At 68.6% G+C, this 56,408-nt stretch carries 51 protein-coding genes and 2 pseudogenes (2 of these 53 cut by a window edge); 39 read left to right on the forward strand and 14 right to left on the reverse strand.

Features of this window, described 5'->3' with window-relative positions; translation table 11 throughout:
* Positions 1 to 282, reverse strand: partial view of a hypothetical protein gene (locus DMH03_RS30875; RefSeq protein ID WP_125795532.1) — the 5' end (the start) only. The gene continues 729 nt to the left of window position 1, outside the view; only the first 282 of its 1,011 coding nucleotides appear in the window; it begins with the start codon at positions 280 to 282; its stop codon lies off the left edge, out of view.
* Positions 283 to 473: 191 nt separating this feature from the next.
* Between DMH03_RS30875 and DMH03_RS30880 the strand changes: the two genes are divergently transcribed.
* The 5 genes from DMH03_RS30880 (at position 474) to DMH03_RS30900 (ending at position 4,693) form a co-directional block, all read left to right on the forward strand.
* Entirely contained in the window at positions 474 to 1,874 is a 1,401-nt protein-coding gene (locus tag DMH03_RS30880) for a fatty acid desaturase (protein ID WP_125795533.1), read from the forward strand.
* The gene (locus DMH03_RS30885) at positions 1,871 to 2,065 is read left to right on the forward strand and encodes a ferredoxin (protein ID WP_125782839.1); all 195 of its coding nucleotides are present in this window, start codon (positions 1,871 to 1,873) and stop codon (positions 2,063 to 2,065) included. The genes DMH03_RS30880 and DMH03_RS30885 overlap by 4 nt, the downstream gene beginning before the upstream one ends.
* 2 nt (positions 2,066 to 2,067) lie before the next feature.
* Entirely contained in the window at positions 2,068 to 3,276 is a 1,209-nt protein-coding gene (locus DMH03_RS30890) for an NAD(P)/FAD-dependent oxidoreductase (protein ID WP_125795534.1), read from the forward strand.
* Between the two features lie 179 nt (positions 3,277 to 3,455).
* Positions 3,456 to 4,082: a TetR family transcriptional regulator gene (locus DMH03_RS30895; protein WP_125795535.1), complete on the forward strand. Its 627-nt coding sequence runs from the start codon at positions 3,456 to 3,458 to the stop codon at positions 4,080 to 4,082.
* A 308-nt stretch (positions 4,083 to 4,390) separates the two neighbouring features.
* Entirely contained in the window at positions 4,391 to 4,693 is a 303-nt protein-coding gene (locus DMH03_RS30900) for a DUF1905 domain-containing protein (protein WP_125795536.1), read from the forward strand.
* Between the two features lie 3 nt (positions 4,694 to 4,696).
* Here the strand turns inward: DMH03_RS30900 and DMH03_RS30905 are convergent, their stop codons facing one another.
* Complete coding sequence (locus tag DMH03_RS30905; RefSeq protein WP_233611732.1) at positions 4,697 to 5,677, reverse strand: DUF5937 family protein; 981 nt, start codon at positions 5,675 to 5,677, stop codon at positions 4,697 to 4,699.
* On the opposite strand from DMH03_RS30905, the gene DMH03_RS42935 reads away from it, so the two are divergent.
* Positions 5,664 to 6,353 (forward strand): MFS transporter, encoded by a 690-nt coding sequence (locus DMH03_RS42935; RefSeq protein ID WP_255431261.1) that lies wholly within the window; start codon positions 5,664 to 5,666, stop codon positions 6,351 to 6,353. The two genes, DMH03_RS30905 and DMH03_RS42935, sit on opposite strands and share 14 nt — an antisense overlap.
* Before the next feature lie 29 nt (positions 6,354 to 6,382).
* Positions 6,383 to 6,925: an MFS transporter gene (locus DMH03_RS42940; RefSeq protein ID WP_255431262.1), complete on the forward strand. Its 543-nt coding sequence runs from the start codon at positions 6,383 to 6,385 to the stop codon at positions 6,923 to 6,925.
* Here DMH03_RS42940 and DMH03_RS30915 read toward each other — a convergent pair.
* On the reverse strand, positions 6,912 to 7,133 hold the full coding sequence (locus DMH03_RS30915) for a hypothetical protein (protein ID WP_125795537.1): 222 nt from the start codon (positions 7,131 to 7,133) through the stop codon (positions 6,912 to 6,914). The genes DMH03_RS42940 and DMH03_RS30915 overlap by 14 nt on opposite strands.
* A gap of 110 nt (positions 7,134 to 7,243) precedes the next feature.
* Entirely contained in the window at positions 7,244 to 9,274 is a 2,031-nt protein-coding gene (locus DMH03_RS30920) for an MMPL family transporter (RefSeq protein ID WP_125795538.1), read from the reverse strand.
* Between the two features lie 106 nt (positions 9,275 to 9,380).
* On the opposite strand from DMH03_RS30920, the gene DMH03_RS30925 reads away from it, so the two are divergent.
* Positions 9,381 to 9,863 carry a MarR family winged helix-turn-helix transcriptional regulator gene (locus tag DMH03_RS30925; RefSeq protein WP_125795539.1) on the forward strand — a complete coding sequence of 161 codons (483 nt, stop codon included), beginning with the start codon at positions 9,381 to 9,383 and terminating at the stop codon, positions 9,861 to 9,863.
* Positions 9,864 to 9,874: 11 nt separating this feature from the next.
* A complete protein-coding gene (locus DMH03_RS30930) occupies positions 9,875 to 11,341 on the forward strand; it encodes an SDR family oxidoreductase (protein WP_125795540.1) in 1,467 nt (488 codons plus the stop codon).
* 70 nt (positions 11,342 to 11,411) lie between these two features.
* Here DMH03_RS30930 and DMH03_RS30935 read toward each other — a convergent pair whose 3' ends face one another.
* Positions 11,412 to 12,422 (reverse strand): LacI family DNA-binding transcriptional regulator, encoded by a 1,011-nt coding sequence (locus DMH03_RS30935; protein WP_125795960.1) that lies wholly within the window; start codon positions 12,420 to 12,422, stop codon positions 11,412 to 11,414.
* An 89-nt stretch (positions 12,423 to 12,511) separates the two neighbouring features.
* On the opposite strand from DMH03_RS30935, the gene DMH03_RS30940 reads away from it, so the two are divergent.
* Genes DMH03_RS30940 through DMH03_RS30965 form a run of 6 tightly spaced genes read left to right on the forward strand, consistent with a single transcriptional unit; the run spans position 12,512 to position 20,993 of the window.
* A complete protein-coding gene (locus DMH03_RS30940) occupies positions 12,512 to 13,441 on the forward strand; it encodes a carbohydrate ABC transporter permease (protein WP_199749092.1) in 930 nt (309 codons plus the stop codon).
* Positions 13,441 to 14,304 carry a carbohydrate ABC transporter permease gene (locus tag DMH03_RS30945; RefSeq protein WP_125782855.1) on the forward strand — a complete coding sequence of 288 codons (864 nt, stop codon included), beginning with the start codon at positions 13,441 to 13,443 and terminating at the stop codon, positions 14,302 to 14,304. Before DMH03_RS30940 ends, DMH03_RS30945 begins: the two co-directional genes overlap by 1 nt.
* 23 nt (positions 14,305 to 14,327) lie before the next feature.
* Positions 14,328 to 15,656 (forward strand): sugar ABC transporter substrate-binding protein, encoded by a 1,329-nt coding sequence (locus tag DMH03_RS30950; RefSeq protein ID WP_125795541.1) that lies wholly within the window; start codon positions 14,328 to 14,330, stop codon positions 15,654 to 15,656.
* A 3-nt stretch (positions 15,657 to 15,659) separates the two neighbouring features.
* Positions 15,660 to 17,204 carry an alpha-N-arabinofuranosidase gene (locus DMH03_RS30955; RefSeq protein ID WP_125795542.1) on the forward strand — a complete coding sequence of 515 codons (1,545 nt, stop codon included), beginning with the start codon at positions 15,660 to 15,662 and terminating at the stop codon, positions 17,202 to 17,204.
* Positions 17,197 to 18,960, forward strand: coding sequence for a beta-galactosidase family protein (locus tag DMH03_RS30960; protein WP_125795543.1), 1,764 nt, complete (start codon positions 17,197 to 17,199; stop codon positions 18,958 to 18,960). Before DMH03_RS30955 ends, DMH03_RS30960 begins: the two co-directional genes overlap by 8 nt.
* Positions 18,961 to 18,995: 35 nt before the next feature.
* Positions 18,996 to 20,993, forward strand: coding sequence for an RICIN domain-containing protein (locus tag DMH03_RS30965; protein WP_125795544.1), 1,998 nt, complete (start codon positions 18,996 to 18,998; stop codon positions 20,991 to 20,993).
* Between the two features lie 537 nt (positions 20,994 to 21,530).
* On the opposite strand, the gene DMH03_RS30970 is transcribed toward DMH03_RS30965, so the two are convergent.
* Entirely contained in the window at positions 21,531 to 23,261 is a 1,731-nt protein-coding gene (locus tag DMH03_RS30970) for a glycoside hydrolase family 6 protein (RefSeq protein WP_125795545.1), read from the reverse strand.
* A 235-nt stretch (positions 23,262 to 23,496) separates the two neighbouring features.
* Between DMH03_RS30970 and DMH03_RS30975 the strand changes: the two genes are divergently transcribed.
* Genes DMH03_RS30975 through DMH03_RS30985 form a run of 3 tightly spaced genes read left to right on the forward strand, consistent with a single transcriptional unit; the run spans position 23,497 to position 26,746 of the window.
* A complete protein-coding gene (locus DMH03_RS30975) occupies positions 23,497 to 24,174 on the forward strand; it encodes a response regulator transcription factor (protein WP_125795546.1) in 678 nt (225 codons plus the stop codon).
* Positions 24,167 to 25,561, forward strand: a complete 1,395-nt coding sequence (locus DMH03_RS30980) for a cell wall metabolism sensor histidine kinase WalK (RefSeq protein ID WP_125795547.1) — start codon at positions 24,167 to 24,169, stop codon at positions 25,559 to 25,561. Before DMH03_RS30975 ends, DMH03_RS30980 begins: the two co-directional genes overlap by 8 nt.
* A 57-nt stretch (positions 25,562 to 25,618) precedes the next feature.
* Positions 25,619 to 26,746 (forward strand): acyltransferase, encoded by a 1,128-nt coding sequence (locus DMH03_RS30985; RefSeq protein ID WP_125795548.1) that lies wholly within the window; start codon positions 25,619 to 25,621, stop codon positions 26,744 to 26,746.
* A gap of 12 nt (positions 26,747 to 26,758) precedes the next feature.
* Here DMH03_RS30985 and DMH03_RS30990 read toward each other — a convergent pair whose 3' ends face one another.
* Positions 26,759 to 28,207 carry a DHA2 family efflux MFS transporter permease subunit gene (locus DMH03_RS30990; RefSeq protein WP_125795549.1) on the reverse strand — a complete coding sequence of 483 codons (1,449 nt, stop codon included), beginning with the start codon at positions 28,205 to 28,207 and terminating at the stop codon, positions 26,759 to 26,761.
* 209 nt (positions 28,208 to 28,416) lie between these two features.
* Here DMH03_RS30990 and DMH03_RS30995 point away from each other — a divergent pair, with 209 nt between their 5' ends.
* Positions 28,417 to 29,268, forward strand: coding sequence for a maleylpyruvate isomerase N-terminal domain-containing protein (locus tag DMH03_RS30995; RefSeq protein WP_370310994.1), 852 nt, complete (start codon positions 28,417 to 28,419; stop codon positions 29,266 to 29,268).
* 90 nt (positions 29,269 to 29,358) lie between these two features.
* Here the strand turns inward: DMH03_RS30995 and DMH03_RS31000 are convergent, their stop codons facing one another.
* From DMH03_RS31000 to DMH03_RS31010, 3 genes are all read right to left on the reverse strand, one after another.
* Positions 29,359 to 31,176 (reverse strand): proprotein convertase P-domain-containing protein, encoded by a 1,818-nt coding sequence (locus DMH03_RS31000; protein WP_233611733.1) that lies wholly within the window; start codon positions 31,174 to 31,176, stop codon positions 29,359 to 29,361.
* A gap of 83 nt (positions 31,177 to 31,259) precedes the next feature.
* A complete protein-coding gene (locus DMH03_RS31005; protein ID WP_125795550.1) occupies positions 31,260 to 32,195 on the reverse strand; it encodes a helix-turn-helix transcriptional regulator in 936 nt (311 codons plus the stop codon).
* 59 nt (positions 32,196 to 32,254) lie between these two features.
* Positions 32,255 to 32,647 (reverse strand): helix-turn-helix domain-containing protein, encoded by a 393-nt coding sequence (locus DMH03_RS31010; RefSeq protein WP_125795551.1) that lies wholly within the window; start codon positions 32,645 to 32,647, stop codon positions 32,255 to 32,257.
* Positions 32,648 to 32,741: 94 nt separating this feature from the next.
* Between DMH03_RS31010 and DMH03_RS31015 the strand changes: the two genes are divergently transcribed.
* Positions 32,742 to 33,149: a RidA family protein gene (locus DMH03_RS31015; RefSeq protein ID WP_125795552.1), complete on the forward strand. Its 408-nt coding sequence runs from the start codon at positions 32,742 to 32,744 to the stop codon at positions 33,147 to 33,149.
* Between the two features lie 3 nt (positions 33,150 to 33,152).
* Here the strand turns inward: DMH03_RS31015 and DMH03_RS31020 are convergent, their stop codons facing one another.
* Complete coding sequence (locus DMH03_RS31020; protein WP_125795553.1) at positions 33,153 to 33,632, reverse strand: cupin domain-containing protein; 480 nt, start codon at positions 33,630 to 33,632, stop codon at positions 33,153 to 33,155.
* 795 nt (positions 33,633 to 34,427) lie between these two features.
* Here DMH03_RS31020 and DMH03_RS31025 point away from each other — a divergent pair.
* Positions 34,428 to 34,658, forward strand: a pseudogene (locus DMH03_RS31025) (transposase); the annotation flags it as partial.
* Between the two features lie 33 nt (positions 34,659 to 34,691).
* Here the strand turns inward: DMH03_RS31025 and DMH03_RS42680 are convergent.
* From DMH03_RS42680 to DMH03_RS31035, 3 genes and pseudogenes are all read right to left on the reverse strand, one after another.
* A complete protein-coding gene (locus DMH03_RS42680) occupies positions 34,692 to 35,411 on the reverse strand; it encodes a cold-shock protein (RefSeq protein ID WP_370311009.1) in 720 nt (239 codons plus the stop codon).
* A gap of 30 nt (positions 35,412 to 35,441) precedes the next feature.
* Positions 35,442 to 35,639, reverse strand: a pseudogene (locus DMH03_RS42690) (cold-shock protein); the annotation flags it as partial.
* A gap of 193 nt (positions 35,640 to 35,832) precedes the next feature.
* Entirely contained in the window at positions 35,833 to 36,264 is a 432-nt protein-coding gene (locus DMH03_RS31035) for a VOC family protein (RefSeq protein ID WP_125795556.1), read from the reverse strand.
* Between the two features lie 104 nt (positions 36,265 to 36,368).
* Between DMH03_RS31035 and DMH03_RS31040 the strand changes: the two genes are divergently transcribed.
* From DMH03_RS31040 to DMH03_RS31125, 18 genes are all read left to right on the forward strand, one after another.
* The gene (locus tag DMH03_RS31040; protein WP_125795557.1) at positions 36,369 to 37,025 is read left to right on the forward strand and encodes a GntR family transcriptional regulator; all 657 of its coding nucleotides are present in this window, start codon (positions 36,369 to 36,371) and stop codon (positions 37,023 to 37,025) included.
* A gap of 2 nt (positions 37,026 to 37,027) precedes the next feature.
* Positions 37,028 to 37,549, forward strand: coding sequence for a hypothetical protein (locus DMH03_RS31045; RefSeq protein ID WP_233611734.1), 522 nt, complete (start codon positions 37,028 to 37,030; stop codon positions 37,547 to 37,549).
* A 133-nt stretch (positions 37,550 to 37,682) separates the two neighbouring features.
* A complete protein-coding gene (locus DMH03_RS31050; protein WP_125795558.1) occupies positions 37,683 to 38,996 on the forward strand; it encodes a sugar ABC transporter substrate-binding protein in 1,314 nt (437 codons plus the stop codon).
* On the forward strand, positions 38,996 to 39,952 hold the full coding sequence (locus DMH03_RS31055) for a carbohydrate ABC transporter permease (RefSeq protein ID WP_125795559.1): 957 nt from the start codon (positions 38,996 to 38,998) through the stop codon (positions 39,950 to 39,952). Before DMH03_RS31050 ends, DMH03_RS31055 begins: the two co-directional genes overlap by 1 nt.
* On the forward strand, positions 39,945 to 40,784 hold the full coding sequence (locus DMH03_RS31060; RefSeq protein WP_125795560.1) for a carbohydrate ABC transporter permease: 840 nt from the start codon (positions 39,945 to 39,947) through the stop codon (positions 40,782 to 40,784). The genes DMH03_RS31055 and DMH03_RS31060 overlap by 8 nt, the downstream gene beginning before the upstream one ends.
* Before the next feature lie 32 nt (positions 40,785 to 40,816).
* Positions 40,817 to 42,154 carry a GH1 family beta-glucosidase gene (locus tag DMH03_RS31065; RefSeq protein ID WP_125795561.1) on the forward strand — a complete coding sequence of 446 codons (1,338 nt, stop codon included), beginning with the start codon at positions 40,817 to 40,819 and terminating at the stop codon, positions 42,152 to 42,154.
* Between the two features lie 197 nt (positions 42,155 to 42,351).
* The gene (locus tag DMH03_RS31070; protein WP_125795562.1) at positions 42,352 to 43,827 is read left to right on the forward strand and encodes an amidohydrolase family protein; all 1,476 of its coding nucleotides are present in this window, start codon (positions 42,352 to 42,354) and stop codon (positions 43,825 to 43,827) included.
* Positions 43,824 to 44,966 (forward strand): M20 family metallopeptidase, encoded by a 1,143-nt coding sequence (locus tag DMH03_RS31075; RefSeq protein ID WP_199749093.1) that lies wholly within the window; start codon positions 43,824 to 43,826, stop codon positions 44,964 to 44,966. Before DMH03_RS31070 ends, DMH03_RS31075 begins: the two co-directional genes overlap by 4 nt.
* A gap of 31 nt (positions 44,967 to 44,997) precedes the next feature.
* The gene (locus DMH03_RS31080) at positions 44,998 to 45,882 is read left to right on the forward strand and encodes a GNAT family N-acetyltransferase (RefSeq protein ID WP_125795563.1); all 885 of its coding nucleotides are present in this window, start codon (positions 44,998 to 45,000) and stop codon (positions 45,880 to 45,882) included.
* Entirely contained in the window at positions 45,879 to 46,985 is a 1,107-nt protein-coding gene (gene menC / locus DMH03_RS31085) for an o-succinylbenzoate synthase (protein ID WP_125795564.1), read from the forward strand. Before DMH03_RS31080 ends, menC begins: the two co-directional genes overlap by 4 nt.
* A gap of 76 nt (positions 46,986 to 47,061) precedes the next feature.
* Positions 47,062 to 48,732 carry a CdaR family transcriptional regulator gene (locus tag DMH03_RS31090; RefSeq protein ID WP_125795565.1) on the forward strand — a complete coding sequence of 557 codons (1,671 nt, stop codon included), beginning with the start codon at positions 47,062 to 47,064 and terminating at the stop codon, positions 48,730 to 48,732.
* Positions 48,733 to 48,872: 140 nt separating this feature from the next.
* Positions 48,873 to 50,141: an MFS transporter gene (locus DMH03_RS31095; protein WP_125795566.1), complete on the forward strand. Its 1,269-nt coding sequence runs from the start codon at positions 48,873 to 48,875 to the stop codon at positions 50,139 to 50,141.
* A gap of 87 nt (positions 50,142 to 50,228) precedes the next feature.
* Complete coding sequence (locus tag DMH03_RS31100) at positions 50,229 to 51,140, forward strand: serine hydrolase (RefSeq protein WP_125795567.1); 912 nt, start codon at positions 50,229 to 50,231, stop codon at positions 51,138 to 51,140.
* A gap of 121 nt (positions 51,141 to 51,261) precedes the next feature.
* Positions 51,262 to 52,650 carry a serine hydrolase gene (locus DMH03_RS31105; RefSeq protein ID WP_125795568.1) on the forward strand — a complete coding sequence of 463 codons (1,389 nt, stop codon included), beginning with the start codon at positions 51,262 to 51,264 and terminating at the stop codon, positions 52,648 to 52,650.
* Positions 52,647 to 53,534 (forward strand): serine hydrolase, encoded by an 888-nt coding sequence (locus DMH03_RS31110; protein ID WP_125795569.1) that lies wholly within the window; start codon positions 52,647 to 52,649, stop codon positions 53,532 to 53,534. Before DMH03_RS31105 ends, DMH03_RS31110 begins: the two co-directional genes overlap by 4 nt.
* Before the next feature lie 24 nt (positions 53,535 to 53,558).
* Entirely contained in the window at positions 53,559 to 55,157 is a 1,599-nt protein-coding gene (locus tag DMH03_RS31115) for an ABC transporter substrate-binding protein (RefSeq protein ID WP_125795570.1), read from the forward strand.
* On the forward strand, positions 55,157 to 56,137 hold the full coding sequence (locus tag DMH03_RS31120) for an ABC transporter permease (RefSeq protein ID WP_125795571.1): 981 nt from the start codon (positions 55,157 to 55,159) through the stop codon (positions 56,135 to 56,137). Before DMH03_RS31115 ends, DMH03_RS31120 begins: the two co-directional genes overlap by 1 nt.
* 169 nt (positions 56,138 to 56,306) lie before the next feature.
* A protein-coding gene (locus DMH03_RS31125) for a dipeptide/oligopeptide/nickel ABC transporter permease/ATP-binding protein (RefSeq protein WP_125795965.1) crosses the window boundary here: on the forward strand, positions 56,307 to 56,408 show its 5' end (the start). The gene runs 1,797 nt beyond the window's last position; the window shows 102 of its 1,899 coding nt (coding positions 1-102); its start codon is at positions 56,307 to 56,309; the stop codon falls past the right edge of the window.

Genomic DNA, 56,408 nt, shown 5'->3' on the forward strand with positions numbered 1-56,408 from the left:
GTTGGCGGTGTCCGGCTGCCACTTCGTGCCGTTGCGCACGAGGCGGTACAGCGTGCCGGGCCCGTTCTTGACCGCCCAGAGTACGTCGGGTCCGCCGAAGGACAGGCCGCTCATGTTGCCGCCGAGGACGTTCGAGCCGTCGGCGTTCGCGACGGCGGAAGCGCCCGGCCACGCGCTGCTCGCCGCGGTGCTCGCGGTGGCGGTCGTGGCGGGCAGCACCAGCAGGGCCACGGCGACGGCGGTCACGGCGGCGGGTCGGATCCGACGAGATGATCGGGGCATTCGCGCTCCTTCGGGGCGGACGAAGTGGGTCGCGGCGTGTCGTCACAAGTTAAGTAAGTTTCCTTACGAATACAAGATATCGCCAAGTTCTCACCAAATGAAGCAACGGTGGATTTACAAAAGATGGCTACTTGTCAAACCGGGTGTACATCACCTACAGTTTTGTAAACCAGCCAATGGAGGAGGGTGCGATGAGCGAGATGACGGGCACGATCCCGGCGGGCTCGACCGAACGGTGGACCGACCGCAAGCGATACCTGTGGCTGATCGGCCTGGTCGTCCCCTCGCTCGCGTTCCTCGCCATCGGGCTGCACGCGGCCACCGGCTGGGGTGTGTGGTTCTGGATCGGGCCGATCGTGATCCTGGTGATCGTGCCGCTGATCGACCTGCTGGCCGGGCTGGACCGCGGCAATCCGCCCGACGACGTCATCGATCGGCTGGAGCGGGACCGCTACTACCGGTGGATCACCTTCGCGTTCCTGCCGATCCAGTACGCGGGTTTCGTGGTCGCGTTCTGGCTGATCGCCCGCGGTGACCTGTCCGTCGTGGACAAGATCGGCCTGGCGATCTCGATCGGTTGCATCGGTGGCATCGGCATCAACACCGCGCACGAACTGGGGCACAAGAAGGAAAGCCACGAACGCTGGCTGTCGAAGATCGCGCTGGCACAGAGCTTCTACGGCCACTTCTACATAGAGCACAACCGCGGCCACCACGTCCGCGTGGCGACCCCGGAGGATCCGGCCAGCAGCCGGGTGGGGGAGAGCTTCTACCGGTTCTGGCCGCGCACGGTGTTCGGCTCGCTGAAATCGGCCTGGGGTCTGGAGCGCAAGCGGTACGCCCGGCGCGATCGGCATCCGTTCCGGATCGGCAACGACGTGCTCAACGCCTGGCTGATGTCGGCCGTGCTGTGGGCGGCGATGACCGTGTGGCTGGGCCCGGGAATCCTGCCGTACCTGGTGATCCAGGCCGTGATCGGCTTCTCGCTCCTGGAGGTCGTGAACTACATGGAGCACTACGGCATGCGCCGGCAGAAGGTCGGCCCGCCGAACCGGCGACGCTACGAACGGGTGGATCCCAGTCACAGCTGGAATTCCAACAACATCGCCACGAACGTCCTGCTCTACCACCTGCAACGGCACAGCGACCACCACGCCAACCCGACCCGCCGCTACCAGACGCTGCGCGATTTCGCGGAATCGCCGGTCTTGCCGACGGGTTACGCCGGGATGATCGTGCTGGCACTGGTCCCGCCGGTGTGGCGGCGCGTGATGGATCCGCGCGTGCTCGCGCATTTCGACGGAGACATCTCTCGCGCCAACATCCAGCCGTCGAAACGGGCCAAGATCCTGGCGCGCCACGGAACGCGCGTCACCGCGCCGTCCCGCGTCGTCACCGACACGCACGGCGACGCGACAGACGGCGGGATGTGCCCCGGTTGCGGCTACGTCTACGACGAGAAACTCGGCGACCCGCGGGAAGGCTTCCCCGCCGGAACGCCGTGGTCGGCGATCCCCGATTCGTGGTGCTGCCCGGACTGCGGGGTGCGGGAGAAGGTCGATTTCGTGGCACCGGGAAGGGTCGGAGCATGATGAAGATCGAGGCGGACCGCGCGAAATGCGACGGGCTGGGCATGTGCGAGGCGATGGCGCCCGACTTCTTCGAGGTCGGCGACGACGGCACGGTCGTCGTGCTCGACGAACGGCCGGGTGAAGAATACCGGCAGGACCTGTCGGCCGCCGTCGACGCCTGCCCTGTCCTCGCCCTGAAACTGCGGGACTGATCATGGCGCTGGTCGTCGTGGGAGCCTCACTGGCCGGACTGCGCGCGGTCGAGGCCGCGCGCCGGGACGGGTACCGCGGACGGATCGTGCTGATCGGAGCGGAAGACTACCCACCGTACGACCGGCTCCCGCTGTCGAAAGCGTTCCTCGACGAGGAAGGCCCCGGGCGGATCGAGCCGTTCCACGGTGAGGCCGCGCTGCGCGACGAATTCGGCGTCGAACTGATGCTCGGCGCCCCCGCGGACGGGCTCGACACCACCGCTCGCGAGGTGTCGGTGGCGGGGACGACGGTGCCTTACGACGCGCTGGTGATCGCGACCGGCGCCACCGCGCGGCGGCTGCCCGGAGGCGAGGGAATCGCCGGCGTCCACACGCTGAGGACCGCCGAGGACGCCATGGCGGTCCGGTCCGCGCTCGACCGCGGGGCGCGCACGGTCGTGATCGGGGCCGGTTTCATCGGCTCGGAAGTCGCCGCCGCGGCCAGGAAACGCGGGCTGCCCGCGACGATCGTCGAGGCGCTCGATGTCCCGCTCACCCGATCGGTCGGGGCCGAGGCGGGCGCCGTCTGCGCTTCACTGCACCGAGAAGCGGGTACGGAACTGCGGCTGTCCACGATGGTCACCGGCCTGGAATCCGACGGCGGCGTGGTGACCGGCGTCCGGCTCGCGACCGGCGAGGTGCTGCCCGCGGATCTGGTGGTCGCCGGCATCGGCGTCGTCCCGGCCACCGGCTGGCTCGCCGGGAGCGGCGTCCCGCTGCACGAGCGCGACGGCGGCGTGGTGTGCGATGCCACGCTCGCGACCGGCGCCCCCGGCGTGTACGCCGCCGGAGACGTCGCACACGCCGCGAATCCGTTGTTCGACGGCGAACTGATGCGGTTGGAACACTGGACGAACGCCGCGGAGCAGGGAGCCGCGGCCGCTCGTCACGCGCTCGCCCCGGAGTCGGCGCGTGCGCTGGCGCCGGTGCCGTACTTCTGGTCGGACTGGTACGACCACCGGATCCAATTCGTCGGCACGCCACGCGCGGACGAGGTGGTGACCGCTGTTCCGGCTTCCGGCGGGTTCACCGCGCTGTACCGGCGCGGGGACCGGATCGTCGGCGCGCTGACGATCGACCGGCCGCGCGAGATCATGAAGTACCGGCGCCACATCGCCGGGCGGGCGCCGTGGCCGGAGGCGCTGGCGTTCGCCGCGGAAACGGCGGTCTAGAAGGTGTGTCCTGAACGGAGTTCGACGACCTGGGTGAGGACACGCGCGCGCGTTTCTTTTCGGCCGGAGGCCTCGGATTTGCGCAGGCGGGCCGGCGACGCGGCCAGGGCGAGCCGGCAGCGGATGCCACGGTCCGGCTTCGCGAATCTGAAAGCGCGCCCTGAAAGGCACAGCCTAGAATGACGATCATGAGTGAGGCACCGGTCGCGGGGGGTCCGTACCGTCAACCGATCGTCGCGTCGGCGATCGAGTTGACCGTGCGCTCCGGCTGGTCCTCGGTGACGATGAGCAAACTCGCGGAGATCGTCGGCGTCAGCCGCCAGACCGTCTACAACGAACTCGGCTCGAAGAGCCAGCTGGCCGAAGCGATGATTTCGCACGAACTCGGCCGGTTCCTCATGGTCGTCCGGGACGCTTTCGAACGGCACCCTGACGACCTCGTCGAGGCGATCCACGACGCCGTCCGCGGCGTCCTCGAACTCGCCGACGACAACCTCCTGCTGCGAGCCATCGTCTCGGCCACGCACGGCGCCGACACCGAGTTGCTGCCGCTGCTGACGTCGCGGGCCGGGAGCCTGCTGAGCGAAGCGACCGTCATGTTGCGCGGCCGTGTTCGCGCCTACGGCCCGCCGCTGGATGCGGAGCAGCTGGATGTGGCGATCGACGTCGTGGTCCGCACCGTGCTGAGCCACATCATGCAGCCGTCGGACACTCCGGCGCGTACGGCCGACGCACTGGCTTGGATGGCGTCGCGCGTGCTCGGCGCGACGACGACCCGCTCGCTGCGGCATCCTTCGCGGGGCTAGGGCCGCGGTTTCCGCTGGGCAAACCGGTGTCGTCGAAGCGCTGACCTGAACGCGACGATGGAGGATTTGGGACGTTGAGTGTCCCAAATCCTCCATCGTTGCGTGGTCACACCTTGATCAACGGAAGATCGGGGACACTCAACGTCCCGAATCCTCCGTTGATCAAGGTGTGACCCCTGAATACGGGCGGGTACCGAGTGGGGAAGATCAGGGACGTTCAACGTCCCAAATCCTCCCCACTCGACCCAGGCGACCACCTCACTCGTGAGCGCGCGGAAACTGTCGGTCCCGTATGCGAAGCTCCACCGATGATCGTCGTATTCGATGCCGAACTCTGGGTCTGGGACGCCCGCCGCGAGGAGACCTGGACCTTCGTGAGCCTGCCCGAGGACATCTCCGAGGAGATCCGCGAAATCACCGACGGCCCCCGCCGCGGGTTCGGGGCGGTTCGCGTCCAGGTCGGTATCGGCGGCAGCAAATGGAAGACGTCGATCTTCCCGGACTCCAAACGTGGCGCCTACGTGCTGCCGGTCAAAAAGGCGGTCCGCAAGGCCGAAGGGATCGAGGAGGGAGATGTAGCGAAGGTGACCGTCGAGCTGATCGACCTCTGACCGTCAAAGCAGGCGTTCACCGAGCGAGGTCGTCTGGTAGAGGACGCCGCGGCCGGAGCGTTCCCGGGTGACCAGTCCGCTGTCCCGCAGGACCTTGAGGTGCTGGGAGACAGCGCTTGGTGTCACGCCGAAGGCCCGGGCCAGATCGGTCGTGGTCGCGGGGGAGGACAGCGCCGAAAGGAGAGCGGCCCGCATCCGGCCCAGGAGGCGCACGGTGCCTGCTCCCGGTGATCGGGTTCCGGCTGCCCACAACGCGGCGGTTCCTCGCGCCGGGTAGCGGATCGTGGTCTGGGTCGAGGTGTTGTTCTTGATCAGGACATAGGGCGAGCCGAGGACGACAGGCATCAGCACGAGACCGCCTGGCCCTCGCGTGACTGCCCTGTGCCGATTCCGCCAGCGTTCGCCGGCCAGGGTGACCCGGTCGGAGTGCCAGCGCAGGTCCGGGTGCAGATCCGCGAACAACCGCTCGGCGCCGCCCGCGGTCAGTTGCCGGGCGCGGTATCCGACGTCGGCTTCCAGCGCCGCCCGGATCCGCGGCCAGTGCGGCGCGACGAGGCGGTCGTGGGCTTCGCGCAGTTCCCCGGCGATCTCCCGGAGGCCGGCGGTGGGGTCGTCCGCGAGGGCCGCGGCGGCGTGGGGAAGCTTTTCGCCGAACACCCGGTCGAGACTGGCTCTCACCCGTGCTTCGGGGGTTCGCCGCAGCGCGTCGAGGTCGTTTTCGAGGGAATCTCCCGAGTCCCGCGGAGCGGGGACGAGGAATTCCGGCCAGCTGAGCCTGCCGGTCACGAGCAGCGGCCAGGTCCGCGAAAGAGCGAGAGATTCGCGATCGAGTTCCTCCCGCGCCCACCGGGACCAGGGCTGATTGACCGTGTTCCGGTCGAGTCCGGCGATTTGCAGCAGGCAGGCGACGGTTTCGGACAGCGGCGAGATCGCGAACCGGGTCGCGGCCAGTTCGGCGACGCCGAGTTCGATGGTCATCGGCATCGCCAGAGTATGTAGTCCGGGGCTAAATGGTGTCTCCGGAACGCGGGACGTCGCCACGATCCGATCATGTCCGACTTACCCCGCGTACCGGCGACTGTGGTGGGCCACCGGGATCGACAGTCTCGGCAATGGCGTCTTCGCGGCGGCGCTGCCCTTGCTGGCCGTGACGGTGACCCGCGACCCGAGGGAGGTCGCTCTGGTCTCGGCCGCGACGTACCTGCCGTGGCTTCTGCTATCGCTCATCGCCGGATCGGTCGTCGACAGGGTCGACCTGACCACGCTCATGTGGCGGACGCAGGCACTCCAAGCCCTGATCGTCGGCGTGCTCACGGCACTCGTCGTGGCCGGGGCGATCACTGTGCCGGTGCTCGTTCTTCTCGCGTTCGCGCTGGGTTCGTGCGATGTCTTCTACGACAACGCCGCGCAAACGACGCTTCCGGATCTCGTCCCGGAAGACCTGCTGCACCAGGCGAACGGCAGGCAACAGGTGGCGATGACCGTCGGAAGGCAGTTCCTGGGGCCGCCTCTCGGGAGCCTGTTCTTCGCGCTCGCCTTGCCCTCCCGTTCGCGGTCGACGCCGCATCGTTCGTCATCGCTGCCACACTTCTGGCCAGGCTGCCCGGACGGCGCGGACACGCGGAAAGCGCGAAGGTCCTCGACGGACTTCGCTGGCTGAGGAAACACCGTCTGTTCCGCACACTCGCTTTGCTGCTCGGCATCAACACGTTCTGCGGTCAGCTCGGGAACGCGACACTCGTGTTGTTCGTGACCGACGTGCTGCATCTCGGCGCGGGAGTGTTCGGTCTGCTGCTCGCCGGCGCGGCACTCGGTGGCATCGCGGGTGGCCTGGTGATCGCGCGGCTGGTCGCCCTGCTCGGCGACCTCCGTGCGCTCCTGGTCTCTCTTGCCGTGAACGCCGTCGTCTTCGCCGGTATGGGGTTCAGTCCGAACGTCGCCGTGCTCGGCGGGCTCTTGGCGGTGAGCGGGTTCGTGACGACGATCTGGAACGTCGTCACGGTTAGCGTCCGCCAGCGGTCGGTTCCCGCTTCGCTGCTCGGGCGCGTCAACAGCGTCTACCGGCTTCTCGGCTGGGGGTTGATGCCGCTCGGCGCATTCGCCGGAGGACTCCTCGCGCACAGGTTCGGGCTTCGCGTTCCCTATCCCGTCGCGGGAGCCGTGCGAGGCCTCGTGCTCGTCGTCGCGCTTCCGGTGCTGATTCCGGCGACGCGGGACGCTACTCCTCCGTGAGCTCGGCCAGCTGATCCGCGGCGTCCCGGTTGCCAAGTGCGGCCAGGCGCCGCAGTTCGTCCAGCGCACCCAGTTCGGTCGCCGTTTCGATCAGCTGGTCCGCCGCGTCGCTGCTGCCGGCGTCGGCCAGCCGCCGGAGTTCGTCCAGGTCGCCGCGTTCCCCGGCGTCCTGGATCCGCTCGTCGATGGCGTCCTGCTCTTCGCTCATGTCACCAGGCTACGGGCAGTTCGTAACGACACGAGTCGCGGCGGAGGTTCAGCCGGTCCGGATCGGGACCATGGGACTCGGCTCGGCGACAGCGCTCGTGACTGCCGCGTTCATTCCCGGCCGGTCTTCGCCAGCTTCGACGGCCACCAGATCTTCCGTCCGACGTCCACCGACAGAGCCGGTACCAGCAGCGAGCGCACCAGAAGCGTATCGAGCAGAACGCCGAACGCGACGATGAAAGCCAGCTGTGCCAGGAAAAGGATCGGCAGGACGGCCAACGCGGCGAAGGTCGCGGCGAGGACGACACCCGCGGAGGTGATCACGCCGCCGGTGACGCGCAGGCCGCGCAGCGTCCCGTCCCGGGTGCCGATTCTGCCCGCCTCCTCGCGGACCCTGGTCATCAGGAAGATGTTGTAGTCGATCCCCAGTGCCACAAGGAAGACGAAGCCGAACAGCGGGACGACCGGGTCGGCGCCGGGGAAGTCGAAGACGTGGTTGAACACCAGCGCCGAGACACCCATCGTCGCGGCGAACGACAGCACCACCGTGCCGATCAGCAGCAGCGGCGCGAGCAGCGACCGCAGCAGGAGGGCGAGTACCAGGAAGATCACGACCAGGACGATCGGGATGATCAGCAACCGATCGTGCTCCGAGGTCTCCCTGGTGTCGAGCAGGGTCGCCGTCGGCCCGCCGACCTTGGTGCCGTCGACGGGGTGCACGGCTTCGCGGATCCGTTGGACCGTCGCGACGGCCGCGTCGGAGTCGGGCGGATCGGCCAGTACCGCGTCGATCTTCGCCAGCCCGCCCGCTTCGCCGCTTTGGCGGACGTCCGAGACGCCGGGGACACGCGCCAGCTCGGTCACCGCCTTGGCTTGTCCGGCGGGGGCGATGATCACGGTCGGAGACCCGGAGCCGCCGGGGAAGTAGCGCGAGAGGACTTCCTGTCCTGCCACGGAATCGACCGGCGTGAGGAAGACGTCGGACTGCGCAGTGCCGGAAGCCTTGAGCTGTGGGAGGAACGCGCCGCCTGCGAGGAGGACGACGGTCGTGACGATCCAGATCGTGCGCGGCGCGCGGGAGATCCAGCCCGCGACGCGTCCCCAAAGCCCGCCGGTCTCTTCCTTCGGCGGGGCGACCGCCGGCCGGAAGGGCCAGAAAGCGTTGCGCCCGCACAAGGCAAGGACGGCGGGCAGGAACGTGATGGTCGTCAGGAAGGCCGCGCCGATGCCGATGGCGGCGACCGGGCCGAGTCCCTTGTTGGAGTTCAGGTCGCTGAACAGCAGACAGAGGACGCCGAGGATCACGGTCCCGGCGGAGGCCGCGATCGGCTCGATGGTCGAACGCCAGGCCGTGCGGAGCGCGGTGCGGGCGTCGTCGGTCGTCCTGAGTTCCTCGCGATAGCGGGAGATCATCAGGAGCGCGTAGTCGGTGGCGGCGCCGAAGACGAGGATGAACAGGATGCCCTGGCTCTGCCCGTTCAACGCCAGCACGTCGTGATCCGCGAGCAGGTACACCGCGAGGCTCGCCGTTCCCAGCGCGAACACCGCGGACAGCAGGACGAGCAGGGGCAGCAGCGGGCTTCGGTAGACGATGATCAGGATGAGCGCGACCACCGCGCCCGCGACCAGGAGCAGCAGCCCGTCGATCCCGCCGAACGCCTCCTTGAGATCGGCGACCTGCGCGGCCGGACCGGTCACGAGCACTTTCAGCCCATCCGGGGTGTCACGGGCGAGCGCGTCACGCAGTGCCTCGACCCCGTCCCCGGGGTCGGTCGTGGCGTCGAGGAGCACGACGACCTGCGCACCCGCGTTGCTCTGCGGCGCCGGGACGAGCCGTGCGTTCGACGTCCGGTCGGCGAGGAATCGCTTGTCGCCCTCGGTCAGGCCCGACGGCCGTTCGGCGACGACGATCGCCGGGATGACGGCGGCACTGGAGAACTGCTTCTGGAGTTCACCGACCTCGGTCGCTTCGGCCGAGGCGGGCAGGAAGCTGCTGCTGTCGTTCTCCGTGACCTGGCTCAGCTTGCCGGCGTACGGGCCGCTGAATCCGCCGAAGATCAGCCAGGCCACCGCGATGAGGGCGGGGAGCAGCCAGCGCAGACGTGACCGCGTGCGGGCGGGGTGTTCGACTTCGGAGATCATGAGCGGATGGCTCCCGTGGCGGTACTACTTCGACGAGTGAATAGTTCGACCATCGAAATAGTAGAGTGGTCACCCGGACGGGGCAGCGTGAGGGGAGGTTTCGGACATGACCAAGGGCGCTGAAGACACCGAGGAGGTCACGGACGCCCTGCTCGTCCTCCTGCTGAGGCAGCTGACCGTCGAATCGGACCGGTTCGCCGAGATGTTCGGTGAGGCGCACGGCCTGCACCGGACCGACCTCAACGCGCTCGCGGTGATCATGGACGCGGCCAGGATGGGGGACCCGATGAGCCCCAGCAGGCTCGCGAGCGCGCTGCATCTGAGCGCGTCGGCGACGACGTCGGTGCTGGATCGGCTGGAGCGGGCCGGGCACCTCTACCGGGACCGGAGCGCGACCGACCGTCGCAAGGTCGAATTGCGGATGCACGACAAGGCGCGGGAAACCGGCGCCGAGTTCTTCATGCCCCTCGGCGAGCGCTTCTCCGCCGCATGGAGCGACCTTGGGGACGAGGAGCGGCGGACGGTCGCCCGGTTCCTCCGGAGCAGTATCGCCGCGACCGTGGAGGTGCGGGCACGCCTGGCACCGTGAACACTCGGGGCATGCGATGTGTGGTGCTCGGTGCGACGGGATATGTCGGCGGACGACTGGTGCCGCAACTGCTCGAAACGGGCCACGAGGTCCGCGTGGTGGCTCGCTCGCCGGAGAAGGTCGCCGAAGAGCCGTGGCGTGACCGGGTCGAGGTCGAACGCGGCGACGTCACCGATCCGGCCTCGATCGAGACGGCGCTGGCCGACGGCGAGGTCGTCTACTACCTCGTGCATTCCCTGGCGCAAAAGGACTTCGTCGCGATCGACCGCGAGGCGGCGAAGACGGTCGCCGACGCCGCGAAGAAGGCGGGCGCGCGGCGGCTGGTGTACCTGGGCGGCATCGTGCCGGACGACGAGGAGTTGTCGCCGCATCTGGCTTCCCGCGCCGAAGTCGGCAGGGTCCTGCTGGACTGCGGGGTGCCCGCCGTCGTCCTGCAGGCCGCGGTGATCATCGGCTCGGGTTCGGCGAGTTTCGAGATGCTGCGCTACCTGACCGAACGCCTTCCCGCGATGATCACCCCGCGGTGGGTGCACAACCGCATCCAGCCGATCGCGATCCGGGACGTGCTGCACTACCTCGTGCACGCCGCAGACTTGCCGCCGGAAGCGAACGGCGCGTTCGACATCGGCGGCCCCGACGTCCTGACCTATTTGGACATGATGCGCCGCTACGCCGTCGTCGCGGGTCTGCCGAGGCGGGCCGTCGTGCCCGTTCCGGTGCTGACTCCGTGGCTTTCCGCGCAGTGGGTCAACCTGGTCACGCCCGTGCCGAAGTCGATCGCCGTACCGTTGATCGAGTCGCTGGTGCACGAAGTGGTCTGTCACGACCATGCCATCGCCGAGCACATCCCCGACCCGGAAGCGGGGCTGACCCACTACGAACATGCCGTCGAATTGGCGCTGACCCGGATCCGGAACGCCGACGTGCCGACCCGCTGGTCGGACGCGTCGACCGCGCCGTCGGACCCCCTGCCGAGTGATCCGGAGTGGGCGGGCGGCACGGTCTACGAGGACAAGCGCGAACAGCGGACGGACGCCTCACCGGAAGCGCTGTGGGACGTCATCGAGTCCATCGGCGGGGAACACGGCTGGTACTCGTTCCCGCTGGCCTGGTCGGTCCGCGGCTGGGCGGACCGGCTCGTCGGCGGAGTCGGGTTGCGGCGCGGCAGGCGGGATCCGCGACGGCTGCACCTCGGTGAGGCGCTGGACTGGTGGCGCGTCGAATACCTCGACCGGCCGCGCCTGTTGAGGCTGCGGGCGGAAATGAAGCTCCCGGGCCGTGCCTGGCTCGAACTCGGCGTCGAGTCCGATGAGGACGGTGGGACGATCTACCGGCAGCGGGCGGTGTTCGAGCCGCACGGGCTCGCCGGGCACGCGTACTGGAAGGGGATCGCGCCGTTCCACGGCGTGGTCTTCGGCGGCATGGTCCGCAACATCACCGGCGCCGCGCAGAAAGCGGCCGGTGTGCTCGGAGGCTGAAGGGGACTTTCCCCGCGTGTGGTGAAGGGCGCTTTCGCCAGTTCGCATGCGGTGAAAGCGCCCTTCGCGGCTATGACCGCGGCGGCGCGGTGCTGGACCGGACGACGAGTTCCGTCGGCACGCTGATCGCGCCCGCCGCGGCGCCGTCGGAGATCTCGGCGAGCAACGCGGCGACGGCCCGGTTCCCGACCTCGTCGAACGACTGCCGGACGGTGGTGAGCGGCGGCCAGAAGTGGGCGGCCTCGTCCATGTCGTCGAAGCCGACCACACTCACGTCGCCAGGGACGGACCGGCCCTGTTCGTGCATCGCCCGCAGCAGGCCGAGCGCCATCTGGTCGTTCGCGACGAAGACGGCGGTGACCGCGGGATCGCCCGCCAGCCGGACGCCGTGTTCGTATCCGGACCGCGAAGACCAGTCGCCGGTGAGCGGTGGCGGCACTTCGCGGCCGTCCGCCTCGAGCGTCTCCTGCCACGACTTCCGGCGGCGTTCGGCCGCGTAGGACTCGGGCGGGCCGGCGACGTGCCATACGGTCTCGTGCCCGAGATCGAGCAGATGCCGGGTCGCGGCGATGGCGCCGGACGCCTGATCGAAGTCGACGACCGGGTGGTCACGCCTGCCGCCCGCGTCGATGACGACGACCGGAAGTCCGTGGGGCAGCTCGATTTCGCTCTGGTCCAGCTCGTGCTGCTCGATGAGGATGATGACGCCGTCGACAGCCTGTTCGTCCAGTCTGCTGAAGGCGCCCGACACCTCGCCTTGGGACGGTCTGGTCACCGGCATGAGGATGATCGAGAATCCTTCGCCGGCGGCCGCGGACGCGACCGCGTCGAGGGTGCGGCTGTTGCCGAAGGTCGCGAGTGCCGAGATGATCACGCCGATACTGCGGAACCGGCCGTTGCGCAGCGCGCGGGCCGCGCTGTTGGGCCGATAGCCCACTCGGCGCATCGCCGCGAGCACACGTTCTCGGGTCGCCTCGTCGACGTTCGTCCTGCCGTTCGCGACCCTGGAGACGGTCTGGCCGGACACACCGGCTTCCCTGGCGACGTCGGCCATCGACGGTCCGCGGCCGTTCCTGGACATGTTCACGTCAACACGATAGCCTCCGCCGGTCTGATGTTGACGTAAACATCTCGCGAGCCGCGCTTTCGCTCGGAGAATCCGGAGGGACGATGACGTCCACAGCGGTCGCGCCCGCACCGGCGCCGCCCCGCCGTGCGGGCACCGCGCGACGAGTCCGTCGCAACTGGCGTGGCTGGCTTTTCGTCGCCCCGTTCATGCTGGTGTTCGCGCTGACCTTCCTGGCGCCGATCGTGTACGCGTTCGTCCTGAGTCTCTTCCGCGACCAGGCGTTCTTCGGCGGGACGACCTTCGTCGGGGTGGACAACTACGCGCAGGTGCTCGCCGACCCGAAGTTCTGGGACTCCTTCCAGCGGGTGCTCGTGTTCCTCGCCGTGCAGGTGCCGATCATGCTGGTGCTCGCGCTGATCGCGGCACTGGCCATCGACAGTGCCCGCCTGCACGCGTCCGGCTTCTTCCGGGTCGTGATCTTCCTGCCCTACGCCGTGCCCGCCGTGGTCGCCGCGCTGATGTGGGGTTTCATCTACGGCGACCACTTCGGACTGGCGGCCGACCTGAACCACCTGCTCGGCCGCGACGTGGTGAAACCGTTGTCGGACAACTGGATGCTCGCCTCCATCGGCAACGTCGTCACGTGGGAGTTCGTCGGCTACAACATGCTGATCTTCTACTCCGCGCTGAAGGTGATCCCGAAGGAACAGTTCGAGGCCGCGGCGATCGACGGCGCGGGCGCGTTCCGCACCATCCTGAGCGTGAAGCTGCCCGCGCTGCGCGGGGCGATCGTCATCGCCACGATCTTCTCGATCATCGGCAGCTTCCAGCTCTTCAACGAGCCGAACATCATGCGCACCCTGGCGCCCAACGTGATCGGCACCTTCTATACACCGAACATGTACGCCTACAACCTTTCCTTCGGCGCGCAGCAGTACAACTACTCCGCCACCGTCGCGATCGTGATGGGCGTGATCACCGCGATCATCGCCTACGTCGTGCAGCTGCGCGGTTCCCGGAAGGGGATGTGATGGCCACGTTCTCGGTGACGCGGCCCCGGAAGTCACGCGTCCTCACCGCCGTCATGGCGTTGTACCTGATCTACACGCTCGTGCCGCTGGTGTGGCTGGTGATCAACGCGACCAAGACGCAGTCCGCCCTGTTCACCACCTCGGGACTGTCGTTCGGCGGACCGTTCGCGTTGTTCGAGAACATCGGCGAGACCTTCACCTACGACAACGGGATCTTCCTGCGCTGGCTGGGGAACACGCTGCTCTACGTCGTGGTCGGCGCCGGGGGAGCGACCATCCTCGCCACCGCCGCGGGATACGGGCTGGCCAAGTACCGCTTTCCCGGCCGCCGCGCGGTGTTCGCGGTCGTGCTCGGCGCGGTCGCCGTCCCCGGTACGGCACTCGCGGTGCCGACCTTCCTGATGTTCAGCGAACTCGGTCTCACCAATACGCCGCTGGCGATCATCATCCCGTCGCTCATCAGCCCGTTCGGCCTGTACCTGATCTGGGTGTACGCCTCCGAAGCGATCCCGGACGAGCTGCTGGAGGCGGCGCGGATCGACGGCGCGGGGGAGATCCGGATCTTCCTCACCGTGACGCTGCGCCAGCTCGCGCCCGGGATCGTCACCGTGGCGCTGTTCACCGTGGTGTCCACCTGGAACAACTACTTCCTGCCGTTGATCATGCTCAGCGAACCGAAGTGGTATCCGCTCACCGTCGGGCTCAACCAGTGGAGCGCGCAGGCCTCCGGCGCCGGCGCCCAGCCGGTGTACCACCTGGTGCTGACCGGCTCGCTGCTCACCATCGTCCCGCTCGTCATCGCCTTCCTGCTCATGCAGCGCTACTGGCAGTCCGGCCTGAGCGCGGGCAGCGTCAAGCAATGAACACCGTCCCGAAAGGACACTCGATGTCGCGAATCCGTAGACGCGTCAAGGCCGCCGTCGCCGTCACCTTGGCCGCGGCGCTGGCCGTGGGTTGTTCGTCCGGCGCGGACGGCCCGGCCGCCGGGACACAGGACTCGGTCGACGCCGCGCTCAAAGCGGGCGGCACGATCACCTACTGGAGCTGGACGCCGTCGGCGAAGGACCAGGTCGCCGCGTTCGAGAAGGAGTTCCCGAACGTCAAGGTCGACTACGTCAACGCCGGTACCAACAAGGAGCAGTACACCAAGCTGCAGAACGCGATCAAGGCAGGATCCGGGGCACCGGACGTCGCCCAGATCGAGTACTACGCGCTGCCGCAGTTCGCGCTGACCGAGTCGCTGGCCAATCTCGATCAGTACGGCTTCGGCGCCTTCGAGAAGGACTACGCCCCCTCGACCTGGTCCAGTGTCCGGGTGAATAACGGCCTATACGGCCTGCCGCAGGACTCCGGCCCGATGGCGCTGTTCTACAACAAAGAAGTCTTCGACGCCCACGCTATCGCCGTGCCGAAGACCTGGGACGAGTACGTCGCCGCGGCCAAGAAGCTGCACGCGGCCGACCCCGGCAAGTACCTCACTTCCGACACCGGCGACCCTGGCTTCGCCACCAGCATGATCTGGCAGGCGGGCGGGAAGCCGTTCACCGCCGACGGCCGGAACGTCAAGGTCGACCTGGCGGACGCGGGCACCAAGAAGTGGACCGCCACCTGGAACCAGCTGGTCGAGGGCAAACTGCTCGCCCCGATCAAGGAGTGGTCCGACGACTGGTTCCGTGCGCTCGGCGACGGCACCATCGCCTCGCTGGTCACCGGCGCCTGGATGCCGGGCAACTTCAAGTCCTCGGTTCCCGGCGGCGCCGGCAAGTGGGCGGTGGCGCCGATGCCGACGTACGACGGTCAGCCGGTCACCGCGGAGAACGGCGGCAGCACGCAGTCGGTGCTGAAGCAGAGCGGCAACCTGGCGCTGGCCGCGGCGTTCGTCCGCTGGCTCAACCACGGCAACGGGGTCAAGCCGTTCATCGCCAGCGGCGGCTTCCCGGCGACCACGGCCGATCTGAACTCACCCGCCTTCCTCGACCAGGCCGATCCCTACTTCGGCGGGCAGAAGATCAACCAGGTGCTCAACGACGCGTCGAAGAGCGTCGCGAAGGGCTGGACGTATTTGCCGTACCAGACCTACGCCAACAGCGTCTTCAGTGACACCGTCGGCAAGGCCTACCTCAACGGCACCTCGCTCGACGCCGGACTGAACGCCTGGCAACAGGCGATCGTGGACTACGGCAACCAGCAGGGCTTCACCGTCAGCGCGGGGTGAGGCGTGGGCATCCAGATCGAAGCCGACGTTTCCGAGGTGATCGGTGCGGTGCCGCGACGGCTGTTCGGCTCGTTCGTCGAGCATATGGGCCGTTCCGTCCACACGGGAATCTTCGAGCCGGGACACTCCACTTCGGACGATCGCGGATTCCGAGGCGACGTCCTCGGCCTGGTCCGTGAACTCGGACCGTCGGTCGTTCGCTATCCCGGTGGGAACTTCGTTTCCGCGTACCGCTGGGAGGACGGCGTCGGGCCGGTGGAACGGCGTCCCGTCCGGCTGGATCCCGCGTGGCACAGTGTCGAGTCGAACCGCTTCGGCCTGCACGAATTCGCCGCGTGGGCCGAAGCCGCGGACGTCGAGGTGATGTACGCGGTCAACCTCGGCACCCGCGGTGTCCAGGAGGCCGCCGACGTCCTCGAGTACTGCAACCACCCCGGCGGCACGGAACTGAGCGAACGGCGGCGCGCGAACGGCGCCGACCGGGCGTTCGGGTTCCGGCTCTGGTGTCTCGGCAACGAGATGGACGGGCCGTGGCAGGTCGGGCACAAGACCGCCGAAGAGTACGGCCGCCTCGCCGCCGAGACGGCCCGGCTCATGCGGATGATCGACCCGGATGTCGAACTCGTCGTCGCGGGGAGTTCGAGCCGTGAGATGCCGACGTTCGGGCACTGGGAACGTACCGTCCTGGAGCACACCGCGGCGCTCGTCGACCACCTCTCCCTGCACGCCTACTACCAGGAGCACGACGGCGACGTCGCGAGCTACCTGGCCAGCGCCGCCGCTCTCGACGGCTTCGTCCGCACCACCGCCGGGATCATCGACGACGTCCTCGCGAAAGCCGGACTGGACAAGAAGATCGGCATCAGCGTCGACGAGTGGAACGTCTGGGACCAGCGCCACTGGAACGACGTCGAACAGCACGAACTGGCCGCCGGCGGCTGGCGGGAACACCCCCGGATCATCGAGCAGGACTACACCGTCACCGACGCGGTCGTCGTCGGCTCGCTGCTCGGGTCCCTGCTGCGCAACGTCGACCGCGTCACGATGGCCAACCAGGCGCAACTGGTGAACGTCATCGCGCCGATCCGCACCGAACCCGGCGGTCTGGCGTGGCGGCAGACGACCTTCCACCCGTTCAGCCTGATGTCGTCGCTCGCCAGGGGGAACAGCCTGCGGCTCACGGTGACGGGCGAGACCGTCCACACAGGACTACACGGCCGGGTGGACGTCGTCGACGCCGCGGCGACCTTCGATGAGAACGGTCGTTGTGCGGTGTTCCTCACCAACCGGTCGACCGAGTCCGCCACTGAAGTGCGGTTGCGTGTCCGCGGCGTCCGGCTGGCGCTCGACGGGAGCTGGATCGTCACCGTCCCGGACGGGCACCACCGGCACGTCACGAATTCCGTTCACACAGCACCAGTCCGGCCCGTCCCGTTGCCCGGGGTGACGGCCGAGCACGACCCGGAAGGAACCACCATCACCGCCACGCTTCCGCCCCTTTCCTGGACCGCGCTCCGGCTGGCCACGGTGGTGGTCCGCGATGTCTGAGTTCGGCATCGGGGAGACCGACTTCCTGCTCGACGGTAAGCCGTTCCAGATCATTTCCGGGGCACTGCACTACTTCCGCGTGCACCCGGACCTGTGGGCCGACCGCATCGACAAGGCCCGCCGGATGGGCCTCAACACCATCGAGACCTACGTCGCCTGGAACGCGCACTCGCCGGAACAGGGCGAGTTCGACGTCTCCGGCGGCCTCGACCTCGACCGGTTCCTCCGGCTGATCGCCGAGGCCGGGATGTACGCCATCGTCCGGCCGGGGCCGTACATCTGCGCGGAGTGGGACAACGGCGGCCTGCCGACCTGGCTGCTGCGCGACACCGAACTCCGGGTCCGTGAGTTCGAACCGCGCTATCTCGCCGCCGTCCGCGGCTATCTGGACGACGTGTTCCGCGTCGTCGCGCCGCATCAGATCGATCGCGGCGGGCCCGTCCTGCTCGTCCAGGTCGAGAACGAGTACGGCGCTTTCGGCGGCGACAAGCGTTATCTGGCCGCGCTGACCCACTACACCCGCGCCGCCGGCATCACCGTTCCCCTGACCACGGTGGACCAGCCCACCCACGAGATGCTGGCGAACGGCGGTCTCGACGGGGTGCTCCACCGGACGGCGTCGTTCGGTTCCCAGAGCACCGCGCGGCTGAAGACCCTGCGCGAGCACCAGCCGACCGGTCCCTTGATGTGCAGTGAGTTCTGGAACGGCTGGTTCGACCACTGGGGCGCGCACCACCACACCACGACGGTCGCCGAGTCCGCGGCGGATCTCGACGCGCTGCTCGCGGCGGGCGCCTCGGTCAACCTGTACATGTTCCACGGCGGCACCAACTTCGGGCTCACCAACGGTGCCAACGACAAGGGCGTCTACCAGCCGCTCGTCACCTCCTACGACTACGACGCGCCGCTCGACGAAGCGGGCGACCCGACACCGAAGTACCACGCGTTCCGCGAGGTGATCGCGCGCTACCACAAGGTTCCGGACGCCGTTCCGCCCGAGGCCCGGCCGGCGCCGACGCCGGTCGGGGCGCTGCGGGACCCCGCTTGGCTGCTCGATTCGCCGCGTCGCTGGGGAACCGCGCAGGTGCACGAGAGCCTGCCCACCTTCGACGAACTGACCCCGACCCCGCGTCTGGCGTTCCTCCGGACGACCATCGACTCCGAAGGGCCGAGTGTCCTGACCTTCGGCGAGGTGCGCGACGGGGCGACGGTGTTCTTCGACGGTGACCGTGTCGGCACCCTGCTTCGCGAGCACCGCGACCGCGCGATCCGCTTGCCCCGTGCACGCGGCGAACTCCTGGTGCTGGTGGAAGACCAGGGGAGGGTCAACTACGGGGAGCGGATCGGCGAGGCCAAGGGGATCGTCGGCGGTGCGCGCCTGCACGGTGAACCGCTGACCGGCTGGGAGGTCATCCCGATCGACGTCGCCGCGTTGCCGGATCTCCTTCCGGAGGACTCCGCGGACGAGAGCCCGGCGGGACCGTTGTCCGGTCCGGTGCTGGTCCGGGGCGGCTTCGAACTCGACGAACCCGCGGACCTCTTCCTCGACACGGCGCACTGGGGCAAGGGCCTGGTCTGGATCAACGGCTTCCTGCTCGGCCGGTACTGGCGCCGTGGTCCACAAAGGACGTTGTACGTGCCGCGGCCGGTGGTCCGGCCCGGGACCAACGATCTCGTGGTGCTGGAGCTGGACACGATGCTCGAAACCGAGGTGCGGTTCGTGCCCCGGCCGCTCCTGGGGCACACCGAAGCCTGATCGGCAAACGGATCCGAACGAAGGGCAGTTCACCGATGAGCCGCAGAACCACGTTCCGCCGTCTGTTCACCGTCCTCTGTGTACCGTTGACCGCGGCCGGGCTCACCGTCGCGACGGCCTCGGCGGCCGACGCGGTGACCGTCCGGCCCGATCCCACCTACCGCCATCAGGCCTTCGAGGGCTGGGGCGCCAGCCTCGCGTGGATGGCCGAGGCCACCGGGCGCTATCCGGATCCGATCCGCACGAAACTGGCCGACATGGTGTTCGGCGAGGACGGGCTGAACTTCACCATCGCCCGGTTCAACATCGGCGGCGGCAACGCGCCGGACGTCCCGCCGTATCTGCGTCCGGGCGGCGCCATCCCCGGCTGGTGGAAGGCGCCCGCGGGGACAACCCGCGCGGACAAGGACTGGTGGACCCCGGGCGATCCCGCGGAGTTCGATCCCGCCGCCGACCCGAGCCAACGCTGGTGGGTGGACCGGATCAAGAACCGGGTCACGCGCTGGGAGGCGTTCAGCAACTCGCCGCCGTACTTCCACACGGTGTCGGGGTACGTCTCCGGCGGGTTCAACGCCACCGACGAGCAGCTGCGGACCGAGAAGACGGGCGACTTCACCGCCTACTTGACGAAGGTCGCCAAGACCCTCGAACGCGCGCACGGCATCAAGTTCGCGTCGGTCAACCCGCTGAACGAGCCCAACACGAACTACTGGAAGACCACCTTGGGGCCGGACGGGAATCCGACCGGCGGCAGGCAGGAAGGCGCGCACATCGGGCCGTCGGTCCAGTCGCGGCTGATCCCCGAGATGGCGAAGGCGTTGGCCGCGACCGGTTCACGGGCGATCGTCTCCGCTCCCGACGAGACCAATCCGGACATCTTCGCCGCGGACTGGAACGGCTGGTCGCCCGAAGCACGCGCGGCCGCCGGACGGCTCAACGTGCACACCTACGGCACCGGGAACCGGCCGATCCCGCGGGATCTGGCCAAAGGCGCGGCGAAACCGCTGTGGATGAGCGAGGTCGGCGGGAGCTGGAAGGACGGGCAGGACTTCACGAGTATGGATCCGGGCCTCGGTCTCGCCCGGCAGATCACCGGCGACCTGCGTGAACTGGAGCCGAGCGCGTGGATCGGCTGGCAGCCGATCGAGGACTACAACGCGATGAAGCCGGGCGGCGAGCGGCCGGAGGGGATGAACTGGGGTGAAATCCAGATCCCGTTCGACTGTCCGGCGGACGCGACCTTGGCGAACTGTCCGATCAGGACGAACACGAAGTACCACACGATGCGGAACTTCACCCATTTCATCAAGCCGGGTGACCGCGTGATCGGGGTGAACGACCCGTCCAGCACCGTCGCCATGCGCGGCGAGAACCTGGCGACGGTGGTCCATGTCAACGCGGGGGACACCGAGCGGGACGTCACCCTGGACCTGTCCGGCTTCGCCCGGATCCAGCCCGGTGCGAAGGTGACCCCGGTGGTGACCGACGTCGGTGGCGCGCTCCGGAAGGGCGAAGCGGTGAAGGTGTCAGGCCAGAAGGCGACCTTGCGGGTGCCTGCCCGGTCGGTGACCAGTTTCGTCGTCGACGGTGTCGGTTCGGTCGCCTCCGGGACCGGCCTCGGCTCCGGCAAGGCGTTCTCGTTCACCGGCGTGCAGAGCGGGAAGTCGCTGAGCGCCGAGAACGGTTCGCTCGTGCAGCGCACGACGGACGTCTCCGCCGCAGCCCAGCGTTGGACACTGGCCGATCGCACCGGCCGGTACGGCAACCGGGATCAGTTCACGATCTCGAACGCCGGGACCGGCCAGGTGCTCAGTACGGCCGGTGGCGCGGTGACCCTGGTTCCGGCAGGCACGGACGGACCGGCTTCGCGCTGGACGTTGTCGAGCACCGGTGACGGGACCTGGGCGTTCGTCAACGTCGCGACGGGCAGCCTGCTCGACGTGACCGGCGAATCCCGTGAGGACGGTGCGCGGATCGGGACCTACCAGCCCACCAACGGCCCGAACCAGCGGTGGCAGGCTGTGGCGCGTTAGAAGCTCGTGAGTGGCGATTCGGATTACTGAGCGGTAAGGAAAATGTGGCGTAGCTCAGGCTCCGGTGAAGGTTCTTCGATGGTTTCAGGGTAGGCACGAGGTATTCGGGGCGTGGCTCTGGGAGCCGGTCGCGCTTTGAGTGTCCATAAGGGACACTGTCGAGTGGTGAATATCTGGTTCATGCCTGCATGCGCGGTTTTGCGCGGGGGTCGTGAGTGGTAATGAGCGTTAGAACGCTCATTACCACTCACGACCCCCCGCGCAAAGTGCCCATAACGGACACCGTTGTCTACCTGGCGTCCCTTGTGGACGGTCAAGAGCGCGCTAGGTCCTGGCGATCCCGCTCCGCCGCCGACTCGATCATGCCACCTTTGCCTTACCTCTCAATAGAACCCGAATCGCCAGTCGTGACCACCTGGACCGAACGGCTCCCGGCCGTCCCGAGTACTTGAAGGCCCCCTTCCTTGCGCCAGGCGCAAGGAAGGGGGCCTTCATGGAACTGGACGCACCGCGGCCGTGAGCCGGCGGTACCGCTACCTACAGCGCCGGATACGCGTTCTTCAGGAGTTCCTGGAACTGTGCCGAGTACCAGTGCCCGGAAAGCGGCGCGTCGGGCAGCGCGCCGGAAAGGTTGTTCTGGTTCCGCGGGTTACCGGTGTACGTCGGATCGCACATCCGGTCGAACCCCTTGCCCTCGGTGTTCGGGATCTCCTTGCTGGCACCGTCGGACTCGCCCGGCGGCTTGATCCAGACGTAGGCGTCGATCCCGGCTTCCGGCGCGGCCTTCGGGCGCTCGCCCAGCCCGGCGCCGGACTGGTTGCACCAGTTGCCAAGATGAATGCGGCGATCGGTCCGGCCACCGTTCACGTAGGCGTCGACCGTGGTGGACGGCCCGGCCCCGGTCGGCCGCGCGGTGCCGCCCCAGCCGTTGCGGGAAGTGTCGATGAGCATGCCGACGTCCGCCGAGAACCCGGCCCGGACCGCTTCCTGCCGGAACGCCTGGGCGTAGGAGAGTTCGTCGACGTAGCGGTTCCAGTCGATCCACTTCGACGTCCGCACCGAAGTGCCGCCGACACTGTCGTTCACGGTGAAGTACGGCTCTTTCAGCGCACCGTAGTTGGCGGTGTTGGCGATGAAACCGTGCACGTTGGCCGTCGTGCTCCCGGAGGTCCGTGCGGCCTCGGCCATGAGCGCGGCGGACGGGCCGAGGTTGTCGTCCCAGCCGAGCCAGCCGTGGTGCCCGGCGTCGATGTAGTTGTAGACGTTGGCGACCGGACCGAGTTTCGCCAGCGCGTAGCCGACGCCCTTGACGTAGTTCCCGTTGGCCTTCATGACGTCGCACTGGGGCGTGACCGTCGGGCGGGGCGTCACGTTGGTGACCAGGTTCGGCAGTGAGTCGATTTCGACCACGTTCACGATCCGCAACGTCGAGTATTTCGGATCGGCGACGATCGTGGCGATCGGGTCGATGTACTCGGTCTGGTACCGCGCGAGTTCGTCCGCCTTGAGTTCGCCGTTCGAAGCGAGCGCGGCGCAGTCACGGCCGGGCAGGTTGTAGATCACCAGCTGGACGACCAACGGTTTCCCGGCGGCCTGCCGGAGTGCTTCGTCGAGATGACCGCGCAGGCCTCGGCTCGCGCTCGTGCCCGCGATAGCGGCGATCCGGTCGAGCCAGACGCCGGTCGGCTGGTTCGCGATCCGGGCGCCGCCCGGTTCGGCAGCGGCCTTCGCCGACCAGTCCGGGTTCACGTACACCCCGGCACCGGCATAGGGGTTGTCCACCTTGGGGCCGCCGGGACCCGGCGTGGTGGTCGTGGTGGTGGGCGGGGTCGTGGTGGTGGGGACGGTGGAACCGGTGCAGGTGGTGCCGTTCAAGGTGAAGACCGCGGGTTTCCCGTTGGTGCCGGAGTGGCTTCCGTTGAACCCGGGGGAGACCGTGGCGCCGGTACCGATCGAACCGTTCCACCCCGCGTCCTTGACCGTCACGCGCGTACCTTGCTGGCCGAAGGTCCCGTTCCAGCCCTGCTGCACCCGCTGGTCGCCGGGGAAGTCCCAGCTCAGCGTCCAACCGCCGCTGATCGGGTCGCCGAGATTGGTCACGGTCACGGTCGCCCCGAAACCGGTGTCCCATTGGTTGGTGATCGTGTAGTCGACCTTGCAGCCCGGCGCCGCTTCGGCACTCGAGCCCAGCACCACCGGCACCGCCACCATCGCCAGTACCGCGCTGATGGCCAGTGGTGCCGAAACACCCTTTCTGCGGAATCTCATACGTCGCCTCCTTGCGACCGGAATCCGAACTATGGGAGCGCTCCCATCGAGGACCGTAAAGGGGCGGATCGGTCATGGCAAGGTCGAGGGGTCCGCGGTATGGGATCGCTCCCATAAAGCTACGAAAGAACTGGGCCACCCGGTGGAAGGCTCCGCCTGATGGCCGCGAAGCCTTCACCCGGACAGTGGGTCGGGCTTCGGGAGTTCGGGCCCGGCCGTATGGGATCGTGAGCCGATGAGGATCTTGCTCGTGGAAGACGAGCGGCGGCTGGCCGAATCGCTGCGCGCCGGGCTGAGCGCCGAAGGCTACGCCGTGGACGTCGCGCACAACGGCCGCGACGCGCTTTGGTACGCCGCCGAGCATCCCTACGCCGCGATGATCCTCGACATCATGCTGCCCGGCCTCAACGGCTACCGCGTCTGCCGGAGGCTCCGCGAACGCGGTGACAACACCCCGATCCTCATGCTGACCGCGAAGGACGGGGAGGACGACGAGATCGAGGCGCTGGACACCGGCGCCGACGACTTCCTCCCGAAGCCGTTCTCGTACGGCGTCCTGCTCTCCCGGTTGCGGGCGCTGATCCGGCGCGGGGGAGCGACCCGGCCGGGCACGCTGCGACTCGGCGACCTCGAACTCGACCAGGCCAGTCACAGCTGCCGTCGCGGCGCGGCCGAGATCCCGTTGACCACCAAGGAGTTCGCGCTGCTGGCGTATTTGATGAAACGGCAGGGCGAAGTGGTCACCAAGGCGGAACTGCTGGAGAACCTCTGGGATTTCGCGGCGTCGGCGACCGCGAACCTCGTGGAGGTCCACATGAGCGCGCTGCGGCGCAAGATCGATCTGCCGTTCGGGGTGGAGACGATCCGGACGGTGCGCGGCGCCGGCTACCACGTGGTGGGCTCCGGTGCGTAGGTTCTTGCGGACCACCCGGTTCCGGGTCGCGCTGACCGCTTTCCTGGCGTCGCTCATCGCGCTGTCGGTCGTTTCGGCGTGGCTCGTGTTCGATGCCCAGAACCGCCTCGGGCAAGGCGCCGCGCAGCTGGCCCGGGCGAGGGCGGCCGCGATCGTCCAGTTGTTGAACAACGGTGCGGCACCCGCCGATCTGCATTTGCTCGTGCGGGACTCGATCTACGAGGTGACCACCCAGAGCGGTGAGCGGGTCGCTTCTTGTCCCGGCCTGCGCTCCGGGGCGATCGCGTCGGGCGGAGGCTTCGAGCACGGCGACGACGTCCGTATCCTCGGTCCCGGCGATGTCGACCTCGGCGCGCAGGAATCCGTCGGTTGTGCGCCCGTACTCGGGCAAGACCCCGAGCAGAACGGGCTTCGGCTGCACGTCTCGGCGTTCGCGAGCGGGGACAGCAAGTACCGGGTCTACGGCGCCGCCGTGGTCGACGAATCCGGGCAGGCGGCGCTCGATTCGGTGCGTGTGACGCTGCTGGCCGGTGTTCCGGTGATCGCGCTGCTGATCGGGGCGATCGCGTGGCTGGCGGTCCGCCGCTCGCTGCGACCGGTCGAGGCGATCCGCTCGGAGGTCGCGGAGATCGGCGCGCACGATCTCTCCCGCCGGGTCCCGGCCCCGGACAGTGCCGACGAGATCGCGAAGCTCGCGGAAACGATGAACACGATGCTCGCCCGCCTGGACACCGCGGTCACCCGGCAGAGCCGGTTCACCTCGGACGCGTCGCACGAACTGCGCACACCGCTGGCGTCCCTGCGGACCCAGCTGGAAGTGCTGCTCGCGCATCCGGACCGGCTGGACTGGCGCGACGCCTGCCGGAACGCGCTCCTCGACGTCACCCGGCTGCAAGACCTCGTCGGCGATCTCGTGCTCCTCGGCAAGCTGGACAACGCGGCACCGGAACGGTTCACGCCGGTGCGACTGTCCGAAGTGGTCGAATCCTGTCTGTCGGGGCGGCAGGGTGTGCGCGCGGGGATCGAAGGGGATCCGACGGCCCTCGGTGACCGCGGCAGGCTGGAACGGTTGCTGCGCAACCTGGTGGACAACGCGCAACGCCACACCCGCACCGGCGTCGAAGTGACGGCGTCCACAGTGGACGGTTTCGGGGTGCTGACGGTCACCGACGACGGTCCCGGCATCCCGGCAGCCGACCGCGAGCGAGTGTTCGACCGCTTCGTGCGGTTGGACGACGGACGTGCGCGTGACGACGGTGGCGCCGGACTCGGGCTGGCGATCGTCGCCGAGATCGCCCGAGCGCACGGCGGCACCGTCGAGGTCGCCGACCATGACGGCGGAGCCCGCCTCGTCGTCCGCCTGCCGTTGGCGGAAGCGCGAAGCTGAAGACGTCTTCAGCTTCCTTAAGCTTCCGTTCAGCGTTCAAGCCCGAACCTTCGGGGCATGTTCGCTCCCTCGCGTCACTCCTGGTGGCGGCCGCTCGGCCACGCCGACTACCTGGCCTCGTCGTGGTTCCCCGGCCTCACCGGCGTGCGCGCGCTCGCCGCCGTGGCCGTCGTGTTCTTCCACTACGGCGGTCCCGTCGTCGACCGCCTGCAGGGCTGGATCGCCGTGCAGCTGTTCTTCGTGCTGTCCGGTTTCCTCATCACGACACTGGTATTGAGGGAGGAAGACCGTGACGGCCGGATCTCGCTGCGCGGGTTCTTCGTTCGCCGGGTCTTCCGGATCATGCCGGTGTACTTCCTGCTGCTGGCGATGACCACGCTCGCGGTGATCATCGGCGGCACGTATCAGAGCAGCAGGCTCGCCGACGCCATGCCGTACTACCTCCTCTTCGGCAACGAACTCGTCGACTACAACACGCCCTACCCGACGTCGTGGTCGCTGGGCGTGGAGGAGAAGTTCTACCTGGTGTGGCCCGCGCTGCTGGTGCTCACGTCGTTCGCGCGGAGCGGGAAGACGGCGCTGCGCCTGCTGCTGGGCGCGTCGGTCGTCCTCGGTGTGGTGCTGTTCGCGCTTCCGCTGGCGCCGTCACACACCTGGGCGAGCCTTTCGGTGCACTACTGCTCGCTGGTCATCGGCTGTCTGCTGGCGATGACGCTCCACCATCCGCGCGGGTTCGCCCTCTTCCGGCCGCTGACCAGGCCGGCCGTCGCCACGGCGATCGGGTGCGGGTTCGTCGTCCTGCAGTTCTCCGTCGGCCCGCTGGCGAAGGCACTCGGCGGGCACTGGCAGTTCGTGGTCCCGGTTTACGCGGCGGGCTCGGCCTTGCTGCTCGTGGCCGTCGTTTCGCCTGGTCCGGTCCGGAACCTGCTTTCGAGCAGGCCGATGACCTACGTCGGCGATCGTTCCTACGCGCTCTACCTCGCCCAGACGGGCGCGGCAGGGGTCACGGGCTGGCTGCTGCCCAGCGGGCTCGCCAAGGCCGCGGCGACCACCGGTGTCGCGTTGCTGTTCGCGTGCGCGCTGCGCCGCTGGGTCGAACAGCCCGCCATCGCCTACGGCCGGAAAGTGGCCGAACGCCGCGCGCCCGCCGTGCCTCGGGTGGAGGCCGCGGCGGGCGCGAAGTGAACAGGTCCGGCGTCAGTGATGCGCGGCCACCGCGGTGGTCCCGGCGCTCTTCTTGACGAACAGCGAACCGACGAACGCGGCCAGTCCGACACAACCGGCGACCATGAACGTGATGCGGATGCCCCCGGCGTCGGGGCTGGCCGCCCCGGCCGTGGTCGTGCTCGCCGTGGCCACCGCGATGAACATGGCGGTGCCGAGCGCGCCGGCGAGCTGCTGAAGGGTGGCGAGGATCGCGCTGCCGTGTGAATAGAGGTGCTCGGGCAGCGAACCGAGGGATTCGGTCATCAGCGGGGTCATCATGAGGCCGAGCCCGCCCATCAGGAGGACGTGGATGGCGATGACCGCGACCAGCGGCGATCCCGGGCCGAGCAGGGCGAACAGCCACAGCGAGACCGCCATCGCGGCGGCGCCGGGGATGACCAGGGGCCGGGGGCCGAAGCGGTCGTACAGCGCGCCGACCGGGCGGCCGAGCAGCCCGAGGGCCAGGCCGCCGGGAAGCACCGCGAGCCCGCTGACGAACGTGCTGGTGTGCAGGACGGTCTGCAGGTACAGCGGCAGCAGGATCGCCGCGGCGCCGAGCAGGCACATGAACAGCAGCGCCGTCAGTACCAGCGCGACGACGAAACTGCGGTGGGTGAACGGGCGCAGGTCCAGCAGCGCGCGATCTTCCTTCTGCAGGCGCAACTGGCGCCAGGTGAACACCACGAGTGCCACGGCGCCGACGGCGATCGGCACCCACGGCGGCACCGGCTGATGCCCGCCCGCGGACTCGCCGGACACCGACAGGCCGTACAGGACGCCACCGAAACCGATGGCGGACAGGATCACCGACAGCACGTCCAGCGGCACCTTGCGGGTGTCGCTCTCCAACCTCAGCTGCAGCATGCCGACCACCAGGGCGGCGATCGAGAGCGGCAGCACGATCCAGAACATCCAGCGCCAGCCGAGCGAGGAGAGCACGGCACCGCCGATGGTCGGGCCGATGGCCGGGGCGACCGCGATGACGATCGTGATCGTGCCCATCGTGGCGCCGCGTTTCTCCACCGGCACCAGGCGCATCACCGTGGTCATCAGCAGCGGCAGCATCACCGCGGTACCGCAGGCCTGGATGACGCGGCCGGTCAGCAGGAGCGCGAAGCCCGGGGCGAGCGCGCTGACCAGCGTGCCGGTGCTGAACAGGATCAGCGACGCGAGGAACACCTGGCGCGGGGTGAACCGTTCGAGCAGGAACCCGGTGGTCGGGATGACGACCGCCATGGTGAGCAGGAAGCCGCTCGTCAGCCACTGGACGGTGGTGGTCGGGACCTTGAGGTCGACGGTCAGGTCACGCAGCGCGACGCTCAGGATGGTCTCGTTGAGGATCATCACGAACGCGGAAAGGACCAGGACCCCGATCAGGAGCCCGGCTTTCGCCGGTGCCCTTTCCTGGTCGTGGGCGGTTTCGGGCAGGGTCTCGGTCATCAGTGAAGGGCTCCTGGAAGGGCGCAAGTCCGCGTTGGCCGCCTTCGGCGCCGGCAACGGTGACAGCGAAGGCGAGGCTTGTCTGCCGTCCAGTCTGCCTGGGCCGGTCGGTGCGTGTCACGTCGATTTCCGTAGTGAGTACGGTCACTGCGTCCGAAGACAGCACGAGAGCGGAAGGAATCGCCGTCCCACCAGGATAAAATCGGTCCGTGACCACAGCGATCACGGCGGATCGATGGCAGTCGGTGCGGCGCGCCTATCGGGTGACGGGGGCGCGTTTCGCGGAACTGGTGGCCCGCGTTCCGGATCCGGACGCGATGGTCACCGCGGACTGGACGGCGGCCGACACGGTGGCCCACGTCGCGATGATCGCGAAGATGTACACGTCACTGGCGCACTCGGACAGCACCCCGTTCCTGGACGCCCGCGCGCAGGACCAGCTCGAAAAGACCACTGTGGACACCGTTTCCGTGCTGAACACCTTGGTGTTACGGGATTTTCCCGAACGAGACATCGGCGTGCTGGTGACGGGACTGCTCGCTGATATCGATGAGGTACTGCGGGTGACCGAGGACGCCGATCCGGCGACCCCGCTGGACTGGCTCGGGGACTCGAAGGTGCCGCTGGCGGGAGTCCTCGCGCACCTGGTCAACGAACTGCAGATCCACGGCTGGGACATCGCCAAGGCGCTGAAGCTGCCGTGGACGATGCCACCGGGTGACGCGGCGCTGTTCTTCGACCTCTTCATGGTGGGCGTGCTGACCCACGACACCGGCCACCTTCTCGACACCGACGAACCGCCGCGGGACAGACGGATCGCCGTGGCGTTCCGGTCGGCGTACACGTCCCCGGTCGTGCTGGTGCTGCATCGGGGCCTGGTCACGGTGGAGCGGCCCGGCGGGCCGGTCGACGTGCGGATCTCGTTCGACCCGCCGACGCTGAACCTGATGCTGTTCCACCGGGTCGGCAAGGCGCGTGCCGCACTGACGCGGAAGATCGTCGTGAGTGGTCCGCGGCCGTGGCTGCTGCCCGCCTTCTTGCGGGTGGTCCGGCTGCCGTAGGGCACGTTCACCGGTCCGTGAAGGCCTCCTTGAGGGACCCAGCGTCCCTCAAGGAGGCCTTCACGGACCGACCACCGCACGAGACCTCGCCTAGAGCGTCAGCGACCAGGTGTCGAGCACCCCCGTGTCGCCGGGTCCGTAGTCGGTGACACGGAGCTGCCACTTCCCGCCCGCCGGGGACGACGCGCCGGGCACCGAGAACGTCCGGGCGCCGTTCCACGCGGTACACGCCGGGCCGCCGCTGTACTTGAGCGGATAGGCCTTGCCGTTCGGATCCAGGAGCGTCACCCCGAGGTCCTCGGCGCAGGTGTGCCGGATCGTCACCGAAATCCCGAGCGGCGCCGCGGCCTGCCCGGTGAGGGTCGAGGTGACCGGGCTGAACACCTGCCGGTAGTCCTGGATCGCGAAGTCGGTGCCGTTGCTCAGCGTCCGGCCACCGGTGCCGGGCTGCGTCTTGACCGACACGACCCCGCTCGCCGGCGACACGTTCCCCGCCGCGTCGCGGGCCTTCACGGTGAAACCGTACGAGGTGTCCGGGCTGAGGCCGGTCACGGTGACACTGGTTCCCGTCGCGGACGTCGCCAGTGCCGAACCGTTGTAGACGTCGTAACCGGCGACACCGACATTGTCCGTGGCGGCGTCCCAGGCGAGCGAGACACTGTCCGGCGTCGTGCCGGTGGATCGCGCGTTGCCGGGGGTGCTCGGTGCCGTGGTGTCGCCTCCGCCCGTCACCAGGGTGAGATTCCACTTGGTCAGCGCCTCGATCACCGGCTGGAAGATCGACATGTCCCCGTCGCTGGGGTTCTCCACACACTGCGAAGGGCCACCGTCGTGCAGGCCGACCGCCTTGGTGCCGAGCAGCCAGCCACCGCCCGAGTCGCCACCGAGCGAACAGGCCGTCGTCCAGGTCAGGTCCTCGATGATCAGCCCGCCGCCGTAGTCGACGGCCTTGTGCGTGTACTTCACTTCGCCGCATTTCCACTTCGAGGTGTTGCCGGAATGGCAGACCCGGTCGCCGACCATGGCCTCGGCCGAGCCGGTGACGGTGATGGCAGGCTCGCCCCAGGTGTTGACCGCGGCGGAGAGTTCCCAGCCGGACTGCGTCACCGCGACCACGCCCATGTCGCCTTCGCGGGCGTTGACACTGCGCGTGCCGCCGACGTTCGAAGTGCCGATCCGGTTCTGCTGACTCTGCGCGCCGTAGGCGGCCTGGTCGCGATCGTTCGTGCAGTGCCCGGCGGTGAGGAAGTGCTTGGCGCCGGAGGAATCCGTCGCGCCGAAGCCGACCGAACAGTAAGTCTCGCCACCCGGCCACCACGGGTTCCCGGTCTGGATCGTGCCGGCCTGCTGTCGCGGCGAAGACCCGGTTTCGGTGATCCGTACGCCGAGATCCCGTGCGTGGGAAAGGAAACTCTCGGTTTCGGCGGTCTTGCGGGAGCTGTCGACCGAGACGCCGACTTCGTTGTTCCGGACGTCGGCACCCCAGCCGAACACGCCGGGGACACCGTCGCCGACGAGCGCGCGGACGGCCTTGCCGGTCCGGTCCAGGTCGGCTTTCGTCCGGGAAACCAGCCGCGGTTCGGCACCGGCGGTCCGCGCCGCGTCGGCGTCCGCCGCGTTCGTCACGGCCAAGGTCAGCTTGCCCGTGACCGCGTCGAACCACTGTCCGGCGGACCGGGCACGCAGTCCGGCGGGGAGCGACGCGGCCAGCCGGTGGGCCTCGTCCTGCGCCGCGAGCTGGGCTTTCGCCTGGGACACGGTCAGGCCGAACGCGGCCGCCACGCCGTTCACCTCGGCGTCAGGGTGGACGGGAGCGGGTGGTGAAGCGGCCTGTGCCATCGGGGTGAATCCCGCCGCGGCCAGTGCCATGACACTGAGGCAGGAAAGCATTCTGCGGTGCCGTCGCATGCGCACTCCTCGAATCGAAAAGTAGGTGCGACGACGGTAATTCCTGCACCTCGCGGAATTGTAGGCCCGCGAGTCGTTAACAATTAAGAGTCCCAATCCCACTCGAATCCGAACCTGCCGGGACCGAAATTCAACGCGACGCCGTGCACGGAGTCTGCGCACGGCAGGACTTCCGTCCATTCCGCGGGCTGTCCGTCCTGTTCGGAACAACGGCGGCATCGAGCCGGGAGCGCACCGGGGGAGAATCGGATCTCGAGCACGTACTCCCGTGCGGGCAGCCGGAATTTGCGTTCGTAGTTCGTCGCGTGCGGGAACGGCGCACTGTTCACCAGCGTATGCTCGGTGATGACGGTTTCGCCTTTCGCGAGCGGCCGTTCGAAGAGTAGTTCCATCACGAGAAGTCCGTCTTCGGGCCGGTGCACGCTCCGGCCGGGGTGGCAGCCCCGCAACGAGGTCACCTCGGGCAACGGCCGGTCGTGTTCGTCGATGTGGACGATCACCACCCACCGGTCCGGGCCGTCGGCTTCGGCGCGGAGCACCTGCTGCGACCGGAACGCGAGTTCCTCCCGGCCGGGGCCGACGGAGACGACGTCATGCTGGCTGATCCTCGTCAGCCGCTCGTCCCACCGGGTGTCGACCTCGCTGACGGCCGCGTCGATCCGCGTCCGGTCCGGCCAGTACCGGCCGATCTCCGGCAGTCCGTCGGCGCGGGCGGGCCACCGGCCCCGTGCCCGCGGCGGGCCGAGCAGCGCGGTCAAGCTGCCGGGCGCCACTTCCAGTACCTGTTCGAGGTGGCGGAGTCCGAGTACCGAATCCCGGCGTTCCGGGCGGCTTCGCCCGGACTGCCAATAGCTGAGCGTCGCCGCCGTGATCGAGACGCCACGAGCGCGCAGGTGGTCGCGCAGGCGTTCCAGGCTGAGGCCGCGCGCCCGGATCGCCTCGCGCAGGGCGTCGGCGAAGGGCCCGTCACGGAGCAACCGCTCTGGCCCGGGCCGGGGATCAGCTCCGCCGGACGTCACGCGACGAGCATAGATCCGTACGGCGGCGAAGTGAACGAGTCGAGACCCTGACCAGGCCGTTAACCGTTAACAGGCGCGTCGAACCGGCGTCGTGAGTCTTCGATGTGGCCGAGGAACCGGTGGGTCCAGTCGCACATCCCGTCGACCGTCGCGCGCAGGCCGCGCCCGGCCTCGGTGAGGGTGTAGTCGACGCGCGGCGGGACGGTCGGATGCACCGTCCGCTCGATCAGGCCGTTGCGCTCCAGCATGCGCAGGTTCTGGGTGAGCATCTTGTGGCTGATGCCCTCGATGTCGTTCCGCAGTTCGGTGAACCGCCGGGTGCGGTCGCCGACCGTCTCGATGATCAGGAGCGCCCACTTGTTGGCGACGTCGGAGAAGATCTCCCGCGCCAGCGAGTCCGCCCGCATCAGATCCGCGTCGTCCGTCGTACCGCTGAGCTGCTTGGTCACCATGAGGTTCCCCAGTCACGAAAAAGTGCGTTCTTCCAGGTCGTCGCACACTCTCCTACAGTTCCTGGGTAACCACAAGTGACCACGAGGAGTACTGATGAGCATCACCCTGGTGAACCCCGCGGGACTGCCGGAAATCCCCGCCTACCGGCAGCTGTCGATCGCGACCGGGTCGAAGCTGGTCTTCATCGCGGGGCAGGTCTCCTGGGACGCCGACGGTGCTGTTGTCGGCGAAGGTGACCTCGCCGCTCAAGTCGAACAGTGCTACCTGAACATCGGCACCGCGCTCGCCGCGGCCGGCGCCACCTTCGACGACGTCGCGAAAATGACCGTCTACGTCGTCGACTGGACGCCGGACAAACTCGCGCTGTTCCTCGAAGGCGTGGACAGGGCCGCCGCCGAACTGGGCGGCACCCCGGTCCCGCCGGGCACCCTGATCGGCGTCGCGGCCCTCGACGTGCCCGAACACCTTGTCGAGGTCGAGGCGACCGCGGTCATCGACTGACACTCACCGGCCGCGCGCGGCGCGCCAGATCGGGCTGTCGACGTAGTGGTTGTCGTACTGCTTCGAGGATGCGGCGATCTCCGAGGGGTCGGCTTCGCCGCGCGCGACCCGGTCGAGGAGCCGGTAGTAGTCGAAGCGGGCCATGCCCGGCGTGAAGGTCACCAGAACGTCGGCGTCCGAGCCGTCGGCGGGCCCGAACGCGTGCGGCACCTTGGGCGGAACGGCGAGAAAGTCGCCCTTTTCCAGCGTGTGCAGGGTTTCTTCGACAAGGACCTGGAGTTTTCCTTCGAGCACGAAGAAGAACTCCGTCGCGCGAGTGTGGAAGTGGGCCGGGGTGCCGAAGACGCCGTCCTTCAAGGTCGCGCGGTTCGCGGTGAAGCCCCCGTCGGTGGTGTCCGAGTCGGCCAGCAGCGTGATCTCGCTGCCCGGCGCGTCGCTGACGATCTCGGCGTCGGCGGCCCGGAGGAGGATGGGGTCGAACATGGTGGCGTCTCCTTGGTTTTCCTGTTCAGCAGGCTCGCTGACAGGAACAGCTTCTCGTGGTGCCAGGCCTTGATCAACGCGGAAAGCCGACCCGATCGATAATGTTGAGGTTATCGATCGAGGCGGTACCTACGGCGCGCCGGGATCGCAGGCCCGTGAGGGGCCCCTTCGCTCGGCTCAGCCGAGGAAACTCGACTTTCGCACCTTCCCCAGCACATGAAGGACCCCATCCTTGCGCCTAGTGTCCTGCGCCGGAAGTTCGCGCCGTAAATCCGTATCGATATCCGGCCGTTTCGCGCCTGGTCCGGGGGCATGAGGTGAAGATGAGGCTCTTGACCGTCCACAAGGGACGACAGTCAAACAACAGTGTCCGTTATGAGCACTTTGGGTGGGGGTCGTGAGTGGTAAGTGTCGTTAGAACGACACTTACCACTCACGACCCCCACCGAAAACCGCACATTTATCCACAAGCCGGACATATCGCCGCCCGAAAGCGTCCCTCATGGACACTCAAGACGGGCAGGCTCCCGTGGCTGGTCCGGAACCTCGCCATGAAGGCATCCTGACTACCTTGAAGTCAGCGAAAGCTCACGGCCTCAGCCGACAGTATCTTCACCGCACTAAACAAGACCACGCCGAATTACCACACGAACTTCCGACTCGGGACACTAGGTACAGGAAGGGGGCCTTCATGTACTTCACGCAGGAGGCGCCGCAGGTACCTAAGGGGAGGCCTCAAAACTTAAGGGTGTCACTGCGTAACCTGCCGGTCCTGGTCGTCGATCGTGGGCACTCGTGGCGACGCAGCAGCGGCGGGTCGAAGACCGGCTCTGGGAGCTGATCGAACCCCTGATCCCGTCCCGGCCAGCGCCGCGCGGTCCGGGTGGGCGGCCCCGGATCGATGACCGTGCCGCGCTAGAGGGGATCTTGTTCGTGCTCGACACCGGCTGCCGCTGGCGAGACCTACCCGAGCAGCTCGGATGCGGGTCCGGGCACACCGCGTGGCGGCGGTTACGTGAGTGGCAGGGGAAGTGATCAGCCATCGGTGGGGCCGCCTCTTCAGAGACGTTCGATGCGGTCGGCCTGCGGGCCCCGGTCGCTGTGACGCACCGTGTACCGGACCCGGTCACCCTTCTGCAGCGGCTCCGACCCCATGATCACGGACACGTGGGCGAAGAGATCGTCGCCGCCTGCGTCCGGGGTGATGAAGCCGAAGCCGCGGTCGCTGTCGTAGCGCGCGACGACGCCCTCGCCGCCTCGTACGGGCACGTCCCGCGCCGCCGGCCCTGCGGCCGCGGCAGGTGCCGACCGCCGCGGCGCCGTCTGGGGCTCGGTGCCCCGGACCAGGTGCACGTCGCGGGCCTGCGGGCCCTTGTCTCCACTAGCCACCTCATAGGCGACACGGTCGCCCTCCGCGAGCCACGTCAGCCCCTCGGCCAGGTCCCGGGCGTGAACGAAGACGTCCCCGGCGCCGGAGTCGGGGTTGATGAAGCCGAAGCCCTTGTCCTCGTCGTACCAGGCCACCGTGCCGTCGGCACCGTCCGCGATACCAGCCGCAGCGGGTGAGCCGGCCCCTGCTCCCAGCGGGATCACGTGCCCGGCCTGCGGGCCGCGCTCGCCTTCGACGATCAGGAAGGCCACCCGCTGCCCCTCGGTGACCACGCCGCCGGTCACGATGGCGGAGCTGTGCACGAAGATGTCGGCGCCGCCGCCGTCCGGCGACGCGAAGCCGTACCCCTTGCCCGGCTCGTACCAGTTGACGGTGCCGAGCAGGCCCACGGCGCTGCCGGTGGCCGCATCGGCGGTGACCCGAACACGCAGCGCCTGGGGCCCGCGGTCGTTCTCGCCGACCTCGAACACGACGGCCTGACCCTCGCGGAGCACTTTCGCGCCGCCGTCCCCGACGATCTCGGAGGCGTGCACGAACACGTCCGGCGAGCCGTCCTCGGGGGCGAGGAAGCCGAAACCCCGTTCGGCGTCGAACCAACGGACGGTCCCTTGCGGCATAAAAGGCTCCAGGTCGAGAGGGCGGGCACTGGCCCCCAGTCTCTCTGACAGACCTCCGGTCCGTCGGGCCGGGGCCCACAGGCGGGCGGTGCGGAGCCAGGGGCGGGCCGTTGGTTCACCTAGCGACACGCCGAGTTTTGAGACCAGGTCCAAGAGGAGGCTCGCTAGAACCCGAATCGCCACTCGCGACCGGTCAGGCGGCGAAGACCTGCGAATCGTCGGCGAACGCCTTGAACTCCAGGGCGTTGCCCGCCGGGTCCAGCAGGAACATCGTCCACTGCTCGCCGGTCTGGCCCTCGAAGCGCACGTAGGGCTCGATGACGAACGAGGTGTCCGCCGCGCGCAGCCGGTCCGCCAGTTTCCGGAATTCCGGCACGGTGAGGATCAGGCCGAAGTGGGGGACGGGCACGTCGTGGCCGTCGACGGGGTTGTGGATCTGACGCGGCCGCTCCGGTGCGAGGTGCGTGACGAACTGGTGGCCGTGGAGATTCCAGTCGATCCAGGTGTCGGAGCTGCGGCCTTGTTCGAGGCCGAGGACATCGCCGTAGAAGGTGCGCGCGGCGGCGAGGTCGTCGACAGGCATGGCGAGGTGGAAGCGCGGGATGGGGGAGTCGAGGACGGTCATACCCAGGGGATCCTTTCCGGCGGACGAACACTTGTCGTAATGTTGACATTAGTACAAGGCGCGGCGAGCCGCTACTATCGGCCGTTCCAATGGGAGGGATGAGGATGAGCGAACCCGGCAGGGTGGTGCCGGCGCGTCGCCGCGGGCTGGCGGACGAGGTGGCCGACAGGGTCCGGGACGCCATCTTCGGAGGCGCCTATCCACCTGGCGCGCAGTTGCGTGAGGTCGAGCTTTCGGCGGCACTCGGCGTCAGTCGCGGTCCGGTGCGCGAAGCGCTGCTCAAACTCGAGCGTGAGGGGCTGGTCCGCAGCGAATGGCATCGCGGCGCGATCGTCACCAGGCTGTCCGATGTGGACGTCGCCGAACTCGACAGCCTGCGGTCGGCGCTGGAGCAGCTGGCGGTTCAGCTGGTCGTCGCGAGGGCGTCGGACGCGGACCTGGCCGCGATCGACGACGTCGTCGATCGGATGGACCGGGCGCGCGACGAGCACGAGATGGTCCGCTGCGACATCGACTTCCACGACGCGGTCTACGCGGCCTCCGGGCATCGGCGGCTCGTCGAGGCGTGGCAGGCGATCCGGTCCCAGGTGTACCTGTTCCTGCTGACCCGGATCGGCGTGAACTCCGACGGCTACCTCGCGAGCATCCCGGCCGAGCACCGTCGGCTGGCGTCCGCTCTTCGTGCCCGCGACGGCGAGAAGGCGCTCGAACTGTTCGCCCTCCACCGCAGCGAGGCTTTCGACGTGCTGACGGGGAAGTGACCGTGCTCAACGTTCGCCTGAACGACCTGGCCGTGCAGGCGCTCGGCCCCTCGGTCGCCGCGATACCGCGAGACCGGCTGGCGTCGGGCCTGCGGGAAATGATCGCCGACGGGGTCGTTCTGACCGGTGAAGTGATCACTCTCGGCGGGATTCCCGGCTGGGCCGGGCGGCCGCCGGGAAGGCAGGCCGACCTGACCGGCTGGGAGTGCTTCGTCAGCAACTTCCATCTCGAAGACCATCTGCCGATCGAGGTGGGAAGCCTGCCCGACGGTGAACCGGTGATCTCCGAAGCGGACCAAGTTCTGATGTTGCGGCACGGCCTGGGGTTCGCGCTCGAGATCGCCAGTGCCGCGCCGGTCCCCGTCCGGTGCGTCGTCGGCGCCAATCGCACGAACGGCACCTTCCGGTTCCATCGTGCCCGGCCAGGGGAGACCTGGCTCCACGAGGACCTCGACGCCTATGGTCAGGAGAAGCTGATCACCGTCGATCGCGGCCCCGCGACCCTGGGTGGGACCCCTTGGTGAACCGACGTGGACGAAATGGCGTTCAAGGTCTTGACGGCAAGGTGGGCCAAGGCTTAACTCAAGCCCTGAAATAAGGCGTGTCCCGGGTCACAGGCTCCGGGCGCGGCTTGGCCACTCACCCCGAGGACCATCGATGCGAATCGGAATGATCGCTCCCGCGCTCGTCCTGGCGCTGGCGGCCGCCGCCACGACGGCATGCGGCGGCGGCGACACGTCGTCCAGTGCTTTCAAGGAGCTCGTGTACTGGGCGTCCAACCAGGGCACCAGTCTCGACAACGACAAGGCAGTCCTGCAGCCCGAACTCGACAAGTTCGAGAAGGCCTCCGGGATCAAGGTCAAGCTCGAAGTCGTCCCGTGGACGGATCTGCTCAACCGGATCCTCGCCGCCACCACCTCCGGCAAGGGACCGGACGTGCTCAACATCGGCAACACCTGGTCGGCCTCGTTGCAGGCGACCGGGGCGTTCCTGCCGTTCGACGACGCCGCGCTGGAGAAGGTCGGCGGCAAGGCGCGGTTCCTCGGCCCGTCGCTGGCGGCCACCGGGGCGAGCGGTCAGCCGCCGGTCGGTGTACCGCTCTACGGCCAGGCGTACGGCCTGTATTACAACAAGAAGCTCTTCGCCGAGGCCGGGATCACCAAGCCGCCCGCCACCTGGGAGGAACTGGTCGAGCACGGCAAGAAGCTCACCAAACCCGACAAGGGCCAGTGGGGGCTCTCGCTCCAGGCGGGTCAGGTCACCGAGAACAGCCATCACGCGGCGATCCTCGGCGCTCAGCAGGGCGCGCAGTTCTTCACTCCTGAGGGCAAGCCGCAGCTGGCTTCGGATCCGTCGGTCGCCGCGGTGCAACAGTTCGTCGACCTGATGCAGAAGGACAAGATCGTCAATCCCGCCAACGCCGAGTACGCCGACACCGCCAAATCCCTCAAGGATCTGTCGGACGGCAAAGCCGCGATGTTCATGAACCAGGCCTCCGCGGGTTCGTTCAAGAACATCGGGATGGACATGGCGAACCTCGGTGTCGCGCCGATCCCGCTGCCCGCCGCCGCGCCGCCGAACGGCCGGAAGGTGACCAGCTTCGTCGCGGGCATCAACATGACGGTCTTCAAGAACACCAAGAATCCGGACGCCGCACTGGACTTCGTGAAGTTCATGGTCTCGGCGCAGGAACAGGCGTTGCTCAACAAGACCTACGGTTCGCTTCCGACCGTCCAGGACGCCTACAGCGACGCGGCGTTCCAGACCGAGGACGTCAAGGTCTTCCAGAACGTGCTCGCGAACTCGGCCGAGCCGATGCCGCAGGTTCCGCAGGAGTCCCAGTTCGAGACCCTGATCGGTACCGCGATGAAGGCGATGTTCGCCGACGTCGCCGCGGGCAAGCCCGTGGACGGAGCCAAGATCCGGGACCAGCTGAACCAGGCGGACCAGCAGATCGCGGCCGGTGGTTGATGCCGACCGCGCTCGACAGCGCCCCGGCCGTGAAGGCGGCCGGGGCGCCCGGACCCCATCGCGTCCGGCGCAAACGCCGCCGGGTCGCGCTGCCGTATCTGCTCCTGCTCCCCGCGATCCTGCTCGAACTGCTCGTCCACGTGATCCCGATGATCGCCGGGCTCGTGATGAGCTTCTTCAAGCTGACGCAGTTCTCCATCCGGGACTTCACGTCCGCCCCGGCGGCGGGACTGGACAACTACGAGTTCGTCCTCGACTTCAACTCCGCGGCGGGGAAAGCGCTGCTCGGTTCGTTCTGGATCAGCGTCCTCTACACCGTCCTCTCGGTCGGGTTCTGCTGGCTCTTCGGCACCTCGGCCGCCGTGCTGATGCAGAAGAACTTCCGCGGACGTGGCCTGCTCCGGACGCTGTTCCTGGTGCCGTACGCGCTGCCGATGTACGCCACCGTGATCACCTGGTCGTTCATGTTCCAGAAGGACACCGGCCTGGTGAACGACCTGCTGGGCACGGATTCGTTCTGGCTCATCGGGGACAACAGCTTCTGGTCGCTGGTGGTGGTGTCCGTCTGGCGGAACTGGCCGTTCGCCTTCCTGATCGTGATGGCCGGGCTGCAGAACATCCCCGGCGAACTGTACGAAGCGGCGGCCATCGACGGCGCGGGCTGGTGGCGCCGGTTCCAGGCGATCACCCAGCCGATGCTGCGGCCGGTCAACCAGGTGCTGCTGCTGGTGTTGTTCCTGTGGACCTTCAACGACTTCAATACGCCGTATGTCCTTTTCGGAGCGTCCGCACCGAAGGAGGCGTCGCTGATCTCGATCCACATCTACCAGAGTTCCTTCGTGACCTGGAACTTCGGCCTCGGCTCGGCGATGTCTGTGCTGTTGCTGTTGTTCCTGCTGATCGTCAGCACCGTCTACTTGGGACTGACCGCGCGGAGGAGGAACGCCGTTGTCTGAGCCTCGCTGGGTCCCTTGGGTCCGCCGATTCGTCCTCGGCTTCCTCGCCTTGTTCACCCTCGTGCCGTTGTACGCGATGGTTTCGTCGTCGCTGAAACCGCTCGGGGACGTGCAAGGCAAGTGGGAGTGGCTTCCGACGACGTTGACCATCCAGCCGTTCTTCGACATCTGGGAGACGATCCCGCTCGCCGAGTACTTCGTGAACAGCCTGGTCATCTCCAGTTCGGCGGCGATCCTCTCGGTGGTGATCGCGATCTTCGCTGCCTACGCGTTGAGCCGTTTCCGGTTCCGGGGCAAGAATTTCTTCAAGATGACCGTGCTCTCCACGCAGATGTTCCCCGGCATCCTGTTCCTGCTGCCGTTGTTCCTCATCTTCGTCAACATCGGCAACACCACCGGCATCGTCCTGTACGGCTCGCGGCTCGGGCTGATCATCACCTACCTGACCTTCTCGCTGCCGTTCGCCATCTGGATGCTCGCCGGCTATATCGACTCGATCCCCAAAGAGCTCGACGAGGCCGCGATGGTCGACGGCACCGGGCCGCTCGGCGCGCTGATCCGGGTGGTCATCCCGGCGGCGATGCCGGGCATCGTGGCGGTGGGGATCTACTCGTTCATGACGGCCTGGGGCGAGGTCCTGTTCGCGTCGGTGATGACCGACTCGGGCACGCGGACCCTCGCCGTCGGGCTCCAGGAGTACTCCACCCAGGTCCAGGTGTACTGGAACCAGGTCATGGCCGCGTCCCTGATCGTCTCCGTCCCGGTCGTCGCCGGATTCCTGCTGCTCCAGCGTTATCTCGTCGCCGGGCTCACCGCCGGTGCCGTGAAATGACCCGCCCGTCGCTCCGTACAGAGAGGTCTGCCTTGAATCTGCACCTGCCCGCCGATTTCCTGTGGGGTGCGGCCACCGCCGCGTACCAGGTCGAGGGCGCCCTCGACGCCGACGGCCGCCTCCCGTCCATCTGGGACGACTTCGTCCGGGTCCCGGGTGCCGTCCTGAACGGCGACACCGCCGACGTCGCGTGCGATCACTATCGGCGCTGGCCGGAGGATCTCGCGATCATGAAGGGCCTCGGCCTGGACGCGTACCGCTTCTCGGTCGCTTGGCCGCGGGTGATCCCGGCCGGCCGCGGCGAGGTCAACGCGCTCGGCCTCGATCATTACGACCGGCTGGTCGACGCGTTGCTGGAAGCCGGGATCCGGCCGTTCGTCACGTTGTTCCACTGGGATCTGCCGTCGGCGTTGCAGGCGGACGGCGGCTGGCCCGAGCGCGACACGGCGTACGCCTACGCGGATTACGCGGCGGTCGTGGCGGCTCGGCTGGGTGACCGGGTGAAGGACTGGAACACCGTCAACGAGCCGCTGTGCTCGGCCTGGCTCGGCTATCTCGAAGGCCGGTTCGCCCCCGGGATCAAGGATCTCAAGCAGGCGATCCACGCGTCGCACCATCTTCTGCTCGCGCACGGTCTCGGGGTGCAGGCGATCACCGCGAACGCCGGCCGGCCCGCCAACGTCGGCCTGGTGGTCAACCTCAGCGGGATCGAGCCCGCGTCGGATTCGACCGCGGACGTCGAGGCGGCGGCGCGGATGGACGGTCACGTCAACCGCTGGTGGCTCGACCCGTCGAACGGGCGTGGTTATCCGGCGGACATGATCGAGGTCTACGGCGTCGAACCGCCGGTGCTCGGGGGCGACCTCGAGGTGATCTCGGCCCCGGTCGGTTTCCACGGGCTGAACTACTACTTCCGCCAGATCGTCGAAGACGCCCCGGACGGTCCGGCGCCCCGCGCACGGCAGGTGCCGGTCGAGGGAGCCGCCACCACCGCGATGGGCTGGGAGATCCACGGGCAGGGCCTCGCGGATCTGATCCATCGGCTCGCCAACGAGTACGGCGCCCGCGCCATCTACGTCACCGAGAGCGGGGCCGCCTTCGACGACAAGGTCGCCGATGACGGTTCGATCGACGACGCCGACCGCATCGCCTACCTGGAAGAACATCTCGGCGCCGTGGCGGGCGCGGCCGAAGCGGGCGCGCCGGTGAAGGGGTACTTCGCGTGGTCGTTGCTCGACAACTTCGAATGGGACAGCGGGTTGAGCAAACGGTTCGGGCTCGTCCGGGTCGACTACGACACCCAGGTGCGCACGGTCAAGGCGAGCGGGCACCGATACGCGGAGATCATCGCCGAACACCGCGGCCGCTGACCTGGTTCGTGTGTCATGAAAGGGTCGTTCAGGACGAATTCTGTCCTGAACGACCCTTTCATGACACGGGCGAGGCTGTCGGAACCGGTTCGTGCGGGCGGATGGACCGAGGGGGCCGGATTCGTCGCGAGGTACGAACGGACGTCCGCCGAAACCTCCTAGGGTCGCCATGAAGAGGCGATCCTAGGAGGCGAAGTATGCGGACAGTCTTGCGTGGCGGTCGTGTCATCGACCCGGCGACGGGCTTCGACGGCACGGCGGACGTGCTGGTGACGGACGGGGTGGTCACCGCCGTGGGGGAGGGCCTGCCTTCGGAAGCGGGCGACACGGAGATCGACGTCACCGGGCTCGTCGTCGGACCGGGTTTCATCGACCTGCACAGCCACGTGCACACCATCGCGGGCCAGCGGCTCCAGGCGATGGACGGCGTGACGACCGCGCTCGATCTCGAAGCCGGGCTGATGCCGATCGAGCGGGCCTACGCCGAGGCCGCCGCGGCGGGACGTCCGCTGCACTACGGGTTCTCCGCGTCCTGGGGTGCGGCGCGGGCGCAAGTGCTGGCCGGGATCGAGCCGGACGCGAATATCGACAGCGGGCTGGCTGTCCTCGGAAACCCGGCCTGGCAACGGACTTCGTCGCCGAAGGAACTGGCGGCCTGGCTGTCCCTTGTGGACGGTGAGCTGGCCGCGGGCGCGCTCGGCGTCGGCGTGCTCCTCGGCTACGCGCCCGACACCGACCCCGCCGAGTTCCTCGCGCTGGCCCGCCTGGCCAAGGAGGCGGGCGCACCGACGTACACCCACGTCCGTGAACTGGTCGAGGTGAACCCGGCGACGCCCATCGACGGTTCGGCGGAGATCGCGATCGTCGCGGCCGAGACCGGGGCGGCGATGCACCACTGTCACGTGAACAGCACGTCCGGCCACCAGATCGAGCGTGTGCTCGCGGCGCTCGAAGCGGGCCGCGCGGCCGGTTCGCGGGTGACCGTCGAGGCCTATCCGTACGGGGCGGGCAGCACCGGGATCGGCGCGGCGTTCCTCTCGCCCGAACGGTTGAAGATGAAGGGCCTGTCCCCGTCCAGTGTGATCATGCTGGAGTCGGGGGAGCGCATCGCCGACGAGGGCCGGCTGCTCCAGGTTCGCGCCGAAGACCCTGGCGCGCCGTGCATCCTCGAGTTCCTCGACGAGAGCAGCGCGCACGACCTCGACCTGCTGCGTCAGGCGCTCGCGTTCCCCGACGCCATCGTCGCCAGCGACGCGCTGCCCGTGTACTGGAAGAACGGAACCAGCGAGAGCACCGAATGGCCGTTGCCGCCCGGTGGCGCGACGCATCCGCGCACGTCCGGGACGTATGCGAAGACGCTGCGTTTGATGGTGCGGGAAAGCAAGGCCTGGACCTGGCTGGAGGCGTTCCGGCGCTGCTCCTATCTGCCGGCGCGTGTGCTCGACGAGGTCGCCCCCGGAGCGCTGACCAAGGGCAGGCTCAACGTGGGCGCCGACGCGGACATCGTCGTGATCGACCCGAACACTGTCACCGACGCGGCGACCTACTTCGACTCGACCAGGCCGTCGGTCGGCGTCCGGCACCTGTTCGTCTCTGGGGTCCCGGTCGTCACCGATGGGAACCTGCGCACGGAAGCCTTCCCCGGCAAGCCGCTGCGCGGTGAGCCGCGATGAGCGACCTGCTCGCCGACATCGAAACCCTGGTCCGCTGCGAGTCGCCGTCATCGGATCACGAGGCGGTGGCCCGCAGCGCCGAGGTGGTGGCCGGATTGGGCCGACGGCTCCTCGGCGTGGAGCCGGAGCGGATCGTCGTCGGCGGCGTCACCCATCTGCGCTGGCGTTTCGGCGGCGGACCGTACCGGGTCCTCCTGCTCGGTCACCACGACACGGTGTGGCCGTACGGTTCGCTGGAGACGCATCCGTTTTCCGTCCGGGACGGCGTGTTGCGCGGCCCCGGATGCTTCGACATGAAGGCGGGCGTCGTGATGGCGCTGCACGCCGCCGCGACCGTGCCCGACCGCGACGGACTGTCCATCCTGGTCACCGGCGACGAGGAGATCGGCTCGCCGTCGTCCCGCGCGCTGATCGAAGAGACCGCGGCGGGTTGCGACGCGGCGTTCGTACTGGAGGCTTCCGCCGACGGCGGCGCGTTGAAGTGCCGCCGTAAAGGCGTTTCCCACTACCGGGTCGAGGTGACCGGCCGGGCCGCGCACGCCGGACTCGAACCGGAAAAGGGGGTCAACGCGGGAATCGAGGTCTCCCACCAGATCCTCGCGGTGGCTGCCCTCGCCGACCCCGGATCGGGGACCAGCGTGACACCCACCGTCGTCTCGGCGGGAACGACCGTCAACACCGTTCCCGCCGCCGCGAGTGTGGCCGTCGACGTCCGCGTGTGGGACGAGGCCGAGCAACTCCGCGTCGACAAGGCCATGCGGGACCTCCGTCCGGTACTGGAGAACGCCGTGGTCGGGGTGACCGGCGGGATCAACCGTCCGCCGCTCGAAGCGGGATCGTCGGCGGGATTGTTCGCGCTGGCCCGGGAACTCGCGGACGAACTCGGTCTCGGGGAACTGAGTTCCGCGTCGGTCGGCGGCGCCTCGGACGGCAACTACACCGCGGGGATGGGCGTTCCCACCCTGGACGGCCTCGTCGCCGTCGGCGGCGGGGCACACGCGGATCACGAGCACGTCGTCGTCGCGGAACTGCCGCGGCGCACCGCTTTGCTGGCCGCGCTCGTGGAAAACGTGCTCGCGAAGCGGGGTCCGTCCGGTGCGACGAATCCCGCGGGTGAATCTGGTACGGCACGACGGTGACTCCACCGCCGAGCCGGGAAAGGATCGTCCCGTGACGAATCTTGCGACGAACGCGGAAAGCCTGGTCACCCGGGAGGTGTGCGACGAAGCCGTCGCCGCCGCGCGGGCCGCGGCCGCGGCTTCGGGCGTCGAAATCCGCGAACTCACCGAAATCGCCGATCTGGCCGCGGTGGTCGGCCTGTTCGAGTCGATCTGGCAGACCGCGCCCGGCGCCCGGCCGGTGAGCACGGAACTGCTGCGGGCGATGTCCTCGGCCGGGAACTACGTCGCGGGCGCTTTCGAACACGGCGAACTGCTGGGGGCCTGTTTCGGTTTCTTCGGGAATCCCGGGAAGGCCAGTCTGCACAGCCACATCGCCGGCGTCGCGAAGGCGGGCGTCGGCCGGGGGATCGGCCACGCGCTCAAACTGCACCAGCGCGGCTGGGCGCTGCTCCAGGACGTCTCGGTGATCACCTGGACCTTCGACCCGCTGGTGCGGCGCAACGCCTACTTCAACCTGGGGAAGCTCGGCGCGCGCCCGATCGGGTACCTGCCCGACTTCTACGGTCCGATGGAGGACAGCATCAACGGTTCGGGCGACACCGACCGGTTGATGGTCGGCTGGGAGCTGGCGAGCCCGGCGGTCCGAGCCGCCACTTTCGGTGAACCCGTCCTGATCGACGCGGAAGCGCTGGGAGCGGCGAAGGCGCTGTCGGTCGACTCCGACGGCGGTCCGAGCATCGGTTCCATCGACGCGCCGACCGTCCTCGTCGCCGTCCCGTCCGATATCGAACGGTTGCGCCGCACCGATCCCGGTCGCGGCAACGCGTGGCGTGTCGCCCTGCGCGAAGTCCTCGGCGGACTGATGGCGGACGACGCCAAGGTCGCCGGTTTCGATCGTGCCGGCTGGTACGTGATCTCGAAGGAGCAGTCGTGAAACTCAGCGGTGTGGAACTGCGCCGGGTCCGGATGCCGCTCGTGGCCCCGTTCCGGACGTCGTTCGGAACGCAGGCCGAACGGGAACTGCTGCTCGTCCGCGCGGTGACGCCGGCGGGCGAGGGCTGGGGCGAATGCGTGGCGATGGAGGCGCCGCTCTACTCGTCGGAGTACAACGACGCCGCCGAGCATGTGCTGCGGAATCACCTGATCCCTGCCCTGCTGGCGGCCGACGACCTGACCGCGTACAAGGTGACGCCGTTGCTGGCGAAGTTCAAGGGTCACCGGATGGCGAAAGGGGCGCTGGAGATGGCGGTCCTCGACGCCGAACTCCGCGCGCACGACCGGTCGTTCGCGGCCGAACTGGGGTCCACTCGCGACTCCGTGGCCTGTGGGGTCTCGGTCGGGATCATGGACTCGATCCCGCAGCTGCTCGACGTCGTCGGCGGCTACCTCGACGAGGGCTACGTCCGGATCAAGCTCAAGATCGAACCCGGCTGGGACGTCGAACCGGTCCGCCGGGTGCGGGAACGCTTCGGTGACGACGTGCTGCTCCAGGTCGACGCGAACACCGCGTACACCCTGGGCGACGCGCCCCTGCTCGCCCGGCTCGACCCGTTCGACCTGCTGCTGATCGAGCAGCCGCTCGAAGAAGAGGACGTGCTCGGGCACGCCGAACTGGCGAAACGCATCCGGACGCCCATCTGCCTCGACGAGTCGATCGTCTCCGCCAGGGCGGCGGCGGACGCGATCAAGCTCGGCGCCTGCCAGATCGTCAACATCAAACCGGGCCGCGTCGGCGGCTACCTAGAAGCCCGCCGGGTGCACGATGTCTGCGCGGCGCACGGGATCGCGGTGTGGTGCGGCGGGATGATCGAGACCGGCCTCGGCCGGGCGGCCAACGTCGCGCTCGCCTCGCTGCCCGGTTTCACGCTGCCGGGTGACACCTCGGCGTCCGGCCGGTTCTACCGCACCGACATCACCGAGCCGTTCGTGCTCGAGGCCGGGCATCTGCCGGTGCCGACCGGTCCCGGCCTCGGCGTGACTCCGATTCCCGAGCTGCTGGACGAGGTCACCGTCGAGAAAGCGTGGACCAGTTCGTAGCGTTCTACGAATTCCGGGGTTAGATTTGGTCGGCTCGGACCAATCGGTTCGGCGAGACCGGGTTTAACTTCGGGGGGTGCTGACACCGGTGCCCAGCAAGCCGCATACGAGCCTGGGGCGCGTCCTCGAAGACCTCGGGGACGTGCTCCTGGAGCCGGTCGCGGTCGGCCGTACCACCCGCAGGCAACTCGGCGGGGTGGTCATCCACGATCCGCACGACGAATCCGACATCCCTGGCGGAGCCGTCGTGCTCGGCGTCGGGGTGCGGGAGCACGACGAGGTCGTCCGCCTTTTGCACGACGTGGGTGCGAGAGGTGCGGCGGCGCTCGTCGTCCGGTCTCCCGTCACCCCGGCGCCGGAACTCCGGCGTGCCGCGGAGACGTCCGGCGTCGCCCTGCTCGGGCTGGCGCGCGGCGCGTCCTGGACGCAGCTCGCCGCCATGCTCAGGACCTTGCTCGCCGAAGAGGACGTCGGCGAGGTCTCGCCGCAGACGCTCGGCGGAATGCCGTCGGGTGATCTGTTCGCCCTCGCCAACGCGATCGCCGCGCTCATCGACGCGCCGGTGACCATCGAGGATCGCAACAACCGCATCCTCGCGTTCTCCGGACGCCAGGACGAAGCGGACCCGTCCCGGGTCGAAACGATCCTCGGCAGGCAGGTGCCGGAGCGGTTCGCCCGCAACCTGGAACGGGACGGCATCTTCGAGAAGCTGTACCGCGACCAGGCGCCCGTGTACGTCGACCCGGAACGCTATGACGGCCACGAGATCGTGATCCCCCGCGTGGCGCTCGCCGTCCGCGCGGGTGACGAGGTGCTCGGGTCGATCTGGGCGGCGGTTCGGGAACCGCTCAGTGACGAGCGGACCCAAGCGCTGATAGACGCCGCGAAGCTGGTCGCGTTGCACATGCTCCGGCTGCGCGCGGGCGCCGACGTCGAACGGCGGCTGCGCGCGGATCTCGTGAGCACGGCGCTCGAAGGCGGCGCCGGGGCACCGGAGGCCATCGCCCGGCTTGGCTTGCTCGGTCAGCCGTCGGTCGTGCTCGCCATGGGTCTGCTCGGCTCGCCCGCGCTCGAGGACGATCTCCGTCTGGTCGCGGACCGCCAGCGGGTCGCCGACGCGCTGGCCATGCACCTGAGCGCCGTCCAGCCTCGTTCGGCCGTCGCGCTCGTAGGCGACGTCGCCTACGGCATCGTGCCGATGCCCGGCGGCCACTCCGACTGTCAGGAACGTTCGGTGCGGGTCGCTTCGACGTTCCTGGAACGCACCGGACGCCGTGCGGCGGCCGCGATCGGCGTCGGGCCGCTCGCGCTCGACGCGTCCGGACTCCACGCCTCCCGTGACGGCGCCGACCGGGCGCTGCGCGTGCTGCTCACCAACGGTGGAGCCAAACGCGTCGCGACCGCCGACGACGTCCACGTCGACGCGCTCATGCTGGATCTGGCCGATCTCGCCGCGGCCAGGGGAGACGTCGCGACAGGACCTGTCGCGCGGTTGCTCGCCTACGACGCCCAGCACCAGTCACAACTGGTGCACACCCTGCGTTGCTGGCTGGACGCCTTCGGGGACATCGGCGCCGCGTCCGCCTCGGCCTACGTCCATCCGAACACCTTCCGCTACCGGCTACGGCGGCTCGCCGAAGTCGGCGAGATCGACCTCGACGACGCGGGGGAGCGGTTCGCCGCGATGCTGCAACTGCGGCTGCTGCCCCACGACGCGCGGACCGGGCCGCCCGGCATCGAAGACTGACGTTGGTCTGACCGCCCCGAAACGACGGCCGATGTTCGTGTGATCGCACGAACTCCGTCCGCCGGGCGCGTTTCAGAATGAGTGATCGGCGCCACGCTCGCGCCGTTCTCCTTCTCTCCCACAGTTTCCGCGGAGGCGCCATGACGGCAGTGGTCAACGAGGACACCTGGACAGCGCGGCGGATCAACCGGACGGCGCTCATCACCATGGTGGTGATGGTGTTCGCCTGGGCGGTCGACTACATCGACCGCTTCTCGATCGGGATGGCGCTGCCGATGATCGGCGCCGAATTCGAGCTGAGCAAGACCGAACAGGGCTGGCTCGTAACCGTGTTCGCGCTCGTCTACATGGTCTGCCAGATCCCGGCGGGATTTCTCGCCGATCGGTACGGCTCGCGGGGGCCGATGCTGGTCACGCTGCTGCTCTGGTCGACGTTCACCGCGATGACCGGGATGGCGGGCACCTTCGGCATGCTGCTCGTCGTCCGTGGCCTTTTCGGTGTGTGCCAAGGACTTTTCCCGGCGGCCTCGTTCAAGGCGATCGCCGAACGGACCACCCCCGGCAACCGCGCGACGGTGACCGGCGTGATGCTGTCCGCCGGCGGGATCGGCGCCGGGCTGGCGCCGCTGATCGTCGGCCCGCTGCTGATGGCGATCGGCTGGCGGCACACGTTCTTCTGGATGGCCGGGATCGGCGCGATCATCGGGGTGATCGTGTGGACGATGCTGCCCAAGGCCCTGCCCGAGGAACTCAGCAGTCTTCCGCGCGACGAGGTGAAAACCCCCGAGGTATCCCGCAAACAGGTGCTGAAGTCGCCGGTGATCTGGAAGTTCACCCTGCTGTTCTGCGTCACCAACATGCTCAACTACGGGATGATCACCTGGGTGCCCAGCTACCTGCTGGAGGCGAGGGGTCTGTCGCTGAGCCAGACCGGGGTACTGGCCGCGATCCCGATGCTGGTCAGCATCGGCACGACCATCCTCGGCGGCTGGCTGTTCGACCGGTACTTCCACGACCACGGCCGCTGGTACCTCGGTTCGATCGCGCTGGTGACCGTGGTGCTGCTGACGTTGATGGTGAACGCGGACAGCACGACGGAGTTCACCGTCTACGAGACGCTCGCCCTCGCCGTCTTCGGCATGGCGACGATGGCCGTCTTCGGCCTACCGCTGCGGGTGCTCCCCACCGCGGTCACCGGGATCGGCATGGGAGTGATGAACTTCGGCGGCCAGGTGGCGGGCGCGGTCGCGCCGGTGGCGATGGGCTGGCTCGCCGACACCTTCTCCTACACCGCCGCGTTCGGCTTCCTCATCGGCACCACCTTCCTCACCGCCGTGATGGCGTTCTGGGTGCCGCAGAACCCCGGCCAGTTCTCGTTCGCGCCGGCGAGTCCGAGCGCCGGGTCGTGAGTGGCGATCCGGGACTTTCCCGGCACCTCCCCTCCCGTGTCGCCGACCCCAACGCAACCCTCTCTCTCCAAAGTAGACAGGAGCCCCATGCCCACCGCGTCCGAAGTCATCGAAACGATCAACGACCGTGCGAAAGAGGTCGGCGTCCGGGTCCGGCTGCACGCGGCCGAAGTCGACGGCACCCGGCGGATCGGCGTCGATGAGCACACCCCTGTCGTGACGGCGTCGGTCTTCAAGGTCCCGATCGCGCTGGAGCTGGCGAGGCAGGCCGCCGAGGGCGGGCTCGACCTCGGTGAGCGGATCACCGTCCCACCGGGGCATCCGACACCGAGCCCGTACGGCCTGGCCACCTTCCGGCACGAGATCACGATGTCGTGGTACGACCTCGCGATCCTGATGATCGGGATCAGCGACAACGTCGCGACCGATCTGATCCTCGACCGGGTCGGGAAGGAATCGACGGAAAAGTCGTTGCGGAGGCTCGGTTTCGAGCAGACCACTGTGCCGCAGGACTGCGGGGAGGTGCTCGGCAGCATCGGGGAGGACCTCGGGATCTCCTACGAGGACGACGAAAGGCTGCTGGCGGACCTCCCGATGGAGCGGATCGCCGCGTTGCGCGCACTGCGCCCGGAACACACTTGCGCCACGACCGGCGAAGAGATCACCCGGCTGCTCGGGCTGATCTGGCGGGACGAGGCGGCGTCGCCGGTCGCGTGCGCGGACGTCCGGCGCTGGATGGAACTCCAGGTGTGGCCGCACCGGCTGCGGTCCGGGTTCCCGGACGACGGGATCCGCGTCAGCGGCAAGACCGGGACCCTGCCTTCGGTGCGCAACGAGGTCGGCGTGGTCGAGTACCCGGATGGCGGCCGTTACGCGGTAGGGATTTTCACCGAAGCCGTCGACGGGCGGTCGAGGGTGCCGGAGCGGGACGCGTTCATCGGGTTCGCCGCCGCGCAGGCCGTCGAATGGCTCAGGCTTCCCGAGGCCGGGAGCGAATGATTCGTCCGCCCGGATGAATTTTCCCGCCGCTCTCGTCGTTCCGCACGAACCGGTGACGCCTGTCACCGTCCTAGCATTCCGGGAACCGCCGGACCGCCCTTTCCACGGACAAGAGGTGCGCATGTCGAAACTTTCCGAAATCGAGACCTGGCTCGCGGAGAACTTTTCCGCCCTGCTGGAGCAGCATCAGGTGCCCGGCGCGGCCGTCGCGGTGTTCGCGGGCGGCGAGGTGATCGACCACGCGGCAGGCGTGCTGAACAAGAGCACCGGCGTCGAGTCCACTGTGGACTCCGTCTTCCAGATCGGGTCGATCACCAAGGTGTGGACGACCACCCTGGCGATGCAGCTCGTCGACGAGGGCAGGCTGGACCTCGACAAGCCGGTCCGTGACTACCTTCCCGAGTTCACCCTCGCCGACGGCGACGCGGCGTCGCGGATCACCGTAAGGCAGCTGACCTGCCACACCTCCGGCTTCGAGGGCGACATCTTCACCGACACCGGGCAGGGCGACGACTGCGTCGCCAAGCTCGTGGCCACGCTTTCCGACGTGCCCCAGCTGTTCGGCCCGGGGGAGATGTTCTCCTACAACAACGCCGGCTACTGCGTGCTCGGCAGGATCGTCGAGGTCCTGCGCGGCAAGTCCTACGACGACTGCCTGCGCGACCACCTGTTCGTCCCGCTCGGGCTGACCCACGCCGCGGCCGGACCGTACGACGCGATCCGGTACCGCGCCGCGATCGGTCACGTCCAGCCGTCGCCGGACGAGGAGCCGGTGGCCGCGCCCGTCTGGGCGCTGACGCGCTCGAACGTGCCGGCGGGTTCGCATCTCGCGATGCGCCCGCGCGACCTGCTGACCTTCGTGCGCATGCACCTCAACGAGGGCCGTGCCGACGACGGCACCCAGGTGCTCAAGCCGGAAACCGCGCGCGCCATGTGGGAACGCCAGGTCGAACTGCCCTACCTCGGCCTGATGGGCGGCGCGTGGGGGCTCGGCTGGATGATCTTTGACTGGGACGGCGGCCCGGTGATCGGCCACGACGGCGGCACCATCGGCCAGTCCGCGTTCCTGCGGGTGGTGCCGGGCAGCAATGTCGCGGTGGCGCTGCTGACCAACGGCGGCAAACCGCTGCACCTCTACCGGGACGTCTTCCGGAAGGTGCTGGGCGACCTGGCGGGCGTCGAGGTCCCGCCGCTGCCGGAGCCCAACGCCGCGGAGGCCCCGGCGGATCCGTCGCGTTATGTGGGCGAGTACTCGTCGCAGGTCGCGGACATCGTCGTGAGCCAGGACGAGGACGGTGGCCTGTGGCTGGAACGGACGCCGAAGGGCGTGTTCGCCGACCTCGGTACGGGTCCGGAGAAGAACCGGCTGCTGGGCTACAAGGGTGACACGCTGGTCGCCGAACACGGTGAGCTCGGCCTGCACCTCCCGCACGCCTTCGTCGGCGACGACGGCAACGGACGGGCGCTGTACGTCCACACCGGACGGGCGGACCGGCGGGTGAGCCGGTGACCGGAATCGGCGCCGAGATCGAGGCCGTCTTCGCGAACGCGGGGGCGCGCGGATTCGTGCACGCGCGCGAGGTCGGCGTCCCCGATGGTCCCGAAGTCGGCGTCGGCGCGGACGACCCGGTCGTGCTCGCGTCCGTGTTCAAGATCCCGGTGGCGGTCGCCTTCGCCCGTGAGGTGGCCGCCGGACGGCTCGACGAGACGGAGCGGACCCGCGTCACCGCGCGGTACCGGATCGGCGGGATCGGGACCGCCGGCTGCGCGGACGACGTCGAGATGAGCTGGCGCGACCTCGCGCATTTCATGCTGACGATGAGCGACAACGCCGCGACCGACGTCGTCTACCACCGGGTCGGACAGGAAGCGGTGGACCGGGTCCTGACCGACCTCGGACTCACCCGGACCCGGCTGATCGGCTGCTGTGAGGACCTCTTCGCCTCGGTGATCGCCGACCTCGGCGCGCAACCGGACGACGATCTGGAAGCCGTCTTCGCCGCGGCCACGCCGGAACAGCTCTGGAAGCTTTCGGTACTCGACCCGGAACGCACCACGGCGTCGACCCCGCGCGAGATCACCACGCTGCTCGACGCCATCTGGACCGACCGCGCGGGCGACCCGGCCGCCTGCGAACGCGTGCGGACCATCATGGCCCAGCAGATCTGGCCGCATCGGATCTCGTCCGGTTTCCCGGCCGGGGTGACGATCGCGGCGAAGACCGGGACGCTGCCCGCCGTCCGCAACGAAGCGGGCGTGGTGACCGATGTGGACGGTCGCCGGTACGCCGTCGCGGTGTTCACCCGCGCCGAATCCCTCGCCGACCGCCTGCCCGCGGTCGATTCCGCCATCGGCGAGGCCGCCCGCCTCGCCGTCGCCCACCTCCGCGCGTAGAGCGCGACCCAGTAGGAGAACCGCATGAAGAAAGCCCGGCTCACCGCCGCGATCACGAGCGTGGTGGCCTTGACCGTGAGCGCGTGCGGGGGGACGTCGCAATCCGGACAGGACCGGACCGCGAACCAGAAACCGGTCGAAGGCAAGACCTTCACCATGGCGATCGGCTCCGACCCCGGAGCGCTGGACCCGGCGATGACCGTGCTCGCGGTCGCGCTGGACATCGGCCGCTACCTCTACGACAGCCTGATCAACCTCGACGAGACCGGCAAACCGATCGCGGGGCTCGCCGAGAAATGGGAGGCCGGCACGACCACCGCCTCCTTCACCCTGCGGAACGGGATCACCTGTGACGACGGCACGCCGCTGACCGCGAGCGGCGTGGCGGCGAACATCGGCTTCATCGGCGACCCCGCGAACAAGTCCCCGATGGCCGGACTCGCGATCGCGCCGGGTACCAAGGCGACCGCGGACGACACGGCCAGGACGATCACCGTCACCAGCGGGGCACCGGACGCGTTCCTGCTGCGCAACGTGGGCAGCCTGCCGATCGTCTGCGGCAAGGGCGTCACCGACCGGCAGGCGCTGGCCAAGGGGAAGTACGGCACCGGCATGTACACCATGTCCGAAATCGTGCCGAACGACCACTACACCCTCACCCGGCGGAAGGACTACGCGTGGGGACCGGGGGAGTGGCAGCGTGAGCAGCCGGGACTGCCGGAGAAGGTGGTCTTCCGGGTCATCCAGAACACCACGACCGCCGCGAACCTGCTGCTGTCCGGTGAACTCAACAGCGCCAGGATCACCGGTCAGGACCAGCAGCGCCTGCGTGCCCAGAAGCTGTATCACGGCGAACAGGTCGTGCCGATGGGCGAGATGTTCTTCAACCAGGGTCCCGGTCGCCCGGGGGCCGATCTCGCCGTTCGCCGCGCGCTGGTGCAGGCACTCGACCTGCCCCAGATCGGCAAGGTGCTCACCGGTGGTTCCGGGGCGCCCAGCCAGGGAATGGTCACCACCGAACCCAGGGCGTGCACCGGGGACGCGGTGAGCGGGAAGCTGCCCGCGTTCGACGTCGCCGCCGCCAAGGCGGGTCTCGACGCGGCGGGCTGGAAGCCGGGAGCGGACGGCGTGCGGGTGAAGGACGGCAAACGGCTCGCGCTGACCGCCATCTACGGCACCCAGGTGGGTCCGACGATGGCGCCCTCCGCCGAACTGATGCAGCAGTCGTGGAAGGCAGCCGGTGCGGAGGTCACGCTCAAGGGCCTCGACAGCCCGGGGACCAGTCAGGTGCTGTTCAACACCGGTGAGTGGGACATCTCGCTCGCGCCGGTGACCCTGTTGCTGCCGAGTCAGGCAGTCCCGTTCGTCTCGGGGCCGAAACCGCCCGCCGGCACGAACTTCGCGCATATCGAGAACGAGCGGTACACGGCACAGGCCGCACAGGCGGCTCGGATGCCGGGTGATTCGGGCTGCGCGACCTGGCTCGCCGCGGAGACGGCGCTCATCGAGCGGCTGGACGTCGTGCCCTACGTCAACTCGGTCATCCCGACCTTCGGCAGCAACGCGCGATTCAAGGTCAGTTTCGGCTCGGTCGAGCCGTCGTCGATCCGGATGTACGGCTGATGGCGGTCGCGGTCGCCCCGTCCGGGTTGCGCGGCAGTCCCTGGCTGTCGTTCGCCGTACGTCGCCTCGGCCGGTTCGCGGTCTCACTGTGGGTCTTGATCACCACGGCGTTCCTGATGATCCAGCTGATCCCCGGCGACCCGGTCCGGGCGGCGCTCGGGCTGACCGCGCCGGTCGAGCTGGTGAACGCGCGACGGGCGGCACTCGGCCTCGACGATCCGCTGTGGCTGCAGTACGTCCACTACCTCGGTGGAGTGGTCACCGGTGACTTCGGGACGTCGATGACGAGCGGGCAGCCGGTCTCCGAGGTGATCGGGGACCGGCTGCCCGCCACCCTCCAGCTGGCCTTGCCCGCCTTCGCGGTGGTCATCGCGGTGGCGATCCCGCTGGGCCTCCTGTTCGCCGTGCTGACCCGCGGCGGACGACGACGGGGCGGCGAGCTGGCGTTCACCTCGACGACCGTGCTGCTCGCGGCCATCCCGGAGTTCCTGCTCGCGGTCGCGCTGGTCGCGTTCTTCGCGGTCCGGCTCGGCTGGTTCCCGGTGGCCGGGAGCGACGGGGCGAGTTCGCTCGTGCTCCCGGTGATCGCGCTGGCGCTCGGCCCGGCCTCGGTGCTCTCCCGCATCGTCCGAGTGGAGACACTTTCCGTGCTGGGCCACGACTTCATCCGCACCGCGCGGGCGAAACGGCTACCCGCGCGGCTGGTCTACCTGCGGCACGCGCTGCCGAACGCGCTGACCGCGACGCTGACCATGGGCGGGCTGATGCTGACCGGGATGGTCGCCGGGACGGTGCTGGTGGAGAACGTGTTCGCCTGGCCCGGTCTCGGTTCCACCATCGCCCAGTCGATCCTGCAGAAGGACTATCCGCTGGTGCAGGGCATCGTGCTCGTCTACGGCATCGGGGTCCTGCTGGTGAATCTGACGGTGGACGTGCTGCTGGCCGTACTCGATCCGCGTTCGACGATCCGGGAGAACTAAGTGGTCACCATCGGAAGTCTTCCGGAGGTCTCGACGGCCCAGCTTCCCGCTGGCCGCACGGCCGCAAGGCCCGAGTACAACCCCGGTACGAGCGCCTCGCGGCCGCACGCCCAGCGGAAACCTGGATCCGCCGAATACCCCCGGAGGGCTTCCGATGGCAACCACTGACATGGCGAATCGGCGCGGAGCGAAATGGGCCGCGGCCCTGCGCACCCCGGTGGGCGGGTTCGCGGCGACCCTGCTGCTGGTGGTGATCGCGCTCGCGGTGCTG

The sequence above is a fragment of the Amycolatopsis sp. WAC 01376 genome (assembly GCF_003947415.1).
GTDB lineage: Bacteria > Actinomycetota > Actinomycetes > Mycobacteriales > Pseudonocardiaceae > Amycolatopsis.

What these genes read in the sequence shown, in the direction of transcription:
- DMH03_RS31095 (WP_125795566.1), top strand. Translation starts at nt 48,873, where the DNA reads ATGACGGCAGTGGTCAACGAGGACACCTGGACAGCGCGGCGGATCAAC.
- DMH03_RS30940 (WP_199749092.1), top strand. Translation starts at nt 12,512, where the DNA reads ATGACGTCCACAGCGGTCGCGCCCGCACCGGCGCCGCCCCGCCGTGCG.
- DMH03_RS31055 (WP_125795559.1), top strand. Translation starts at nt 38,996, where the DNA reads ATGCCGACCGCGCTCGACAGCGCCCCGGCCGTGAAGGCGGCCGGGGCG.
- DMH03_RS31120 (WP_125795571.1), top strand. Translation starts at nt 55,157, where the DNA reads ATGGCGGTCGCGGTCGCCCCGTCCGGGTTGCGCGGCAGTCCCTGGCTG.
- DMH03_RS30985 (WP_125795548.1), top strand. Translation starts at nt 25,619, where the DNA reads ATGTTCGCTCCCTCGCGTCACTCCTGGTGGCGGCCGCTCGGCCACGCC.
- DMH03_RS30975 (WP_125795546.1), top strand. Translation starts at nt 23,497, where the DNA reads ATGAGGATCTTGCTCGTGGAAGACGAGCGGCGGCTGGCCGAATCGCTG.
- DMH03_RS30890 (WP_125795534.1), top strand. Translation starts at nt 2,068, where the DNA reads ATGGCGCTGGTCGTCGTGGGAGCCTCACTGGCCGGACTGCGCGCGGTC.
- DMH03_RS30960 (WP_125795543.1), top strand. Translation starts at nt 17,197, where the DNA reads ATGTCTGAGTTCGGCATCGGGGAGACCGACTTCCTGCTCGACGGTAAG.
- DMH03_RS30935 (WP_125795960.1), bottom strand. Translation starts at nt 12,422, where the DNA reads ATGTCCAGGAACGGCCGCGGACCGTCGATGGCCGACGTCGCCAGGGAA.
- DMH03_RS30900 (WP_125795536.1), top strand. Translation starts at nt 4,391, where the DNA reads ATGATCGTCGTATTCGATGCCGAACTCTGGGTCTGGGACGCCCGCCGC.
- DMH03_RS31050 (WP_125795558.1), top strand. Translation starts at nt 37,683, where the DNA reads ATGCGAATCGGAATGATCGCTCCCGCGCTCGTCCTGGCGCTGGCGGCC.
- DMH03_RS30970 (WP_125795545.1), bottom strand. Translation starts at nt 23,261, where the DNA reads ATGAGATTCCGCAGAAAGGGTGTTTCGGCACCACTGGCCATCAGCGCG.
- DMH03_RS30925 (WP_125795539.1), top strand. Translation starts at nt 9,381, where the DNA reads ATGACCAAGGGCGCTGAAGACACCGAGGAGGTCACGGACGCCCTGCTC.
- DMH03_RS30880 (WP_125795533.1), top strand. Translation starts at nt 474, where the DNA reads ATGAGCGAGATGACGGGCACGATCCCGGCGGGCTCGACCGAACGGTGG.
- DMH03_RS31000 (WP_233611733.1), bottom strand. Translation starts at nt 31,176, where the DNA reads ATGCGACGGCACCGCAGAATGCTTTCCTGCCTCAGTGTCATGGCACTG.
- DMH03_RS30885 (WP_125782839.1), top strand. Translation starts at nt 1,871, where the DNA reads ATGATGAAGATCGAGGCGGACCGCGCGAAATGCGACGGGCTGGGCATG.
- DMH03_RS30945 (WP_125782855.1), top strand. Translation starts at nt 13,441, where the DNA reads ATGGCCACGTTCTCGGTGACGCGGCCCCGGAAGTCACGCGTCCTCACC.
- DMH03_RS31040 (WP_125795557.1), top strand. Translation starts at nt 36,369, where the DNA reads ATGAGCGAACCCGGCAGGGTGGTGCCGGCGCGTCGCCGCGGGCTGGCG.
- DMH03_RS31115 (WP_125795570.1), top strand. Translation starts at nt 53,559, where the DNA reads ATGAAGAAAGCCCGGCTCACCGCCGCGATCACGAGCGTGGTGGCCTTG.
- DMH03_RS30965 (WP_125795544.1), top strand. Translation starts at nt 18,996, where the DNA reads ATGAGCCGCAGAACCACGTTCCGCCGTCTGTTCACCGTCCTCTGTGTA.
- DMH03_RS30930 (WP_125795540.1), top strand. Translation starts at nt 9,875, where the DNA reads ATGCGATGTGTGGTGCTCGGTGCGACGGGATATGTCGGCGGACGACTG.
- DMH03_RS30915 (WP_125795537.1), bottom strand. Translation starts at nt 7,133, where the DNA reads ATGAGCGAAGAGCAGGACGCCATCGACGAGCGGATCCAGGACGCCGGG.
- DMH03_RS31010 (WP_125795551.1), bottom strand. Translation starts at nt 32,647, where the DNA reads ATGGTGACCAAGCAGCTCAGCGGTACGACGGACGACGCGGATCTGATG.
- DMH03_RS30895 (WP_125795535.1), top strand. Translation starts at nt 3,456, where the DNA reads ATGACGATCATGAGTGAGGCACCGGTCGCGGGGGGTCCGTACCGTCAA.
- DMH03_RS30905 (WP_233611732.1), bottom strand. Translation starts at nt 5,677, where the DNA reads ATGCCGATGACCATCGAACTCGGCGTCGCCGAACTGGCCGCGACCCGG.
- DMH03_RS30990 (WP_125795549.1), bottom strand. Translation starts at nt 28,207, where the DNA reads ATGACCGAGACCCTGCCCGAAACCGCCCACGACCAGGAAAGGGCACCG.
- DMH03_RS30920 (WP_125795538.1), bottom strand. Translation starts at nt 9,274, where the DNA reads ATGATCTCCGAAGTCGAACACCCCGCCCGCACGCGGTCACGTCTGCGC.
- DMH03_RS31070 (WP_125795562.1), top strand. Translation starts at nt 42,352, where the DNA reads ATGCGGACAGTCTTGCGTGGCGGTCGTGTCATCGACCCGGCGACGGGC.
- DMH03_RS31105 (WP_125795568.1), top strand. Translation starts at nt 51,262, where the DNA reads ATGTCGAAACTTTCCGAAATCGAGACCTGGCTCGCGGAGAACTTTTCC.
- DMH03_RS42935 (WP_255431261.1), top strand. Translation starts at nt 5,664, where the DNA reads ATGGTCATCGGCATCGCCAGAGTATGTAGTCCGGGGCTAAATGGTGTC.
- DMH03_RS31035 (WP_125795556.1), bottom strand. Translation starts at nt 36,264, where the DNA reads ATGACCGTCCTCGACTCCCCCATCCCGCGCTTCCACCTCGCCATGCCT.
- DMH03_RS31015 (WP_125795552.1), top strand. Translation starts at nt 32,742, where the DNA reads ATGAGCATCACCCTGGTGAACCCCGCGGGACTGCCGGAAATCCCCGCC.
- DMH03_RS30950 (WP_125795541.1), top strand. Translation starts at nt 14,328, where the DNA reads ATGTCGCGAATCCGTAGACGCGTCAAGGCCGCCGTCGCCGTCACCTTG.
- DMH03_RS31020 (WP_125795553.1), bottom strand. Translation starts at nt 33,632, where the DNA reads ATGTTCGACCCCATCCTCCTCCGGGCCGCCGACGCCGAGATCGTCAGC.
- DMH03_RS31075 (WP_199749093.1), top strand. Translation starts at nt 43,824, where the DNA reads ATGAGCGACCTGCTCGCCGACATCGAAACCCTGGTCCGCTGCGAGTCG.
- DMH03_RS31100 (WP_125795567.1), top strand. Translation starts at nt 50,229, where the DNA reads ATGCCCACCGCGTCCGAAGTCATCGAAACGATCAACGACCGTGCGAAA.